This window comes from Glycocaulis albus (genome assembly GCF_014639075.1).
In the GTDB taxonomy this organism is placed as follows: domain Bacteria; phylum Pseudomonadota; class Alphaproteobacteria; order Caulobacterales; family Maricaulaceae; genus Glycocaulis; species Glycocaulis albus.
Map to the genome: position 1 here is coordinate 111250 of NZ_BMFS01000004.1, position 55644 is coordinate 166893.

Sequence of the window (55644 nt, forward strand, 5' to 3'; positions counted from 1 at the left end):
CGCTCGGACGGCGTTCAGCCTGGCTTCTCTAAACCTCTCATCACTGACGGCGCACTGAAGCGCCCAGCGACGAGATTTGGAGAAAGCAGATGAAACTTCGCAACGCACTCGCCCTCGGCCTCAGCATCGTTGTCCTGGCCGGCACGGCCAGCGCCGCAGAGGCCCAGCAGCGTAACCGGGTCAATGTCAGCCAGAGCGGCTACGGTAACGAGCTGGCCGCGCGCCAGAACGGTCATCGCAACGCCCTCGCCATCCAGCAGCGCGGTGGCTACCACTATGTCCAGACCATTCAGGCCGGTTCGCGCAATGGCGTGACCGTGGGTCAGGGCGGGTATGCCAATGGCGCGCTGGTTGACCAGCTTGGCCGCAACAACACCGCCGTTGTCGGCCAGGAAGGTTCCTATAATGGTGCCACGGCCATCCAGACGGGACGCAACAACACGGTTGGCGTCGCCCAGATCGGTTCGGGCCATAGTGCGCGGACCAACCAATCCGGCTCGAATAACGCGCTTGGCGTGATCCAGGTCGGCAGTGGCCAGAGCGCCAATGTGCGCCAGTCAGGCAGCGGTAATGTCTCGCTGGTGATCCAGGGCAGCCATTAATTGCCAGCAGGCCGGCGGCGCGCCCTGTCCGGTGCGCCGCCGCCAGTGCCTCAGATCCAGAGGTTCAGGAGGATATCATGCCCTATTTAAACACCATGATTGCTGTCCCGGCGATAGCCGCGGCCGTCTGCTTTGCCGGCCTTCCGTCAGCCAGCGCGCAGCTGTCCAGCACGCGCTCCGCAGGCGATCTGTGCTGGATTGATCTGGCCCGTGGCCGGGGTCACAGCCTGCTTAATGTCTATACGGCGCCTGGTCTTTCAGGCAGTTACGAGATGACAGTGCGCCAGGCCGGTGCTGGCAATGATGCCATCATCGACCAGTCAGGCACGTTCCAGCCTGCCCGGGGTACACCTGCCAATATCAGCCGGGTGGTGCTGGCCAATCCCACGCGGGGACGAAGCGCGCCCGGTATCGTGGCCGTCGCCGGTGGATTTCAGCAGGGCACCACCTCACGCCAGTCCAGCTACGGGCCCGTATCGCTGCCTGCTACTGCCTACAGCTATAACGCCTATTTGCGGGTGTTCGACCAACGCGGGCGGCTCGTCTGCCAGGCCAGCAGCTCGTGGCTGTAAGGCCGCGTACCGGCGGGCCAGTTTGCTGAATGTCTTTCCCACGCGACAGCGCGCTGCTCTTGGCAGTGCGCTGTTTCTGCGTTTGCAGAACCAGCCCCGGCAGCTGTTCACCTTCAGTTTTGGCACATGAGCGGAGTTTGAACGCGCCGCTCGGGGGGCGTTCAGCCAGCCCCCGCTAGAACAGATGCAATGGCTAGCGCCTTCGGGAGCTTCGCCAGCACCTGAAGATGTAAACGGAGACCGCCATGACCCTTCGCAGCACACTAGCCACCGGCCTTGCAGCCGCCGTGCTTGCAGGAACCGCTGGTGCCGCAGAGGCCCAGCAGCGCAACCGGGTAGATATCCGTCAGGCCGGGCAGTCCCACGAGCTGTCTGCCCGCCAGCAGGGCTACCAGAACCGGCTGTCGATCAGCCAGCGGGGGCGTCACCAGTTCGTCCAGACCATCCAGGACGGGCTGCGCAACGGTGCCGAGGTGCGCCAGTCAGGCAGCGCCAACGGTGCTTTCGTGGACCAGCTCGGGCGCTTCAGCGAGGTGCTGATCCGCCAGCAGGGTTACAATAATTCCGCCAGCGCGGTGCAGACAGGAACCGGCAACACGGTTGGCGTCTACCAGTTCGGCAACAACCATTCGGCCGTCACTACCCAGACTGGCAACCACAACACGCTGGGCGTCATCCAGTTTGGCAATGGCGCCCACACGGCCGTTCAGCAGACGGGCGATAATCGCAACACGCTCGTTATCCAGGGAAGCTGGGTCATCAAGTGAACTGGTGGCCCCAATTGAAAGGAGCAGGCAAATGAAACGTTTGACCGGATTGATCGGCCTTCAGGCCGTACTGGCTGCCAGCGCGTGCGCGCAGCCGCCAGATGCCACGGGCGGGTATGACTACAATGGAGCCGGCGCAACGCTCGCCACATGCTGGGTCGAGTTCAGCGACGGTCCGGCGGGGCAGGTTCTGCTTGAGGCCTACGCCGCGCCCGGCCTTGCCGGCAGCTATGAGCTGGATATCCGCCAGGTGTCAGCGAGCGGCGATGCCAGCATCAGCCAGTCCGGCCCGTTCAGCGTCGGCGGAGACATGCCCGAGCGGATCCACCAGATCACGCTCGGCGGCAATGCGCCTCGCCGCGGCGCCTCGCTCGGCGAGATGATGGCCTCCATGCGCAGCGCAGAGCCGGGCACAACGGTGATCTCGTCCGGTGATGGCGGTGCCGGCGCATACGAGGTACGCCTGCGGCTCATGGACAGCACTGGCCGCCAGATATGCGCCATTGACCGCACCGGTCCGTGAGGCTGGCCGACGTCTGGACCGGCAGGGCGCTGTTACGCCCTGCCGGTCCAGCGCGTCACGTCCGGTGTCTTGCGCGTGCGCTCAGTGGCCGGGACGGCCTGTGTGCCGACATAGATGAAACCGGCAACGCGCTCATTGGCGGCAAGGCCGATGGCGCGCTGCACGCGGGCGTCGAACGCATACCATTCGGTCAGCCATTGCGCGCCGAACCCCATCGCATCGGCGGCGAGCAGCAGGTTCTGACATACCGCGCCGGCAGACATTATCTGCTCCCATTCGGGGATTTTGTGCGGGACTGTCACGCGCGAAACGACGCCGATAATGACTGGTGCGCGCTCGAAACGGCGGCGCTCCAGCGCGAAGCGTTCCTCGCCGGCATCGGGCATGTCGGCGCGCGCGAACTTTTCCAGCATTTCTCCGAAGCGCGCGCGCGCCTCACCCTCGAACACGATGAAACGCCAAGGGAAGAGCTTGCCGTGATCGGGCACGCGCGCGCCGATCTTCAGCAGCGCATCAAGCTGTTCTGCCGACGGTCCCGGCCCGCCCATGTCGATGGCGCGGGTCGAGCGTCTTTTCGCCATCCGGTTGAGCATGTCCTGTGAGGCCTTGGGCACGGTCAGGACATCGTTTTCACCGGGAAAGGCGGGCGCGGAAAAATGGGTCATTAAGGGGCAGGTCCGGTTGCTGGAGGTGCAGGCGGCTTTGACGGATTGGTAAAGCCGGACTTATATCATGGATGTAATGTGACAGATTCAAGCGGCGTTTGAGCTGTCCGATCACATGCAGGGAAGTGCGAATGGCTGTCGATGCTGAGCTGGACGGCGATCTGAGCCCGGCCGAGCGCCGCAGGCGCAAGGTCCGCGACGCCATCGTCGAGGCGGCGGAGGCCATCTTCACCGAAGAGGGCGAAGCGGGCATTTCCATGCGCCGCATCGCCGAACGGATCGATTACTCTCCGGCGGCGCTCTACAAGTATTTCGATTCCAAGGAGGCCCTGTTCGACGAGATCCGCGAGCAGTTCTTCGAGCGTCTATACCGGCGCATGGTTGCCGTGGCGGAAACGGTCACCGATGGTCCCCAGGTGAACGAGGAATGCCTGCGGGCCTATGTGGAGACCGGGCTTGAACAGCCCGCCCACTATCGCCTTGCCTTTTCAAGCTGGTTCGAAACCGATTTTGACGACCGGCAGGACTCCTTCGGCTATGCAGCCTCGGAGCGTCTGGAACTGATGATCCAGAAGGCGATCGCTGATGGCTGGTTCCGCGAATGTGACCCCACTGTTGCCGCGATGTCTGTCTGGGCCGGTGCGCACGGCCTGACCATGCTCGCGGTCACGATCCCGGACTTTCCCGGCGCCAAGGAAAAGTGTGCCCACCTGACCCTGGACGATCTCATCGCCTTTCACGCCGAGGCGACAGGCAGAGGCTTCGCCACACCCAAGCTCAATGCGTGGCTGGACGCCAAAAAATCAAGAAAGTGAACGCTGTTCACTTTTCAAACGGCGTTGATTGGCTTATATGTGACCCTGCTCCAGCGCGAGGGATCGCATCATGCCCGGTTCTCAGATAATCCGCCGGCACGCCTTTGCTACCAGCGTGGCGACACTCGCCATCGTCATTGCGGGTGTCGCCGTTCTGGTGAGCGCTCTGAGGGGCGGCCCGGCGCAGGCGGACCTTGCCCTTGGCGACGCCGCGCCCGCGACGGTCGAGACGCTTGTCGTCAACTATGCGCAGGCGGCGCAGATCGAGGCACGCTTTCCGGGACTTGTCGCCGCGCGGCGCGAAAGCGCGCTGGCCTTCAGTACGGGCGGACGGCTGGACATCATTCATGTCAATGTCGGTGACCGCGTAGGCGAGGGCGATATCCTTGCAGCGCTGGATACGCGTACCCTTGAAGCCCAGTGGGCAGCAGCGCGCGCCGATGCGGCAGCCGCCGAGGCACAGGCCGCGCTCGCCCGCACCACGCTCAGCCGTCAGCAGCAACTGGTCGAGCAGGGCCATGTCTCTGCGCAGCGCCTTGACGAGGCCGGGGCAACGGCCCGCGCAGCCGAGGCGCAGGCCAGTGCCGCCAATGCCGCCGCCCGCGCGCTGGAAGTCCAGCTGGAGCTCGCGCGTCTGGAAGCGCCCTTTGATGGTGTCATCACCCGCCGCAATGCCGATGAAGGCGCCGTCATGGCCGCTGGCGCGCCGCTCTTCCATCTGGTCGAGGACGGCGTGCTGGAATTCCGCGTCGGCGTACCGGTTGGCGACGCGGCCCGCCTGACACCTGGCAACGAGTATTCGCTGGAAGCGGGAACGCGGCGGGTAACGGCCCGCCTGCGCGCCCTGACGGGGGTTGTCGATACCAGTACGCGCTCTGTCGAGGCGGTGTTTGAGCTGGAAGGCGGGCAGGGCGTGGTGCCGGGCGAAGTCGCCCGCCTGGTCCTGCCAGGCAGCCTGCAGGAGCGCGGTTTCTGGGCGCCGCTCACCGCGCTGGCGGAAGGCCGGCGCGGCCTGTGGACGGTCTACCAGCTTGCCAATGGCGGTGAGGGCTATTCGCTGGAGCCGCGCAGCGTGGAGCTTCTGCACACCGAAGGCGGGCAGGTTTACTTGCGCGGCGCAGTCGATGACGGCGCGATGATCCTCTCGGCGGGTGTGCAGCGCGTCACGCCCGGCCAGCGTGTCCTGCCGGCGCGGCGCAATCGGCCATGAGCACGCTCTTTTACCGCTTTCCACGCCTCGCGGGGCTGGCCCTGTTCCTGATGATTGTCGCGGGAATCGCGGCGCTGGCCACGATGGGCCGTCAGGAAGACCCGTATCTGACCGAACGTTTCGGGCGCGTTGTCACCCTCTATCCGGGCGCGGATGCAGAGCGGGTCGAGTCGCTCGTGTCCGAGCGTATCGAGCGCGCCTTGCTGGAACTTGCCGAGGTAGATGAGACCACATCTGTCTCGCGCGCCAACATCTCCTCGGTCAGCTTTGGCATCCGGGAAGATCTCAGCGCCACCGAGGTTGAGCAGGCATGGACGAAAATCCGCGAGCAGGTGGCCTCCGTGCAGGCGGGCCTGCCGGCAGAGGCGGCGTTGCCGCAAGTGGTACGCGAATATATGGGCGCGGCGAGCGTGATCGTGGCCCTGTCCTGGCCCGAAGGCTCTGATGCCAGTATCGGCGCGCTGGGGCGCCTCTCGCGGGAGCTGGAGGACCGTCTGCGCGGCCTTGATGCGACCTACCGGACCGAGCTCTTCGGCGCACCGGAAGAGGAAATCCGCGTCGTTCTCGATCCCGAAGCCGCCGCAGCACTGGGCATTACCGCAGGCGAGGTCGCTGCCCTGCTGGCACGCTCCGATGCGCGCGCACCGGCCGGCCGGCTGGCCGGTGAGGACTATGATTTCATCGTCGAAGTCGATGGCGCGTTCGACACGCTGGAACGGGTCCGCGCGGTGACGCTGAGCGGACGCGGCGGGCAGGGTTTTGTCCGTCTGGGCGATATTGCCACCGTGGAGCGCGCGCGCCGCGAGCCGGATGCCACGCAGGCCTGGTTCAATGGAACCCGCTCGGTGCTGGTAGCGGCATTCGTGCTGCCAGACCGCCGTGTCGACAATTGGGGCCGTCAGGCCGAGCGCGTCGTGGAGAGCTTCCGGCAGGCCACACAGGGCCTTGATGTCGATATCGTCTTTTCCCAGAGCGATTATGTCGAGAAGCGCCTGTACGGGCTTGCCATCAATTTGGGCTATTCGGCGCTGATCGTGTTCGGCGTGCTGTTCCTGATGATGGGCTGGCGGTCCGCGCTGATTGTCGGCTCGGCGCTGCCGCTCACAGTTCTGCTCGTTCTGGTGCTTATCAATCTCTACGGGCAGCCTTTGCACCAGATGTCGGTGACGGGTCTCGTCGTGGCGCTGGGTCTTCTGATCGATAACGCGATTGTGGTGGTTGATGACTACCGCCTGCTCCGGCGGCGTGGCCTTGAACGGCTGGCAGCCGTCGACAAGGCGGTGCGCACGCTTTTCGCCCCCCTTTTGGCGTCCACGGCCACGACCGTGTTCGCCTTTGCGCCCATCGCGCTGATGCCCGGCTCTGCTGGCGAGTTCATTTCCATGATCGGCGTGTCGGTGATCTTTGCCGTCACCGCCTCATTCCTTCTGGCCTTCACCATCATTCTCTCGCTGGCGGCCTGGTTTGATGACACAGGTGAAGCAGGCGAGGGGCCGCGCCCGTTCTGGCGCGATGGCTTGCGCTCGCGCCCGCTCGCCTGGGCTTATCGCAAGCTGCTCGATGCCGTGATCGCCCAGCCGGCCATTGGCATGCTGCTGGCGATCATTTTGCCAGTCACGGGCTTCCTTGCAGCCTCCACCCTGCCATCACAATTCTTCCCGCCGACCGAGCGCGACATGTTCGAGATTTCCGTGACGCTCCCCTCGGGTGTGTCGATGGAGGAAACGCGCCGCCGCACCGAGGCCGTGACGGCCATGCTACGCGAATACGAGGGTGTGGAGGACACCGGCTGGGTGCTCGGCGGCTCTGCGCCGCGCGTCTATTACAATATGCGCCGGGGACAGGCAGGGCGCCCGAACTATGCCGCAGGCTGGGTGCGCACGCGCTCGCCCGCCCACACCCGCGCCGTAACACAGGATTTCCAGGCCCGCGCGCGCGAAGCCTTTCCCGACACCATGGTGCTGGCCACGCCCTTCGAGCAGGGGCCGCCAACGCCCGCCCCGATCGAGCTGAAGATTGTCGGCCCGGAACTCGCCGTGCTCGATGCGCTGGGGCAGGACATACGCCGCGTACTCGCCTCGACCCCCGGCGTCACCTACACGCAGGCCCAGCTTCTGCTGGGTGAGCCGGTCGCGCGTCTTGCCGCCGATGAGGCCTCGGCCGCCCTTGCGGGCCTGCGCCTTGCCGATGTGGCGGGCCGCGTGCGCGCCGACATGGACGGCGTGCTGGGCGGCACGGTGGTGGAGGGCGTCGAGGTGTTGCCCGTGCGCGTCATCGGCCCGGCAGACCGGCGTGAAGCCGCGGGCAATATCGCCGCCACGCCTCTGCCCGGACAGGGACGCGGCGCGATGAGCACGGTCGGGGCGCTCGGCGATCTCACCCTGGTGCCGCAGACAGCCTCTATCGTCCGGCTGGACGGGGAGCGCGCGAACCCGGTCTATGGCTATCTCTCGCCCTTCGTGCTGCCCGCGCCGGTGCTGGAGAACTTCTTCAACCGGCTGGAGGCGTCCGGCATTGAAATGCCGCCCGGCTACCGGCTGGTCATCGGCGGAGAGGCGGAAAGCCAGGGCGAGGCTACGGCCGATCTCATGTCCACAGCCATTCCGCTCCTCATCCTGATGGTCGGGTCGGTGGTGCTGGCCTTCAACTCCTTCCGCTATGCAGGCGTGGTCTTCACCGTCGGCTTCCTGTCGGTCGGGCTTGCCCTGTTCGGTGTCTGGCTGTTCGGCACGCCCTTGGGCTTCAATGCCATAGTCGGATCGATGGGGCTGGTCGGCCTGTCGATCAACGGCACGATCGTGGTGCTCTCGGCCTTGCGCAATTCGCCTGAAGCGCTGCTGGGCGATGTGTTGGCCATACGCGAGACGGTGATGGACGCCACACGGCACATTATCGCCACCACGCTGACCACGATGGGCGGGTTCGCCCCGCTATTGCTCGACGGTGATCCCTTCTGGCTGCCCTTTGCCTCGGCGGTGGCGGGTGGCGTGGCAGGGTCGGCCATGCTGGCCCTGGTCTTTGCGCCTGCTGCCTTCGTCATGCTGGTACGTTTCAAGGGGGCTGGCAGGCAGGCCTTGCCCCAGACGGCTCCGGCATCGTAAGCGATGTAAGGTTTGCCGCCGCACGAAGGACAGTTCGCCATGAGCCCACGCAAGCGCCGGCCCGGCATCGAACGCGGCCCGTGGACGGTTCACGGCGAAAAACTGGTTTATCAGAATCCGTGGATGAAGGTGCGCGAGTATGACGTGACGAGGCCGGACGGAAAGCCGGGCCTTTACGGCGTGATGGAACCGGAAAACCTCGCTATCGGCATTCTGCCTGTCTTCCGTGACGGCTCGGTGATGCTGGTCGGCCAGTACCGTTTTGCGCTTGATTGCTGGAGCTGGGAGCTGCCGGAAGGCGGCGGCCCGCTGAACGAGGCGCCGCTGGAGAGCGCACGGCGTGAACTGGCCGAGGAAACCGGACTTGAGGCTGCCAACTGGCTGGAATTCATGCAGCTGGACATGTCCAACTCCATCACCAATGAGCGCGCGTTCGCCTTTATTGCCTGGGATCTGGAGATGGGCGAGGCAGAACCGGAAGGCACCGAGGATATTGAAACCCGCCGCCTGCCCTTCGCTGCGGCGCTGCGTGAGGCGATGGACGGGCGCATTCGTGACGCCTTCACACTGGCAATGCTGCTCAAGGCTGATTACATGGCTCGTCATGGCGAGCTGCCCGAGGCGGTTACCAGAGCGATTTTGAACCCGGCCGGAAAGGATGACCCCCATGGCCCACGCTGACGCTGTGACCCCGCTCCGGCAGGACACCGACATTCGCGCCTTATGGAACCGGCTGCGCCTTGAGGCGGCCTCGGTTGCCGCAGAGGAGCCCATGCTGGCCGGCTTGGCCAATGCAGGCATTTTGCGCCACGCCAGCTTCGCCGAGGCACTGGCCCACCGCATTGCATTGAAACTGGCTGATGGCCAGCTTGATGCCATGCTGATCCATGACGTGGTTAGCGAAGCCATGAGCGCTGACGAGACCATCGTGAAGAGCGCCGCCGCCGATATGCTGGCCGTCGATGAGCGCGATCCGGCGTGCCGGTCCCTCCTGCAGCCCTTTTTCTATTTCAAGGGTTATCAGGCGCTTCAGGCCTACCGTATTGCCCACTGGTTGTGGACGCAGGGCCGCGAGACGCTGGCCTTCCACCTGCAGGGGCGCGTCAGCGAGCTTTTCGGTGTCGATGTCCACCCCGGCGCACGCATCGGCAAGGGCATCATGATCGACCATGCCAGCTCTGTCGTCATCGGCGAAACGGCCGTGGTTGGCGATGATGTCTCCATCCTGCATGAGGTGACGCTGGGCGGCACGGGGGCAGAGGAAAGCGACCGCCATCCGAAGATCGGCAATGGCGTGCTAATCGGGGCAGGGGCCAAGGTTCTCGGCAATATCAAGGTCGGCGATCATGCCCGCATCGCCGCTGGCTCGGTGGTCCTGAGCGATGTGCCCGCCCGCTGCACAGTGGCCGGTGTGCCCGCCAAGCCCGTAGGCGGCTGCTGCGCAGAGCCGGCGCGCACCATGGATCACAGCCTTCCTGATTGATCCTTTCCGGCAGACCGCTAGTTTGCGGCTGAATGCGCATTCCCGCGCGAATCCCCGCATCTTCCAGACCGGTTCCGGTCCGTTCATCATCAAATGAGGCGAGACGCCCCCATGTCCCAGACCGTTTTCAATCACACCGAAGCCAGCAAGGTTGAAGCCTTCCTGCGTCAGCGGCTCAATCCGGAGTTGAAAGTCCAGATGCGCCAGCGCCCGGACGAGTGCGCGGAAATCTACCTGGGATCAGAATGCCTGGGCGTAGTCTCCAAGAATGTCGATGAGGGCGAGACGTCCTATTCCTTCGAGATCACCATTCTCGATATCGATCTCGACGATCTCTAGGACGGTGATGGCTTGGTACTGGATGTCCAGGCACTGACCAAGGTCTTCCCCGGCGGCGCCAAGGCCGTCGATGCGGCCAGCTTTACAGTCGGCGAAGGTGCATTGCTGGCACTGGTGGGCGAATCCGGCTGCGGCAAGACGACCACGCTGAAAATGATCAACCGCCTGCTGGAGCCGACCGCCGGAACGGTCAGCTTCCGGGGCGAGGATGTGGCCGGGCTGGACCCGGTACATCTGCGCCGCCGTATGGGCTGGGTGATGCAGGGCGATGGCCTGTTCCCCCACTTCACCGTGGCCGAGAACATCGCGGTCACGCCGCGCCTTGCAGGGTGGGATGCCGAGCGGACACGCGAGCGCATCCGCGCTTTGCTCGAACTGGTGCAGCTTGACCCGTCAGAGTTTGAAAACCGCTATCCGGCAGAGCTTTCAGGTGGTCAACGTCAGCGCGTGGGGCTGGCCCGTGCTCTGGCTGCCGAGCCGCCGCTTCTGCTGATGGACGAGCCGTTCGGCGCGCTCGACCCCATCACGCGCGACAGCTTGCGCGAAGACGTTCAGGCCCTGCGCGCCCGGCTGGGCTTTGCCGCAGTCATGGTCACCCATGACATGGCGGAGGCTCTGCTGCTGGCCGATCAGATTGCCGTTATGCGCGCAGGAAGGATCATCCAGCTGGGCACACCCTCCGAGCTTCTGTCTGATCCCGCCGACCCGTATGTGGAAACGCTGCTGGCCACGCCGCGCCGGGAGGCAGAGCGGGTGGCCGCCCTGTCGGCGCAAGCATGATGGAGGCGCTCGCCCAGCCTCTGGCCCTGCTGCCGGATTATCTCGGCGGGCATTTGCGCCTGTCGCTGGGCGCGATGGCGTGCGGCCTGCTGATCGCCTTGCCGCTGGGCATAGCCGCGGCCCGCAACCGCATCATCGCCGGGCCGGCGCTGGGCATTGCAGGCGTGTTTCAGACCATTCCCGCCCTGGCGCTGCTGGCCCTGATGGTGCCCTTGCTTGGGGGGCGGATCGGTTTTCTGCCAGCGTTCGCCGCGCTGACGCTCTATGCCATCCTGCCCGTGCTGCGAAACACGATAGTCGGGCTCCAGGGTGTCGATCCGGTCGTGCGTGAAGCGGCGCGCGGCGTCGGCATGACGCGCCTGCAAAGCCTGCTGCGCGTAGAGCTGCCGCTTGCCCTGCCTGCCATCATGGCGGGCATCCGCACCGCCTCGGTATGGGTCATCGGCGCAGCCACGCTGGCCACGCCTGTCGGAGCGGCGTCGCTGGGCAACTACATCTTCTCCGGCCTGCAGACGCGCAACTGGACGCTGGTGATATTCGGCTGCGTAGCGGCTGCTCTGTCGGCGCTCATCATCGATGGCCTTTTAAAACTGATGGAAAGCGCGGCTGCGCGCCGCCGGGCGGGTAGGGCGCTGGTGTCAGCAGCGGGACTGGTGGTGATTGTTGCGATGGCGCTGACACCGGCAGGGGGCTTCTCAGGTCCGGGCAATGCCGGACCGGCGCGCAGCCTGCTTGCTGCCGATAGCGGGTTTGGCAATCAGCCTGTCACCATCGGGGCCAAGGCCTTCACCGAGCAATACATTCTGGCCGGGCTTTTCGAGGGTGTGCTGCGCGACGCAGGCGCAGACGTGCGCCGCCGGGACAATCTGGGTTCGACCGTCGCCTTTGACGCGCTCACCGCCGGTGAGCTGGATGTCTATGCCGATTATTCAGGCACGCTCTGGGCGACCATAATGCAGCGTGAGGACATGCCGGGCCGCCACGTCATGCTGGCAGAGATAACCAGCTGGATGTGGACGCAGCACGGCGTGCTGGTGCTGGGTGCCCTTGGCTTTGAGAACGCCTATGGCATAGCGGTTAGTGGAGAGGCGGCCGGGCGTCACGGCTTGTCCTCCATCGGCGACCTTGCCGCCATCGGGGGACTCTCCATCGGTGCCGATTCAGAATTCTTTGCGCGTGCCGAATGGACAGGCCTGCGCGACACCTATGGCCTCGGCTCCGCGCGCACCCGCGCGATGGATTCCACCTTCATGTACACCGCCGTGCGCGATGGCGAGGTGGATGCCATCACCGCCTACACCACGGACGGACGGATATTGGCGTTCGGCCTGATGATCCTCGATGACCCGGCGGGCGTGTTGCCGCCCTATGACGCCCTCGTCCTCATCGGTCCATCGGCCACCGGCCGCCCGGCCGTCGCACAGGCACTGGCCCGGCTGATCAATGCCATCGATGCAGACGCGATGCGCGAGGCAAACGGCGTTGTCGATCTGGAACGCCGGCCAGTGGACGAGGCCGTTGCCCGTCTGCGCGCCCGCCTCGGTCACTCGCCGCGCTGACCCTGTTGCACTTTGGCGACACAGGTGTGACCGGGCACACATCGCCATGCATCGCGTTTCCCGCTCTTCGCGTTGGAAATACCGGATTGGGCATCAGTCGCGCCGCGTGTACGCGCGGCGCAAGCGACCAAGAAGGGCAAACTGATGCAAAAACTGGCTTTACTTGCGGCTGTAGCCGCACTCCCCCTTGCCGTTCCCTCCGCCCTCGCGCAACAACCGGGCGAGTATAACTGGAATGGCAGCTATATCGGTGTGAATCTGGGTCAGGGTGAGAATGCCGAGTTCGACCTCGATGCCGAGCTGGAAGTCGATGGCGGCACGGCCTTCTTCCCCGGCGCTCTGGCCGGCGGAACCTTCCCCACCACGCGTACTTTCGACGGCGACGGCCTCGTGGGCGGTGTCCAGGCCGGCCATAACTGGCAGTCCGGCATGATCGTCCTGGGCGGCGAGCTGGACGTCCAGCTGTCCGATATCAGTTCGGCCATTGCCATCGCTAACGCGCCCGGCGGCGCAGCCAATAACCCCGATGGCTTTACCGACCTGAACTTCGAGGTGGATTATTTCGCGACGGCGCGTGCGCGCGCTGGTGTCGCGTTTGACCGGATACTGGTCTACGCGACCGGCGGTGTGGCCTATGGCCGTGTCGATTTCGACCGCAATTACCGTGTCGGCGGTGCCGAAATCAGCGATAGCGCCAGCTCCAACCAGACCGGCTGGACCTATGGTGCGGGCATGGAGTGGGGCATGAACGAGTTCTGGACCTTGCGGGGTGAGTATTCGCGCGTCGATCTGGGCAGCGAGAGCTTCGACACCAGTTATTCTGACGGCACGATTGGCCGGGCGACCATCGACACGCAGTTCGATGTTATCCGTGCCGGTGTGAATTTCCGCTTCTAGGAGCGCTCGGCCGCCAGCAAAAAGGCCCCGGCTTCCTCTGGCCGGGGCCTTTCTGGCGTCTCACATCTGCAGGCCCCTACAGCACGTCGAGCATAGAGGCGACGAGCGGGTGACGCACAATGTCTTTCGCTTCCAGCCGGACGACCGCCACGTCCTTCACGGCCTCAAGGCGCTCGCAAATATCCTTCAGGCCGGACATTTCCGGCAGAAGATCAGTCTGCGCAGGATCACCTGTGACGACCATGGTCGAGTTCCAGCCCAGCCGGGTCAGCAGCATTTTGAGCTGTCCGTAGGTGCAGTTCTGGGCTTCGTCGACGACGATATAGGCGTTGTTGAGCGTGCGTCCGCGCATATAGGCAATCGGCGCAATCTCGATCAGCCCTTCCGCCATCAGCGCTTTGAGGCGCTTCGGGCTCAGCCGGTCAGCCAGCGCGTCGTAGAGCGGGCGTAGGTATGGCGCGAGCTTTTCCTCAAGTGCGCCGGGCAGGAAGCCGATATGCTCGCCCGCCTCCACAGCCGGGCGTGAGAGCACGATGCGGCCCACCTGGCCGTTTTCCAGCGCCTCGACCGCCTTGGAGACGGCCAGATAGGTCTTGCCCGTCCCGGCCGGTCCCATGGCCATGACGAGGTTATGGCCGTCTATCGCGTCCATCAGCCGCGCCTGCCCCTCAGAGCGCGGTTTGACATTCTTGATATAGCGCTGGTCCCGCATGGGCTCATTGTCATCAGGTGACCAGTTCGTGCCGGGGAAGAGGGCGCGGACCTTCTCTTCCTCATAATGCTCGGCATTGAACCCGCCCTGACGGCGTTTTGCGGTGCGCTTGCTCATGATGGCGTCCTCCGGACAAGAAAAAACCCCTCGCGCGGGTGCACAAGGGGCGGACAAAAGCGATGAAGGCTGGACAGGGCAGATGCGGAACGTGCGGACGATCCGAACGGGTCTGGCGTTGGGGGTGCATACGGCATTGCGCCGCGGGCCTCCTTGCAAGAAGCGTCTATCCCTCACGATCGATGCGAAGAAGCCACCTTGGCGGCTGTTCCCCTCTCGAATCGCATCTACAGTCTCATGCTAAGACAGTGAACGAATTATGAGTCAGCCCGTCGCTGAAACTTCACATCCAACCGATGCAGTTTCGCCACGCCGTGCTGATGCAGCGAGCAGGAAGGAACACATTATGGGCGTTTATGAACTGGACGGGGTCCGCCCGAGGATGGGCCAGGGCGTGTGGATCGCGCCGGGCGCCACCGTGCTGGGGCGCGTCACGCTGGGCCGCAATGTCTCGGTCTGGTTTGGCGCGGTGCTGCGCGGCGATGTGGAAGACATTGTCATCGGCGATGACACCAATATCCAGGACGGCACGGTGATCCATGCCGATCCCGGCAAACCCACCATCCTTGGCAAGGGCATCACGGTCGGCCACCAGGCCATGCTGCACGGCTGCCAGATTGGCGATTATTCGCTGGTGGGTATCGGCGCGACAATCCTCAATGGCGCGAAGATCGGGAAGAACTGCCTGATTGGCGCACATGCTCTTGTCACCGAGGGCAAGGAAATCCCCGACAACTCCATGGTGCTCGGCTCACCGGGCAAGGTGGTCAAGACGCTGGATGAGGGCATGGGCGACATCTTCAAGGCCAGCGCGGACCATTACGTCGCCAATGCAAAGCGCTTTGCTGAAGGTTTGAGGGAGATTTGAGGGGGCTTTTTTTTGATGCTCCGCGCATCCGTGCGTCGCTGCGGGCAAAAGTGCCCGGCGCGCGTGCGCGCTTTTCGGCGCTGCGCGCCGCAAGGCCGACCGGCCGCCCGCGCTCGTGCGCGGAATATCGCAACGCGAATGTGTTGCGGAGCTAAAAGAAGCTACTGCGGCCGGCCCCAGAGCTCGCGGATGCGCTGATCGGTTTCGCGGCCGAAATTGAACCAGGCGGTACGGTCGCGCGAGGCGTCCACCACGATCAGCCTGTCATCACGGGCCAGAAGATGGCTGAGCTCATTGCGCAGCGTGGCCGCCGTGGACGGTGCGCGCAGCAGCCATACGCCCGGCGCAATGCTCTCCGCATCGCCGAAGTCCTTCAGCGCAGCTTCAAACCCGGCTCGGCTGTCATCGCCCAGCGTGGCCACGATGACGAAATTGGCTGTGCGCGCATCAGTGGGGGCGGGGCGTTTGGTGCCGGGGCTGCGGCGGGCTTCATCCAGCCACGCCTTGAACTGCGGCACATCCTTGGCGTCTTCCCAGCCCTCCTCGCGGCTCTGGGAGACCACCGAGTGGCCCGCAATACGTCCCTCGCTGACGAAGGCGCGCATCTGCGCCCCCGTATAGGGTCCGTACACACGGCCATCGACTTTCACAAACCAGGACATCGCAATTCCATCATCCCGCGGCATTGGGGTCACACTCCATCCAAGCCCTCAAACAGAGGCTATGCAGGGGTTACGGCAAGATTCAGGCCGGTTGGCGCGATTATGGGCCACAAACATGACCTTTTTCTGCCGCGTGCGCAGATAAAGGGCAGCCGCGCGAGGCCCTCACCTCATCCCCGCGGCGGATCGAACGATACCGCGAAGCCATTGTCCAGCCAGCGAGTCACACGGCCCGTCAGGTCGCCCACGCTGACTGCCTCGCCAACGCGCGGGCGCTCCAGACAGGCAAAGGCCGCACCCGAAATCGACACGTCCACAAGGTCTGCCTGGATCAGCACGCCATCCTTCAGGCGGATTTTCACCCGCCCCGTTCCGGGCTTTCTGGGCGCGGCGCGGTCTTCTTCAAGGCCCAGGCGCTCCATATTGAAACGCCAGGTGATCGCATCACCCAGCCGGTCGCGCTTGCGCTGTGTCGCATTGAAGCGCACGGCAAAGCCGCGTGCACCGGCGCGAACCACATCGCCTTCCACCCGGCCAAGCCCGTCAAAAAGCATGACAACGCGCTCGCCGAGCGCTGGCGGGGCCTCGGCAGCGATTTTCGCGCCGCCCGGCGACACGTCGATGAGCGTGCAGGCAAATTCACCGCGTACCGGATCCAGAAAACGGCCCGGCAGGCGCAAGGGCACACGGCGGTGGCGGCGCTGCTCCTGCGCGCCGGCGGCCGCTATGCGTATCTTGCGCTTGTCCAGGCGCGAGCTCAGATCGGTGACAGGTCCCATGCCAGCCTCATTATCGGGGCAGGCAATCTAGGCCGTTGCTGGTTAAAATTTGGAGAAGCTAGAAGTCATTGGCCGCGCGCGCGGGCACACGGCTCTCGCGCAGCCCCCGGAAGACCTGTACCGAGCTTTCCGGCTCTACTGCCGGGCGCAGCTCTTTGAGTATATGGCGCACGGCGGGGCGGCCATCCAGGCTACGTCCCTGCAAGGGCTGGTAAAGCCCCAGGCACCGGTCCACCCAGCCTTCAGGCCCGCGAAGGGGAAGGAGCGCGATCTCCACCTCCACCGAACGCCCATCGAGCGAGGCCGCGTCGGCGAGCGCACAGGCAGGCGCCGGCACGCTCAAAGCGCCCTCGATAAGGGCTGTCATGTGCTGGCGGTCATGGCCGCGCCACAGGCCCAGAAAGTTCTGGTCCTTGAACTCGCGTGCGTGCATCTGGCACAGCGAGGTGCCCGCCAGGCGGAAAATATGATGATCGCGGTCCATCCGGCGCAGGATGAACAGATGGCTGAGCAGCCCCGCCAGATCGCGCGGCGCAATGTCTCCGCGCGTGGGCGCGGACCGGCCAAGCCTTCGCGCATCCCAGTACGCAAACAGCGTCTTTGTGTTGTCATGGCGCATCGGCAGCCCGTCCTCTTTAGTCCCTTTACGGGGAGCGCGTGTTCAGTCCTGCTTTCGGACAGGCGTGCTCCGTTCGGGGCGGGGGACTGCAAGCGGCTTGCCAAGTGCTTTTTTACGCCTCCTCATGAAACCGGCATCCTTCTTGCGGGGAAGCGCGCAAACAGACGGGAGTGACCCAATGGGCGTTTCAACTCGATACGCAAAAGCGCTTGGCGTAGTGATCGCGGCGACCTTTGCCAGCGCAGCCGCCACTGCCGCGCAGCATCATGCGCCGACGCCGGTATCACCGCCGCCGCCCAGCCATCATTGCTGCCAGCACGGGCATGGACCCCAGGTGCGCACGCCCTCGATCCGCATTGGCGGGCCATCGGTTCATATCGGCGGGCCGCGCATCAATATTGGCGGCGTCTATCTGAACAATCAGGTCAATGTGAACGTGAACGCCTCTGCCAGCGCCAGCGCGATGGCCGTTGCCGGCGCGCAGGCCAGCAACACCACGATCGTTTATGGCGGCGGGGGCGGCTTCATCTCGCGCGGGGTCGCTCCGGCGGCGACGGCCATTGCGGGCCTTGCGCTTGCCGATGAGTACGAGATGGAAGAGGAACATCTTTCGCGCTGGATAGAGGGCTGGCGCGTGGTGCGAGCGGTGTGCATCGATGACCGGGGCACGCCGCACCCGGCCTCGCGCCCCGAACGCGATGAGCGTGTGCGCGAAGGCTTTGAGGGCGAGATTTTCCGCTGCATGGCGGGTACCACGCTTCAGGCCACGCTGGGCAATCGCCTGGAAAGCGGCGCTGACAGTTTCGAGGATGGTCAGGTCATCCAGTGCCAGCGCGGCGATGCGCTGCGCTATGGGCGCGGCGGGGAGGTGTTCTGCGCCCCGGCAACGCCGATGCGCGACTGTAATGAGCGCTCGCTGCTACGCCTTTACGGGCCGGGCGTGCGCCTCGTCTATGTACGCTATGAGGAGCACTACACGGCCATGCGCGAGCGCCGCTCTGCGCGCCGCACCGCCACCGGCCTCAACCTGATGCTCGATGGCGGCGTCGGCGGGTATCACTGATCTGAAATCCTTCCCTCGCCCTTCGAGACGCTCACTGACGTTCGCCCTCAGGGTGAGGGAAGAAAGCAAATACCCCCTCATGCTGAGGAGCAGGCAAAGCCTGCGTCTCGAAGCACGAGGGGGTGGCGCCAAACCAAAAACACACCCCACCTGACCGGCCCCGGAGTTTTCCGGGGCCGCTTTTTTGCGTGCATTTCACACGGAACGGATGACTTGCCTCGCGCATTTCGCTAATGGACGTAAAATCCTTTTACTTATTCCATAGCGGAAATTTCCATGGATCGTATCGATGCCCTGCGCCTGTTTCAGGCCGTTGCCGAGCTGGAGAGCTTCACCCGCGCTGCCGAGCGCCACTCGCTGACCCCCGGCGCGGCGTCCAAACAGATCTCCGCGCTGGAGGAGCGCATGCAGGCGCGCCTGCTGGAGCGCACCACGCGCTCTGTCCGCCTGACCGATGCGGGCCGGGCATTGCTGGAGCGGGTGCGCCCCTGGCTGACCGAATATGAGGCGATCGAGCACGGCCTCGCCGCCGACAACGCGGCGGCGGCGGGTTTCCTGCGCGTGGCCGCGCCGGTGGATTTCGGCTCTGCCCGCCTGATCGAGCCGGTGACGGCCTTCATGGAGCAATGGCCCTCGGTGGAGGTGCGCCTCGATCTTTCTGACCGCATGGTCGATCTGGTGGATGAGGGCTATGACCTTGCCGTGCGGCTGGGCCATCTGCCGGATTCCAGCCTGATCGCCAAGCGCCTCGCCGACGCGCCAATGACGACGATTGCGAGCGCCGCCTGGCTGGAGGCTGAAGGGCGGCCCGCTCACCCGTCAGACCTCGCCCGCCATCCTTGCATCATTGACCGCAACCGGCCGGCGCCCAATCTGTGGCGGTTTGAAAAGGACGGGGTGAAAACCGATGTGAAGGTGGACGGGCGGCTATCCCTGAACGGTGCCAGCGCAGCGGTCGCTGCGGCCTGCGCCGGGGCGGGCGTGGCGTGCGTGCCGAGCTGGGCCGCACGGGCGGCCATCGCCGACGGGCGGGTAGTGTCCCTGATGGATGACTGGACGCCCGAAGCGCGCGAATTGTGGGCCGTGTTTCCGTCCAACCGCTATCTGGCCCACCGGGTGCGCTTGTTTGTGGATTTCCTGGCTGGCTGGTTCAAGGGAAGCGTCTGATATCATGAGCTTACGCATAGCCTTTATGGGAACGCCGGAATTTGCCGCGCGCTCGCTGGCCACAATCGCCGGGGCGGGCCATGAGATCGTACGCGTCTACACCCAGCCGCCCCGGCCCGCCGGGCGCGGTCAGAACCCGCGCAAAAGCCCGGTGCACGAACTGGCCGACGCCTTCGGTATCGAGGTGAAAACGCCCGAACGCTTCCGCGAGGCAGATGTGCTGGCAGACTTTGCTGCGCTCGATCTCGATGCCGCCTGCGTGGTCGCCTATGGCCAGATACTGCCGAAAGAGGCGCTGGAGGCGCCGCGCCTTGGCTGTCTCAACCTGCATGCCTCCCTCTTGCCGCGCTGGCGCGGGGCGGCCCCCATCCAGCGTGCCATTCAGGCGGGCGATGAGGTGACGGGCGTGCAGATCATGCAGATGGAGGAGGGGCTCGATACCGGCCCCATCCTGATGAGCGAGATCGTGCCGATAGCGCCCGACGACACCGCCGGCAGCCTGCATGACAAGCTGATGGAGACCGGCGCTGAGCTGTGGCCGCGTACGCTGGCGGCGCTGGAGCGCGGTTCGCTGCAGGCCGTGCCCCAGACGGACGAAGGCGTTACCTACGCGAAGAAGATCTCATCGGCAGAGGCGCGTATCGACTGGACGCGTCCCGCCGGTGAAGTCGGTGATCATATCCGGGGTCTGTCACCCTTTCCGGGGGCCTGGTTCAGCCTGGACACGCCAAAAGGCGCGGTGCGTGTGAAGGTCCATTTCGCTGAGCCTGAAAAGGGCGAGGGCGAGCCGGGCGAGGTGCTGGACGATTCCCTGCTCATCGCCTGCGGGCGTGGCGCGGTGCGCCTGACACGCTTGCAGCGCGAGGGAAAGGGCGTGATGGGCGCAGACGAATTCTTGCGTGGGACGGCGGTTCCTGCTGGCACGAAGCTTTAGGGATGCCGCGCTACCTCCTGACAATCGAATATGACGGCGGGCCGTTTGTCGGCTGGCAGCGCCAGGATAATGGCCTGTCAGTGCAGGAAGTGATGGAGCGCGCCGCCGATGCGCTGGAAGACGGCCGTCATGAGGTTTACGGGGCAGGGCGCACCGATTCCGGGGTCCATGCCCTCGCCATGACGGCCCATGTCGATTTTGCGAAAGACTGGCCGGCGGACGTGGTGCGCGATGCGCTGAACCACCATCTGCGCCCGCATCCGGTCTCGGTCCTGTCGGCGCAGGCCGTGAAGGATGATACCCATGCCCGCTTTTCTGCGGTGAAGCGCGGCTATGTCTACCGCATTATCGACCGGCGCGCGCCACTGGCGCTGGACGCGGGAAAGGCCTGGCAAGTGCGCGTGAAACTGGATGCGCAGGCCATGAACAAGGCTGCGCAATGCCTTGTGGGAACGCATGATTTCACGACGTTCCGCGATGCGCAGTGCCAAGCGGACAGTCCGGTAAAGTCGATCGGCCAGATCAGCGTGGAGCGGCGCGGCGAACTGATCGAGCTGAAGGTGGAGGCGATCAGCTTTTTACACCGCCAGATACGCTCCATCACCGGCTCGCTGGTGGAGGTGGGCCGTGGCCGCTGGAGCGTTGAGGATTTTCGCGATGCGCTGGAGGCGGCAGACCGCACGCGCTGTGGGCCGGTGGCGCCGCCGGACGGGCTCTATCTGGCCTTCGTCGATTACCCGCCAGAGGCGCTGGCAAACCCGTAGACGATCAGCGCATCAATGACGAGCGGGATGCAGGCCGCGCCCGCCGCCAGCCCCCAGTGCAGGTCCAGCGCGCCTGCAGCGACCCGCCAGTGCACCATGAGGCGCAAGATCTGGTAAAGCGCCAGCAAAAGGCCCAGAGCCTCGGCATTGGCAATGCCCGCCGCGGCCAGCAGCCAGAACAGGGCCTGCACGTGCAACAGCACGAATACCGCCCAGTTATGCACCACGACCCAGGCCGAAAACCCGCCCTTAAGGCCCAGCAGTTTCACCACCAGATAGGCGATGACCGGGAAGAGCAGCCAGATGCGCGCGTACTGGCCGATCGCATCGGTGAGGCTGATTTGCGCGTCGGCCCCGCCGGGCAGCTCTGCCAGTACGTGATTGGCCGATACCATCAGCAGGATGAAGGCGGGCAGGGCGTATATGACGGCCATGAAGGATCGGATAAATCCGTCCACTGACACGTCAAAATGCTGACGCCAGCCCTCCTTGAAGGCCAGCATCGCCCAGATGCCGCGCGTGCCCGACCGGATATCCGCAATCATTTCGCCCATCAGGCGAACACCTCGAAGTAGCGCGTCAGGATATCGTGGTAAATTTCTGTTAACACCTTGATATCGGCAACAGGCGTTTGCTCGTCAATCTGGTGCATGCTGGCGCCGACCAGCCCGAACTCGGCCACCGGCGCGTAATCCTTGATGAAGCGGGCGTCGGACGTGCCGCCGCTGGTGCTCAGCTCCGGCGAGATGCCGGTGCGGGCCAGGATCGCTTCGGCAAGCAACGCGGTGAAGGGGCCTTCCGGGGTCTGGAAGGCATCGCCAGTGACGGTGAGATCAGCTGAAATTATGCCGGTAAAGCCTTGCTGTGCCTTGGCAATTTCACCGCCGATCCAGCTTTTGAGCGCCTCGCCATCCTGCTCGGTGTTAAAGCGTATGTTGAACTTCGCCCGCGCCTCGCCGGGAATGACATTGTGGGCGGGATTGCCCACATCCACGCTGGTGACTTCGAGGTTGGAGGGCTGGAAATGAGCATTGCCCTCATCCAGCCTGCGCGCGGTCAGGGCGCGCAGCACCTCCATCAGGGCAGGGATCGGATTGATCGCGCGGTCCGGGTAGGCGACATGGCCCTGCCGTCCGGTCACGGTGATGACACCATTGAGAGAGCCGCGCCGGCCGATCTTCACCATATCGCCCAGCACTGTGCGGTTGGTCGGCTCGCCGACAAGGCAATGGCTGAAGCGTTCGCCTTGCGCTTCAAGCGCTTGCAGCATCTTCTTCGTGCCGTTGATGGCCGGGCCTTCCTCATCGCCAGTAATCAGGAAGGCGATGGAGCCTTTCGGCTTCGTGCCGTCCAGATAACGCGCCGTGGCCGCCACAAAGGCGGCAATCGCGCCCTTCATGTCCACCGCGCCGCGCCCGATCAGGGCTTCGCCATGCACCTCGCCCGCGAACGGCCCGGCGCTCCAGCTGGCCTCCTGACCAGCCGGCACCACATCGGTGTGGCCGGCAAAGCAGAAGACCGGATCGGCAGTGCCCAGGCGCGCATAGAGATTGTCCACCTCGCCAAACGGCATGCGCCGGCAGGCAAAACCCAGCGCGGTCAGCGCGGCCTGCAGCGTGTCCAGCGCGCCTTCATCGCGGGGCGTCACGGACGGTGCACGGATCAGCGCCTGTGCGAGCGGCAAGGGATTGGTCAGGGCAGTGTGGGTATCGGTCATGGCGCTGACATAATGCCAATCGCCAAGCCGCGCCAGACGCAGCTTAGCGCTCCGCTGCCCCTTCATCGTCCAGCAACGGGAAGGTGATGGCGACGCGGTGCCCGCCCTCTGGCTGGCTGGCTGCTTCGGCGGTGCCGCCCAGTTGGCGCGCAAAGGCGTTGAACAGGGCGCCGCCCACGCCCTTCCGGCCGGGTTCTGGTGCGGCCGTAGCGCCCACGCCGTTATCGCTGATCCGGGCGGTGAGGTTGCGCGCGCCGTCAAGCTGCACCGAAACCGTCAACCGGCCTGTTTCGCGTCCGTCAAAGGCGTGCTTGTAGGCGTTGGTCATCGCTTCGGTCACGAACAGGGCCAGAGGGATGCATCGTTCTGCGCCCAGATGGACCGGTTCGATTTCGGTCACCAGTTCAAGCGTGCGCTCCTCGCCACCGACAGCGGCGTGGGTGAGCGTGCACAGCTCCTCGAAGAAGGTTTTGAGATTGATCTTCGCAAAATCACCCGCCTCATACAGGCTGCGGTGAACAAGCGCGAGCGCGTTGATGCGCGACTGCGCATCGGCAAGCACCTTGGCCGCCTTCGGATCGTCAATTGCGCGCATCTGCAGATTGATAAGGCTGGTAATGATTTGCAGGTTGTTTTTCACTCGGTGATGCACCTCTTTGAGGAGCATCTCCTGATAGGCAAGGCTGCGGGTGAGGGCCTCGTCACGGTCTGCAATGGAGCTGGCCATGGAATCGAACCCGGCCGCCAGTTCCCGCAATTCTCCCGGCGCGCGCCGGGCGCGATGCGGGCGCACGGAATAGCGTCCCTTCCCGTAGGCGGCCGTCACGCGTTGCAGATAGCGCAGCCAGCGCAATATCATCACATCCGTCGCGACCCAGATGACTGTCCCGGCCAGCACCAGCATCAGCAAGGGCAGCAGAATCGTCCCGGTCACGTCTACCAGTGCGAAATCGACAAATTCCGGCGCGCTTTCGGCCAGAAGGGCGTAAAGCTCCGTGGTCACCAGCGGCACCAGTACGAACTGGCGCGGCGCGCCGTCCGGTCCTGCGCCGGTAAACCGGGCGCTGCCGGTCTCGGCTGCCTCTGCCATCAGGTCCGCATCGACACGCGCCAGTCCCATGTCGCGGCTTTCAGTCAGCACGCGGCCCTCGCGGTCCACGATTGCCGCGCGCGCTTCTCCTGCCTGTTCACGGCCCAGATCTTCAAGCGCACTCAGGCGGATACCCGTCGCCAGCGCGCCGGTGAAGCTGCCTTCCGGCTCAAACACCGGGCTGACGGCACGGATGACGGCCTGATTGGTAATCGGGTCAATCTCCAGCGCGCCGACAATGAACCGTCCGCTATCGCGCGCTTCGGCGAACCAGCGCGCCTCGTCAAAGCGGACGGCATCGCTTAACGGTTCTGCCGAGCAGGCGACCACGCCGCGCGCATTGACCCGCACCAGGTTGGAGTAGGCTGGCTGGTCGGCCAGTGCCTGAGCGAGAGACCGCGCACACAAGGCCCCGCCCAGACGTACAGGCGCCTGCTGGGCAAGCGCGCTCATCATGCTGCCGGCCCCCAGGATCAGCTGACGCTGGCTTTGCGCGGTAAGCTGCGCGCGTGCCGCCAGCAATTCGCGCTGATTGTCGCGGGCGGTCTCGAAGCGCGACTGGGTGTAAAGGGCGCTCAGCGTGAGAATGGGAATGAGCGCGAGCACGATAACAGCCAGCATGCGCGCGCGCAGGCCCGCGCGCCAGCGCCCGTCCGCTGCCGCAGAGGCCGCGTCCGGCTCAGCCTGTGAGGCGTTCGGCGCTCGCGTTGCGGATGTGGTCAACAATATCCTCCGCCGCCTTCGCCGCCCCGCCCGGAGACGCTTTCAGGCACTCGCCCGTGCTCATGCGTTTTTCCAGCGCGGCCCGCCCGCGGCTCACCCGGCTCTTGACCGTGCCCACCGCACAGCCACACACCTCGGCTGCTTCCTCATAGCTCAAACCGCCCGCGCCGACGAGCACCAGTGCTTCACGTTGCTCATCGGGGATGTCCAGCAGCGCCCGCCGCACATCGTCCAGCTGAAGCGCCCAGCTTTGCTGTTCGCCCGATACGGCCGCGTTCTCGGGAATTTCACCGCCCTGTTCCTGCTTGCGCCAGGCGCGGCGGCGTTCCGAATAGAAATGATTGCGCAATATGCGGAATGTCCAGGCACGCATCGACGACCCGTCTTCGAAGCGTTCGCGATGGGTCCACGCCTTGATCAGGGTTTCCTGGACCAGATCGTCGGCTTCTGGCCGGTTCCCGCACAGGGAGCGTGCGAACGCGCGCAAATGCGGAATGGCATCGGTCAGTTCCTGCTGGAAAACGGCCATGGCGGCTGCGTCATCATGCGCGGTCATCGTTACCGTCCCGCCCGCTCGCGCCGTCTTCGGCAGTATCCTCAGTTTCATCACCGGGTTGCTGCGCCGCTGCCGACTTGCGCGCCAGCGCTGCCATCAGTTCGGTGAGCGTATCCGGCACGGGCTCGCTGGTGACCGAGTCATAATAGGCACGCAGCTGGTCACCGAGTACGCGGCGCCGCGCGCTCTGTCCGGCCTCGGCCCGGTCGCGCGTGCCTCTGGCTGGATCTGGCATGTGGTCCTTCGCATTCTGGGACATCGGATCGGCACCCGTGCTTTAGCGTTGAAATCCGCCAGTCCGGCGATAGCTCAGATGTCCAACGCATCATGAAATCATGCGGTTCCCCCGCATCGGCACGTCAGGCCACTGCACGGCGCCGGAACCGTCATCCGCGCATGTGCGTTTTCCGGGTCACGCAAGGCCTTGCGCGAGTGCGCCAGGCCCTGTGCGCGAGAAGGACGGGACACATGAATATCGACAAACTTTCCGCCCATCTGCCGTATCTGCGCCGCTATGCGCGTGCCCTTGCGGGCGAGCAGCAACGCGGTGATGTCCTTGTTCAACGCGCCCTGGAAGGCGCGGTGACGGGCAATGTCAGGCTCAACAGCGACTGGCCGGAGCGCATTGCGCTGTTCCGGGCTTTTCATGATGCCGCGCCGGAAGTGGACATGATCGGCGCGCAAGCCCGGCGCGGTCCGGATTCCCGCCTGCAACGCCTTGAGGCGAAGGCGCGTCAGGCGCTGCTTCTGACGGCGATGGAAGGCTTCACGCCGCAGGAGGCCGGCCAGGTCCTGGCCCTGCCTGAAACCGAGGTCGAAGCTCTGGTTGCCCGTGCGCACCAGGATATCGAGCTGGCCTTGAAAACGCGCGTGCTGATCATCGAGGATGAGCCGGTCATCGCTGCGGATATTGAAGCCATTGTCGGCGACCTTGGCCACGAAGTCTGCGCAATTGCCACCACGCGGTCAGAAGCGACTGCCGAGGCCGCGCGCCATCAGCCCGGCCTGGTACTGGCCGACATCCAGCTGGCCGATAACTCCTCGGGCATTGATGCGGCGAACGATATCCTCGTTGATCTTCCCGTGCCGGTGATCTTCATCACCGCCTACCCGGAACGCCTTCTCACCGGCGAGCGCCCGGAGCCGGCCTTCCTCATCACCAAGCCCTTCCTGCCCAATGCGGTGAAGGCAGCCATCTCCCAGGCCCTGTTCTTTGAAGAGGATGCTGCTCCCGCGCCGCACCGTGCCCAGGCCTGAAGAGGGCTACTCCGGGCATGTGCGAAAAGGCTCTGCCATTTTCACGGGCAGGCGCTTGCCAAGCCCGCACCTCGCGGCTAGTTTCGCGCGCCTTGACGAGAGGGCTTTGCCCGCCGGTCAGACAGCGCGCCCGTAGCTCAGCTGGATAGAGCACCAGACTACGAATCTGGGGGTCAGGAGTTCGAATCTCTTCGGGCGCGCCATTACTTAGCTCAAATCAGACAGGGCCGGTCTACTGCCCGGTTTACATTGGGCGCGCTACTTGTTGCCTGCCTGTTCCGCTTGGGCCCGCTGAAGACGCTCCACGCCGGACAGGATTATGGCCTCCCGGCTGACATAGCGGCGGCGCATATCGGCCACCCGTTTCTCGCTCCAGCCGAGGATATCTGCCAGCTCGCGGTGATCTAGCCCCGCCAGGCAGAGCGTGGTGGCCGCCGTGCCGCGCAGATCATGGAAGCGTTTGCCGCTGATCTTCGCCTTCTCCTTCGCCTTCCCAAACTGTGTCTTGAAGCCGCTCGCCGTCCAGGGGTGGTTGCGCGTGTTGAGCAGGATCTGCACGCCCTTCTTCGGCGTGGCGCCCAGCAGCTGGCGGGCCGGTCGACTGTGATCCTGGAGCTGGGGGACGGGCAAGGCCCGGCACGCATCCGCCATGGCTGGGCCGACTCCCCGATCCTCAATCTCTATGACGAGGCCGGCCTGCCCGCCGGTCCCTTCGAGCTTGAGCTGGAGTAAAAGGCAGCCGGACCTGCCTTTCTGCCGATTAGGTTCTCCGGGCCATTGCCGGCCAGCAATGTCCTGATCAGGATAACTTGTCCTGATCGGGATCGTGTGCCTATGATCTCCGGCAAAGCCATATGACCGCGAAGTCGGGAGGGGAGAATGCCGGTGACAATGAAAACAGCGCGGATATCCGCCAGCGCACGCATGCTGCATGAGACACTGATCTGCCTTTGCGTGGCGGCCGCATTTCTGGCCGTAATCCCGCTCGGCGCGTTCGCCAATACACCAGGCACAACCCCCGGCGGCGTCAGCTACACGGCCCCTGAGGACTGGGATGTCCGTTCCGAAGGAGCGCTTACCGTTCTGGCTGCGCCTGCAGATGAACTGCTCGTGGCGCTGGCCGATGTGGGCGAGGCGGCGAGCGCGTCTGACGCTGTTCTGGCGGCCTGGGCGCTCTTCGACCCGGATGCCGACTACCCGGTGCGCCTTGAAACAGCAGCCAGCCCCCGGGAAGGGTGGGAGGCACGCGTCGGCATTTCCTATGACATTCCGCCCAATGACCGGCTCGCTGTGCAGGCGCTGGCACTGCGGCGCGGCGGGTCGTGGACCGTAATGATCGTGCGGGGCTCGCAAGCCGCGCAGGGGCGGCGCTCTGCTGCAGTCTCCCTGATCCAGCAGAGCCTGCGTCCGGCCGGTTATGAGCGTGAAAGCTTTGCGGGGCGGACCCCCAACGCGCTGACGCCCGAGCGTATCGGGCTGCTGCGCGATTTTGTAGCCGAGGCCATGGATGCGCTTGACGTTCCAGGTGTTGGTCTGGCGCTGATTGATGGCGGGGAAATTGTCTGGCAGGGCGGTCTTGGCGTACGCCAGCTTGGCGCTGATGATCCGGTGACGGCAGACACACGCTTCATGATCGCGTCCAATACCAAGGGTATGGTGACCCTTCTGCTGGCAACGCTGGCCGATGAAGGCGCGCTGGAATGGGACCAGCCTGTCACCGAGGTCTATCCCGAATTCCGGCTGGGCAGCGATGAGACCACAAACGCCACTTTGATGCGCCATCTGGTGTGCGCCTGTACCGGTTTGCCGCGCAAGGATTTCGGCTTCATCCTGGTGGAGCCGGGTGCTCCGGCCACCGAGACTTTCCGCCAGCTTGCCGAGACCCAGCCGACCAGCGGATTTGGTGAGCTGTTCCAGTATAATAACCTGCTTGTCTCCGCAGCCGGTTATATCGGCGGCGCGCTTGCCTACCCGGATATGGAACTGGGGGCGGCGTTTGATCTGGCCATGGAAACGCGAGTCTTCGCACCGGCGGGGATGTATCGTTCCGGTTTTGACTTTGCAGAGGCGATGCAGGGCGACTGGGCGCGCCCGCACGGACGCAATATCGACGGCGAGGTTGTCGAGATCAGCAATGCGTTCAACCAATCCATCATCACCCACCGGCCGGCAGGAGGCGCCTGGTCGACGCCAGCCGACATGGCCCGCTATGTCCAGCTCGAGCTGTCGGGAGGCCTGACATCCGAAGGCCAGCGCGTGGTGTCCGAAGCCAATCTGATGGAGCGCCGTGTGCGTAACGTGCCGACCGGTGAGGACAGCTGGTATGGCATGGGTCTGTTCGACGAGATCGCCTGGGGCGTTCCCGTTGTCAGCCATGGCGGTACGCTGCTGGGCTATCGCAGCAATTTCTATCTTCTTCCCGAAGCAGGTATCGGTGCGGTCGTCCTGACCAATTCCGATGAAGGCGCGGTCATGCTGCGGCCCTTCCTGCGCCGTCTGATGGAAGTGGTCTATGACGGCGAACCGCAGGCCATGAATGACATCACGGCGGCAGTTGAGCGGATGGCCCGGCAGAGCGATGCGCGCCGCGCGACGTTGACAGTACCGGGTGACCCGGCCGTGCTGGATGCCCTCGCAGCGCAATATCACAATGCCGAAACCGGATATATCACCATCCGTGATGTGGACGGGGAGACCTGGCTGCGGGCCGGTGCGATCGAGGGTCCGGTCGCCACCCGGAACAATGCTGACGGCACGGTGTCGCTCGTCACGGTCGGGGCCGGGGCTATCGGGCTGGAAGCCGTGATCGGCGAGCAGGACGGCGTGCCGACCCTGACGGTACGCGATAGCCAGCACGAGTATGTCTATCGCGCTCGGCAATAGACCTTGAAGCCCGGACCGGCATGGCGGCCCCGCCATGCCGGTCTGCCGCGTTCTGTTTCCCCGTCGGCGCGCTATATTGGATGAGCGGGATGTAAGCGTCCCGCGATTGCGCTGTGACGGACACCGCCCTGATGCCCGAGGCTTTTCTTGCCGCTGAGCCTGCCTTGCGTCTGATCGCCTTTGCCGGCGTGCTGGGTTTGATGATGGTGTGGGAGCTGGCTGCACCGCGCCGCAGACGGGAAATTCCCCGCCTTGTGCGCTGGAGCAATAATCTGGCACTCGTCGCGCTTGATACCGCGATTTTGCGCCTGGCCTTCCCGCTGCTGGCGGTCGCGTTAGCCGTTTGGGCCGAAGGGGCGGGCTGGGGCCTGTTCAACGTGCTGGATGCGCCATTGTGGCTGTCCCTGCCACTATCCCTCCTGGTGCTGGATCTGGCGGTCTATGGCCAGCACGTGATGTTCCATAAAGTGCCGGTGCTGTGGCGCTTTCACCGCATGCATCACGCCGATCTGGAGTTCGATGTAACCACGGGGCTGCGCTTTCACCCCGGCGAGATCGTGGTGTCCATGATTATCAAGCTGGCGGCAGTGGCGCTGCTCGGCGCGCCTGCGCTTGCCGTGCTGGCGTTCGAGGTGCTGCTGAACGCCACCTCCATGTTCAACCATTCCAACATCCGCCTGCCACTGAAGCTGGATCGAGTTTTACGCCTGTTCGTGGTGACGCCGGACATGCACCGCGTCCATCACTCGGTCCTGCGCCACGAGACTGACAGCAATTATGGTTTCAACCTGCCCTGGTGGGACCGCCTTTTTGGGACTTACCGTGCACAGCCCGAATCCGGACATGATGCGATGATCATCGGTATCGGAGAGTTCCGCTCCCGCCGCGATCTCTGGCTGGACCGCATGCTGATGCAGCCGTTTCGGGGAAAGCCAGGTCAGACATCGGCAGAGCGGTAGCGACAGCACGCCCGGGCTTCATGCGCCCGGTGCCCGCCGCGAGTGCGCCCGATCCCAGTTGACTCCACAAACTTTGTAACGCAAAGTTATTTGCATAAATGCCTGAGCTCCAACATTACGAAAATGTATCGTAAAGGGTGCTTTACACGCATTGGCGCAGGGTCTACCGCTTGTGCGACAAACGCGCATCAGGGCGCAGGGACGGGCAGGGGACAAGCCAGATGAATGATGATCGCCGGGACAAATTGCGGTCCTTGAGCATTGACCGGGATGATGACGAGCGCCGCGGGGGCGGCGTGTCGCCTGTGGTGCTGTTGAGTGCAATGCTGGTGTCGGCGGCCATTGCCGCTGGCGCGGTCTGGTTCGTCATGCAGGGCGATACCGGCAATGCGGCGCCACAGCAGCAGACGCAGACCAGTACCCCGCCTGCCAGTACCGGTCAGGCGTCGACCCAGACCACCGCGACTGCGTCCGGGACGGCGCCGGCGGCCACCACCACTCCGCGTGTGCCGCGCGCATCGGGGCTTGTGGCCTCCGGCTACGTGACGGCGCGGCGCCAGGCGACGGTTTCTGCCGAGATCACCGGGCGCATTGCCGAGGTGCTGGTGGAAGAGGGGGCCCAGGTGGAGGCCGGAGAGGTGCTGGCGCGGCTCGATGATACGCGGGCCAATCTCGACCTTGAACTGATCGACTCCCAGATCGCGGCCGCGGAAGCGCGCGTGCGCTCACTGGAATTTCAGGCGCGCGAGGCGCGCACCGTGACAAACCGCGCTTCCAGCCTGTTTGAACGCGAGATCGCATCCGAAGCGGCATTGACCGCGGCACAGGCCCAGCAATCCAGCCTGGAGGCGCAGTTGCGCGCCGCGCGCGCCGAGCTGGACAGTGCCCGCGTGCGCCGGACCAGCCAGGTCGATCTTATCGCCCGTCATGTCGTGCGCGCACCCTTTGCCGGCGTCGTGATCGCGAAGAATGCGCAAGTTGGCGAGATCCTCTTTCCGGGCTCGGCAGGCGGCGGGTTCACCCGTACCGGTGTCGCAACCCTGGTGGATATGGCATCGCTGGAAATCGAGGTTGATGTGAATGAGGGCCAGATCCAGCGCGTCACGCCCGGCCAGCGGGTCGAGGCGGTGCTGGATGCCTATCCGGACTGGCGCATTCCCGCCCGTGTCGAGGCGATCATTCCAACCGCAGACCGCAGCCGCGCCACCATCCAGGTGCGTGTGGCCCTGGACGAGCGCGACGCCCGTGTCCTGCCGGACATGGCTGCCCGCGTGACCTTTATCGAATGATGACGGCCCAAGGCTGGGGCTGAACTTGAAGGACAGGACAGATCATGACGGACGCATCAGCACTCTACCAACTCAAGGGCCTTTCCAAGCGTTACACGCGAGGCAAGGAGACCGTGGCCATTTTCGACGGCCTCGACATGACCATTTCCCAGGGCGATTTCATCGCCATCATGGGGCCGTCAGGATCGGGCAAGACCACGCTGCTGAACCTGCTGGGAGGCATCGACAAGCCCAGCTCCGGCGAGGTGGTGTTTGAAGGCCAGCGCATCGACAATCTAAGCCAGGGCCGCCTCGCCAAATGGCGCGCCAAGAATGCCGGCTTCATCTTCCAGTTCTACAATTTGATGCCGACGCTGAGCGCTGCCCAGAATGTCGAGCTGCCGCTGCTGCTGACAAGCCTGTCTGGCAAGGCCCGCAAGGAGCGGGTGAAGACGGCACTGGACATTGTCGGTATGGTGGACCGGGCAGGCCACCGTCCCGGCCAGCTTTCCGGCGGTCAGCAGCAGCGCGTGGCCATCGCCCGTGCCATCGTGGCCGATCCGAAAGTCCTGCTGGCCGACGAGCCGACAGGCGATCTGGACCGCACCACAGCCGATGAAATCCTGCAGACGCTCCAACTGCTCAACAAGGAGCTGGGCAAGACCATCATCATGGTCACCCACGACCCGGAAGCGGCGAGCTATGCCGCGCGCGAGCTGCACCTGAACAAGGGCCGCTTCGAGGAGAAGGGGAAAGCCTGATGAATGACGCAACCCTCATCCGCAAGAACCTGTTCCGCAAGCGTTTGCGGGCCATTCTGCTGATGGTCTCCATCCTCGTGGCCTTCCTGATCTTTGGCGTGCTGGGGGCGTTGCAGAACGCCTTCACTGCCGGCACAGGCACGGCCGCGCAGGAACGGCTGGTGACTGTCAACCGTATCAATTTCACCGTGGCGCTTCCCTATGCCTACTGGGGCCGCATCCAGCAGGTTGAGGGCGTGCGCAATGCCGCGCCAGCCAGCTGGTTCGGCGGCTATTACCAGGAGCCGCAGAACTTCGTGCAGAGCTTCGCGGTGGATCCGGAAACCTATCTGGAAGCCTATCCCAACGAGATCGTCCTGCCGCCGGAGGAGCGTGCTGCCTGGCTGGAAGGCCGCACCTGCGCGATCGTCGGCCGCGCACTGGCGACGCAGTATGGCTGGTCCACCGGTGACCGCATCCCGCTGATGTCCAATATCTGGCAGAACACCGATGGATCGCAGGCTTGGGAGCTGGATATTTGCGGCGTGTTTGATGACACCGAAGGCACCTATCCGACCAACTACCTCATGCTCCATTACGAGTACTTCAATGAGAGCCTCGCTTTTGGACGCGACAGCTTCCACTGGATCACGATCAACACGACCGACCCGGCACTGAACGATCAGGTCAGCCAGGAAATCGACGCGCTGTTTGCCAATTCGTCGGCGGAGACTTCCACCACGACCGAGGCGGCCTTCAACGAGGCCTTCATGGAGCAGTTTGGCAATATCGGCCTCATCCTGACCTGGGTGATCGGGGCAGCGTTCGCGACCATTTTGATGATTGTCGGCACCACGATGGTGATGGCGGTCAACGAACGCACGCGCGAGATTGCCGTGCTCAAAACGCTGGGTTTCACCGCGCCGCGCATCTTCCGCATGGTGCTGTGGGAGTCGCTGCTCTTGAGCTTCCTTGGCGGGCTTATCGGGCTGGGCCTTGCATCTCTGGCTGCAGCTGCCGCCAGCGGAGCTCTCGCCGGCTTCCTGCCTAGCTTCGGCCTGTCGCTCACCAATGTAGTGACCGCGCTGGTTCTGATGGCCGCGCTCGGCATCGTAACCGGGCTACTGCCCGCATATAACGCCATGCAGGTGCGCATCTCCGAAGCGCTCGGCAAGATCTAGGAGAGACTTCCATGCTCAAACAGACAACAGCCGTCACGCTTCTCAATCTGCGCTCCATCCCCCAGCGCTGGGGAATGTCGCTGGCGACCGTGCTCTCCATCGCTCTGGTGGTCGGGGTGCTGCTGGGCTTCATGGCCATGGCCAGCGGGTTCCGCGCTACCGTCGATGGCGCTGGCTCGGATGACGTGGCCATCATGCTGCGCGGCGGTGCGATGGCGGAGATGAACTCCAATGTCAGCCGCGATGATGTGCGCCTTGTGGAAATTGCGCCCGGCATTGCCATGGGAGACGATGGAGAGCCGCTGATATCATCGGAGCTCTACGTCGTCGCCGACGGTATCAAGCGTACCACCCAGACCCGGGCCAATCTTGCCTTGCGCGGCCTTGGCCGCCACGGCCCGGCCCTGCGCCCGCAATTCGACATGCTTGAAGGGCGCATGTTCGAGCCCGGCACGGCCGAACTCGTCGTGGGCGAGAGCGTCTTGCGCGAGTTTGACGGGTTCGAGCTGGGCCAGAGCATTCGTCTCGGCAGCAATGAATGGACAGTGGTCGGCGTGTTCTCCACAGGCGGTTCGGTCTTCGATTCCGAAATCTGGGCTGATCTGGGTGTGATCCAGAACCTCTATGACCGGGGCTCCAGCGTACAGACCATCCGCGCGCGCCTGACATCGCCCGAAGCGATTGAGGCACTCAGCGAGTACGTGGAGAACGAGCCGCGCCTCAATCTGGAAGTGCTCTCTGAGCGGGCCTATTTCGCCCGGTCCGCCGGTGGCACGACCAATCTCATCATGTTCCTGGGTTGGCCGCTGGCCTTTGCCATGGCCATCGGCGCGCTCGCAGGCGCCTGGAACGCTATGTACGCCTCGGTTGATGCCCGCACGCGCGAACTGGCAACCCTGCGGGCCATTGGCTTTGGCGGCTTTCCGGCCTTCTTTGCCGCGATCACCGAGGCATTGGTGCTCGCCTTTGCCGGTGGGCTGGTCGGAGCGGTCGCGACATACCTCCTGTTTGATGGCGTCAGTGCGTCCACGCTCGGTTCGGGCTTCACACAGGTCGTGTTTGCCTTCGCTGTGACGCCAGATGCCGTTGTGCAGGGCGTGATACTCGCCCTGATCGTGGGCTTTCTGGGCGGGTTCATTCCGGCCATCCGGGCTGCGCGCATCCCCTTGCTCGCCGTGCACAATGACTGACAACTGCCCTGCCAGCCGGCGCACACCGCGCGGGCTGGCAGGGCGCACCGTTGCCGGGCGTCAAATCCAGCTGTGCGCTTGACCTTCCCGGTGAGGCCATAACCAATGGCACCCGGACGAAGTCAGTAAAGGGGATTACCGATGACCGGACAGGAAGGCGCGGCGAAGCGCCCGTGGCTGCGCATACCGCACACACTGGTGCTGATGGTCATCATGATGGCGATTGCGCTGGTGCTGACCTGGATACTGCCTGCGGGCAGTTTCGAGATGCAGCCCAACGAGGCCGGCCGGATGATGGTGGTTCCGGGCACGTATGAGCAGGTGGAGGATGCGCAAACGCTGGCGCCCTGGCACCTGCTCAGCGTCGTGCCCCGCGCGATGGCATCTGCGTCGGACGTCATCTTCTTTGTCTTCCTGATTGGCGGTGTGCTGGGCGTGGTGCGGCTCACCGGCGCCATCGATGCCGCAATTGGCGGCATGCTGCAGCATTTCCGTGACCGGCTCGCCCTTCTGGTCTTTGCCGCCATGTTCGTCTTCGGGACGTTCTCTGCCACCTTCGGCATGGCCGCCGAATACATTGCCTTTGTCGGCATACTCGTGGCGCTGTGCGCGGCGTTGCGGCTCGATTCCATGACCGCTGTTGGCATGATGGTCGTGGGCTATGGTGTCGGCTATGGCATCTCGTTCATGAACCCGTTCACGGTGATGGTCGCACAGGACATTGCCGAGCTTCAGCCGCTCTCTGGCTGGTGGTACCGGCTGGCCATCGCGGTGCCGATCTTCGCCATCGGCTTCCACCACGTCTACAGTTACGCCAGAAAAGTGCAGGCTGACCCGTCAAAGAGCCTGATGGCGGGCGTGACGGGCACTGTGGCTCCCCCGCCCCAGGATTATCCGCCCATGACATGGCAGCGCCGCCTTGTCCTGCTTTCGCTCGGTGCCACGATTGTCGGCCTCGTCCTCGGCGTGATGCTTCAGGGCTGGTGGCTGACCGAGCTGGCCGCCATCTTCCTGGCCCTTGCGGTGGCCGCGATCATTTTCGGCCGTTTGCGGCTGGATGACGCGGCCGAAAGTTTCATCAACGGGGCTGCACAGCTCACGGCGACGGCCCTGCTGGTCGGCTTTGCCCGGTCCATCTCGCTCATTCTGGAAGACGGTCTGGTGCTGCACACCATCGTCAACGCGCTGGCAACGCCGCTGGAGCAGGTTCGTGCGGAGTTTTCCGCCGTCGGCATGTTCCTGCTGCAAAGCCTTCTGAACCTGTTCGTGCCCTCAGGGAGTGGCCAGGCGTTTGCCACCATGCCTATCATGGCGCCGATTGGCGATCTGGTCGGGGTCAGCCGTCAGGTCACGGTACTGGCCTTCCAGTTCGGCGACGGCTTTTCCAACATGATCGTGCCGACCAATGCGGTGCTAATGGGCATACTGGGCCTTGCCGGCATTCCCTATGACCGCTGGCTGCGCTTCGTGTTTCCGTTGATGATCAAGCTGACCATCGCCGGGGCCCTGGCCCTGATGATCGCGGTCTGGATCGGCTATACCTGATCCGTCCTTTGAGTTTCTGTGGGGGCGCCCTGTCACTGATTGAGGAATAATTCTGATGAAAATCCTGATTGCCGCCAGCGCTGCTGCGCTGATGTCTGTCTCGTCGCTGGCGTTCGCGCAGGAGATGCGCCTGCCGCAGAGCGATTACGAGATGACAGTGCGTATCCATGACCACTCAAGTGGCCACGAGCAGGAAATGGAAATGCGCCATCGCGGCGGCGATTTCCGCATGGAAGGCGAGTTTCAGGGGCAAAGCGCGATTGTCCTGATCAACGTGGCCGAGCGCATGAGCACCATTCTGGTCGACATGCAGGGCACGCGCATGGCGCTTGAAATGCCGATGGGCGACGAGGTGTCGCTACCTCTGGCCGATGAGCGCTTTGGCGATGTGATCGGAACCGACACCGTGGCGGGCGAAACCTGCACCGTCTACCGCATCGAGGACGAAGATATTCCCGGCGGCGAGGCGCATGGCTGCATGACGGATGACAATATCGTGCTGCGTGTGGACATTCCCGATCGCGGAACGGCCTTCGAGGCCACGGATTTTTCGCGCGCGTCACAGGATGCCAGCCTGTTTAGCGTGCCTGAGGGCTACCAGCGCATGCAGATGCCGGGGCGCTAGCGTCTCACTCTGCCGGTTCGATCCGAAGCTCGAGCGTCAGCACATTGTCCCCTATGGGTGACTGGTCATCAGCTCCGCTGACGCTGGCGGCGTGGATGATGACCGGCTGTGCTGCGCCGTCCGGTGCAACCCATTCCAGCTGCCAGACCGCCTCGCCGCCCTCCAGGGGCTGCGGGGCGGAATGGCTGGCGTAAATGATGTCATCAAGTTCACCGGTCTGGCCCGCCTGCGTGATCACCGAAAGCGTGCCCGCATTGCGGCCATCTTCGAAACGTGCGGACAACTGGAAACCGGCCACATCGGCATCCGGATCGATGACCCGCATGAAGAAGCGGTAGCGCTCGCCCGGCGCGTAGGCGTCCAGGCCCTCCAGACGCACGCCGGACTCTTCGCCCTGCGCGCCGCCGAAATGGCAGGCGGCGCAGCTCTCCTCGCCAAACCCGCCCGTATGGCCCAGCAGTGCGCCTTCGGGGAAGGCGCTGGCGGGCGAGGGCAGGGCGAGGCTGGCAGAGGCAATCGCCCCTGCCAGCCAGAGACGGCGCATCATTACGGTGCGTCCTGTACGCCAGCCCGGCCGATCGTGTTGGTGTCGGCACCGAACCAGATGAAGCGGGTTTCGGGATCAAAGACCATGTGGCGCACCGTGCCGCCGCCGGAGGGCACGTCTACAGGTGCGGTGAAGGTTTCGCTTTCCGGGTCAAAGCCCACGAACACATTCGGCTGCGGTCCCGTCTCCACGAACCACAGCATGCCGCTATCGTCGCTGGTCATGGCATAGGGGCGGGAGTTTTCGGCCGAAGGCGTACGCCACTCGGTGATCTCCTCGCTCTCCATGTCGTAGCGGCCGATATAGCCGTCGGCGTAGTCGACATACCAGACCGTGCCGTCACCCGGCAGCGCCATGCGGCGGGGGCGCGTAGTCTCGCGCGGCAGGTCGATCTCTCGCAATTCGCCATCAACCACCGTGGCGAGACGGTTGGTGCCAAATAGCACCGCCCAGGGCTGGTCATTGTCGTCGACCATGATGCCATAAGGGCGCGAGCCGGAGCGCTCTACATCCCACAGGGTGATCTCGCGCGTCTCGCGGTCCATGAAGCCAAGCTGGTTGGCGCCTTGCAGCGTGAACCAGAGATTGCCCTCAGAATCGAAGTCCATGGTGTGAACGTCACGCGGGCCGTCGCCGGGTATCTCGATAATCTCTATCTCGCGGGTGTCCGGATCGACAAAACCGATATGGCCAACCCGGTTGCCAGCATACCAGGCGCCCTCCTCGTCGGCGATCACGGTGTGCGGGCCGGCACCGTCCACCAGATCGGTGCGGGTGAACTCGCCGGTTTCCGGATCAAGCGTCGCGACATAATGCGAGCGCTGGCCGACAAACCAGATCGTGCCATCCGGGGCGACGTAGGGGTCACGCGGGCGGCTTTCCTCGTAGGGCACCGCCCATTCGTGGATATCGACCGTCGCACCGTGGGTTTCCTGCGCCAGAACGGCCGGGCTGGCCGACAGGGCCAGTACAGCGCTCAAGCCCAGTGCCAGAACCGGTGATCGCATGAGGCGTGTCATGTGAGCTCCTCCCTTATTCGTATTTCCTTGGGGGAGAACGTTAACCGCAGCGCCCGGTTCCTGCAGGATTTTTCGTCTCACACCTTTGTGAGGGGCAGCTGCGCCCGCGACTTCGATCGAAGAAGGGGGCTTGGTAAATATCTGATTTACCGAACTTTTTTATGGGTGCTTAAGGTGTGGCCATCATCCTGACGTGTAGATTGCGCGGACGGAAGCGATGATCGCGAATATCACAAAGCAGGTCAGGGGATATCTTGGTGACCGCCGGGGACATGTTGCGGTCATTGCTGCCATATGCGCGCCAGTGATGATCGCCGGGGCCGGTATCGGCGCAGAAAGCGGCTATTGGTACTATCAGCAACGTCTTACGCAAATGAGCGCCGACGTGTCGGCATTCGCCGGTGCGGTCGAGGCCCGCAGCGGACAGCCGCTTGAGGTCATCAGAGCAACTGCGCTCGCTGAAGCCGAGCGTCACGGCTACCGTCCCGAACTGGGTAATCTGGAGGTGAACAATCCGCCGCTCAGCGGTCCTAACCGCAATTTACGGTCTGTTGAGGTGATCATCCAGCAGACCCATCCACGCCATTTTTCGCGGCTGTTTCTTGACGAGGACATCAGCTTCAGGGTGCGCGCCGTTGCCCGTTTCGATGAGCCTGGCCCGGCCTGCATCCTTGCTCTGGATCCGGCGGGCGACCAGTCGCTTCTGTTCTCGGGTTCGACTGATGTCACACTGACTGGCTGCGACCTCATGTCCAATTCGATAAACGCGCAGGCAGTGGCCATTACGGGTTCAGGGCAGATCACCACATCGTGTGCCAACGCGGTCGGTGGCATGAACATCACCAGTCAGCTCACCCTGACCGAGTGCGTGGAGCCGCGCCTGAACATGCCGCCCGCGCTCGATCCGATGGCCGGGCTTGTCGCCCCGGTTGCAGGGGGATGCCGCAATTTGCCATCCGGCGGGGGAAGCGCGAGCCGCACCATCAGTCCGGGCCGGTATTGCAACGGCATGAGCTTCAACGGCGATGTCCATCTTGAACCCGGCGTGTACATCGTCGATGGCGGCACATTCCGGCTGAACGGCGGAGCGCGCGTCACCGGCGATGATGTAACGATCTATCTGACAAACAATGCGGGCGTGCGGATGAACGGCAACGCCGACATCTTCCTCAGCGCGCCTCAGACCGGCGAGTATGCAGGTGTCTTGTTCTGGGGAGACCGGAACAATGCTGCCGGCACTGAGGCCCTGTTTAACGGCGCTGCGTCAAGCTCGCTCAGGGGCGCTCTCTACTTCCCGTCCCAGACCGTTGATGTGCGCGGGAACTTTTCCGGCAGCGATGGCTGTATGCGCATCATCGCCTACCGGGTGGAGATGAGCGGTAATTCCAGCCTCAATATCGATTGCTCGCGCTCCGGCATGGTGTCCGTTCAGGCGCCGGGCTTTGTCCGGCTGGTGGAGTAGATGTGATGCTCCTGATGAAGCGGCTTTCAGATTTCCTGCGGGACCGGTCCGGCACTCCGGCGGTGGAGTTCGCCTTGCTGGCACCGGTGTTCCTGGTGCTGATCGTTTCGGCTATCGATGTGGCCCATATTGCGTTTCAACGTTCGGACATGACCGGCGCGATCCGGTCCGGGACCCAGTATTTCATGGCAGGCGGCACGCACCCCGAACGGGCGAAAGCGATTGTGGAGGGAGCCTGGGGCTCGAGGCCAGACGAAGCCGTGGTGCACGCCGAGCGCATTTGCGAGTGCGGTGAGACGGAAGCCTCATGCAATCTTCTGTGTCCGGATCAGAGTGTGCCGGTGGCCTATGCGATTATCACGATCGAAGCCCCTGTGAGCGGATTTTTCATGACTCACTATTCCTCGGTTTCGGACAAGGTACGGGTGCGCTGATGCGGGGGGCCGGATTCTCCAGATTTCTGGCAGACCGGGCGGGCACGAGCGCTGTGGAGTCAGCCATTCTCATGCCGGTTTTCCTTGTCCTTCTCGTGGGCGGCATCGCGTTCGGGCAGGGCTTTTACGCGATCGGGGCGGTCCAGTGGGCGGTGGAGCGCACGGCGCGGGACCTGATGATTGATGGCAGTTTGAGCGAGAGCGAATATGAGGCCCGCGTGCGCGAGATCGCCAGCGCGTTTACCGGTATGGACTTCGATGTCAGCTACGCCACGGAAAACTACGGGGATATCGAGGTCATGCAGGTGCGCACCATTTTGCGCTATCCGGTGCGCATTCCGCTCATGGAGCCGGTCTGGCTGACCTATCCGGTTGAAACCTACGCGCCGCGCCCTGTGGGGTAGCGAGACGTCAATGAAAATCCCGGCTTTTGGGGATGACGCGCACATCGCGCGGATGGCGTGCGTGTGAGCGGTCTTTGGCTGGCGGGCCGCGCCGCGCCATGACGGGGCGGCGCACCTCATCGACCGGCGCCATGGCACCGTCCAGCATTTCGCGCTGCGCATCCTCGCTCAGGTAGAGAAGATCGCCGGAGCGGTCCTCCAGCCTTTCCGCGATGATGTGGGTGACATTGTCAGCCGTCTGCACCCGGCCGGTTACGGCAAGGATGCGCGCGCCCATCACGACAGGGCGGAAAAGCTCGGCCACCTTCTTCCAGACGATCAGATTGGCGATGCCGGTCTCGTCCTCGATGGTGATGAAAAGCACGCCCTTGGCGGTGCCGGGTTTCTGGCGCACCAGCACCAGCCCGCCTGTACGCACCCGGCGGCCGGTCGGCGTGGCGCAGGCGTTATGGGTGGTGAGGAAGCGCTCTTCGTCCCAGAGGGGCCTCAGAAGCGCCATGGGGTGGCTTTTCAGCGATAGCCGCAGCGTCTGGTAATCTTGCACCACATGCTCAGACAGCGGCATTTGCGGCAGCTCTGTGCGGCTCCTGTCCACTCCGTCGCCCGCCAGCGCCAGCAGCGGCGCCGGGGCCTCGACCGCCTCGCCGCGTATCGCCCACAGCGCCTCGCGCCGGGAAAGCCCCAGCGAGGTGAAGGCATCGGCGCTGGCGAGTTTTTCCAGCGTGGCGCGCGGCAGGCGGGTGCGGGCGCGAAGATCGCCCGGGCTGGCATAGCCAGCGCCCCGCAAGGCCGTCAGACGCGCCATCTCCTCTTCTTTCAGGCCATCGATCTGGCGCAGACCCAGACGCAGCGCCAAGGGCCATGGACCGCCCGCTTTTGCGAGCTCCAGCGTATTGTCCCAGCCCGAATGGTTCACGTCGGCGGGGCGCACCTCCACCCCATGCTCCTTGGCGTCGCGCACAATCTGGGCGGGCGCGTAGAAGCCCATGGGCTGGGCATTGAGCAGGGCGGCCGCAAACACCTCCGGATGGTGGCATTTGATCCATGAGGAGACATAAACGAGCAGCGCAAACGAGGCGGCATGGCTTTCGGGAAAGCCGTACTCGCCAAAGCCCTTGATCTGGTCAAAGCAGCGCGCGGCAAATTCCAGCTCATACCCGCGCGCCACCATGCCGTGGACCATTTTCTCCTCGTAATTGCGGATCGTGCCCACGCGCCGGAAAGTTGCCATGGCGCGGCGCAAGCCATTGGCCTCGTCGGGCGTGAATTTGGCCGCATCAATGGCGATCTGCATGGCCTGCTCCTGAAAGAGCGGCACGCCGAGCGTGCGATGCAGGATGCTTTTCAGCTCGTCCGCCGGGCCATGTTCCGGCGCAGGCGAGGGAAAAGTTACGTCCTCAATGCCCTTGCGGCGGCGCAAGTATGGATGGACCATATCGCCCTGGATGGGGCCGGGGCGGACAATGGCAACCTGTATGACCAGATCGTAGAATTTTTCCGGTCTTAAGCGCGGCAGCATGTTCATCTGCGCGCGGCTTTCCACCTGGAACACACCCAGACTGTCGGCCCGGCACAGCATGTCATAGGTGGGCTTGTCGGCTGGCGGGATGCTGGCCAGCGTGTGGGTGATCTGCTTGTGCTGTTCCAGCAGGTCAAACGCCTTGCGGATGCAGGTCAGCATGCCGAGCGCCAGCACATCCACCTTCATGATACCCAAAGCGTCGATATCGTCCTTGTCCCATTCAATGAAGGTGCGCTCCTCCATCGCGGCATTGCCGATGGGGACGGTCTCGGTCAGTTGCCCCTTTGTCAGCACGAACCCGCCCACATGCTGGGAGAGATGGCGCGGAAAGCCGATCAGCTGGCGGGTGAGGATGATCGCACGGCGGATCATCGGGTTTTTCGGGTCGAGTCCGGCCTGTTCTATGTGCTTGTCCTCGATCGAGCGCCCCCACGAGCCCCAGACCGTGCCGGCAAGGGCAGCCGACACATCCTCGGTCAGGCCAAGCGCCTTGCACACCTCCCGCACGGCCGAGCGCGGGCGGTAGGAGATGACAGTGGCGGTGAGGCCCGCCCTGTGGCGGCCATAGCGGGCATAGACATATTGCATCACCTCCTCGCGCCGTTCGTGCTCGAAATCGACATCGATATCGGGCGGTTCCCGGCGTTCCTTCGACAGGAAGCGCTCAAAGAGAAGACTGCTGGTATTGGGGTCAACGCTCGTGACGCCAAGGCAGTAGCAGACAGCCGAGTTCGCCGCAGACCCACGCCCCTGACACAAAATGCCTTGTGCCCGCGCCCACGCCACAATGTCATGCACGGTGAGGAAATAGGCCGCGTATTTCAGCTCCGCGATGAGGGCGAGCTCCTTCTCCAGCAGTGCCTTCACCTTGTCCGGCACGCCTTGCGGATAGCGCCACTCCGCCCCTTTCCAGGTGAGATGTTCGAGATGGCCTTGCGGGGTGGAGCCAGGCGGCACCGGCTCGTCCGGGTATTCATAGCGCAACTCATCAAGGCTGAAAGTGCAGCGCGCGGCGATGTGCTGCGTGCGGGCGAGGGCGGCCTCGAAACCTGCAAAAAGCCGCGCCATCTCGGCGGGGGATTTCAGATGCCGCTCGGCATGGGGCTGAAGGCGAAAGCCTGCCTCCTCAATGGTGCAGTGCTCGCGTATGCAGCTCATCACGTCCTGCAAGGGGCGGCGTTCCGGTGCGTGATAGAGCACGTCATTGACGGCGACGCTTGGCACGCCTGTGCGCCTGCCAAGCGCGTCCAGACGCGCAATCCGCTCCCGGTCCCGCCCCCGGTATCGCCAGGCTGCGGCCAGCCATACCCGCCCCGGCCAGCTGGCTCCCAGCCGAGAGAGCACAGCTTCGAAGGCGGCATCGGGTTCTTCTGGTGGAATGGCGATGAAGCACTGGCCGTCAGCCGCCCCCATCACATCCGCAAGGGTCAGATGGCATTCACCCTTGGGGGCTTTCATCTTGCCCAGCGAGATGAGGGCGGAGAGGCGGCCATAGGCGGCGCGGGTTTCAGGATAGCAGAGAAGGCTGAGGCCGCACACCAGATCCAGCCGCGCGCCGACCAGCAGTTTCAGCCCATGTTCCTTGGCCGCGATATGGGCGCGCACCACACCGGCCAGCGTATTGCGGTCCGCTACGCCAATGGCAGAAAGCCCCAGCGCTTCTGCCTGCTCCACCAGTTCTGCGGCATGGCTTGCCCCGCGCAGGAAGGAGAAGTTCGTGGTGATCTGAAGTTCGGCGTAGGCAGGTGCGTTCATGGGAACAGCCCGCACACATACCAGCGCGGAGTGCCGCCGCGCTGGTCATCATAAAGCCCCTCGCGCATCAGCCAGTAGCGATGCCCGTCCTCATCCTCCACCCGGTAATAATCGCGCGCGCGCACGCCGTTCGCGCTGCCCCGCCACCATTCCGGGCCGATCCGCTCCGGCCCGTCCGCGCGCGCCACGCTGCGCGTCACCCGCCGCCAGGTGAAGCGGGCAGGCGGGCCATCGGGCAGGATCGCGATGGTCTCCACCAGCTCCGGCCGGTCGAGCACCACCAGCGGGCGCGGGCCAGTGCGGTGGGCCGTAACGGGCCAGGGTTTGAGCGCGCCGGGAAAGGGCGTCAACGCCTCGCTGCGGCCGGGCACATGGCTTTCATGGGCAGTGAAGATGGCGACCAGATCATCGCCCAGCCTTGCATTCAGCCGGTCGACCAGCGCGGCTGTCTCGGCCGGGTCTGCGCCCGGCAGGGCCGCGCCATCGGGCAGGGCAGACGCAATGGCTTCGAGCGGGCCGGTGCCATGGGCGGATAGCGTCATCAGGTCGATGCCAAAGCCCGGATCCATCGCTTCAAGGCGCGGCGCGAACAGTCTGGCGATAGCGCGCCCGTCCCGCCCCGGACGGGAAAGGGCAAGGCTGGCGCTGGTGCGCGTGCCGTCAGAGCGATAGCCGGTCAGGATGAAGCGCCGCGCGCCCTTGCCCGCCTCTTCCAGCTGGCGCGTCAGCTCGGTAAGCAGCTTGATGAGCGCATCTTCGATCCCGCCAAGGCTCAATAGCGGTTCCGGGCCGGAAATCCGCGCGGTGAAGCGCGCAGGCGCTTTCAAGGGGATCAGCGGCTCCGGGCGGACCCCAAGCGCCTGATCGAGGCGTAGCAGCACGTCCTGCGCGGCCTCGCGATTGCGGAAGCGGCGGGCAAGGGCGGTGCGTTCAATTCCGTAGAGCTGGCCGATGCGCGTCAGGCCGAAACGGCGCAAGACCTGTACCGTGCCCGCCTCCAGCCGCAGGGCAGCGATGGGCAAGGGCGTCAGCGCTTCGCGCGCCTTTCCCGTCCCACTGATCTGCACCGCGCTGCTCCCGAAGCGGGAAAGCGCCCACGCCGCGCCTGCACTGTCGGCGAGGCCGAGGCGAGGGGTGAGGCCCAGGGCTTCAAGCGCGCGCTTCATGGTGGCCAGAAAGGCGTCCTCGCCGCCGAACAGGTGCGCGCAGCCCGTCACGTCGAGGCGTATCCCGTCCGGCCCGTCCATGGCGGTGAGGGGGCTGAAACGCGTCATCCAGAGCGTGAGGCGTTTCAGGGCCAGCGCGTCCGCTTCCCGGTCTATCTCTTCGGCTACCAGCTCCGGTACGCGGGCGCGTGCATCGGTAAAGCGAAGCCCCGGCTCCAGCCCCAGCGCGCGCGCAGCATCGTTCACCGCGGCCAGCGTGCGGCCATGCACGCAAGTCTCGGTCAGCACGAAGGGCGCGCCGTCCTCAGCCGGCCAGGGCGTGGTGCGGGCGCGTTTCAGGCGCTCCATCGGCCAGTGTGGGAACCAGACGCACACGAAGCGGCGCATCATCCATCTCCATCAGGAATGTCTCCCCAGCCCTTTGCGGAAACTCGCGTGAGCGCTCCAGCGTGACCTGCCAGCGCGGGCATCCCGGTGCGTGTGGGTCAAACGCATTGGGCGCAGAAGGCGCAGCCGCCACCCGCCAGCGATTATGCGCGGCCGTCGACCCTTCAGTGCGCCATGAGCGCACGAGGATGACGGGCGTGGCGCTCGCCTCATGGGCCAGCGTCAGGCGGCGGGTGAAGGTGAAATCAGCGCTTTCCACCTCTGCGATGACAGCCCCGATGGCGCGAGAGCGCGCGGCCTCGTCAATCGCGCGAAGAGCCGCTGTGTGGTCGCGGGTCTCCACCAGCATCACGCGGGCCGGGTCTGCGCCAAGTGCTGCGAGCCCCCGCGCGCTGATCCGGCCCAGATCAAGGCGCTGGCGGCGCGTGCGCACCCACAGCCAGCCGCCATGGAGCCGTGTCTGTGCAAACCCCACCGCCAGCCCCAGCGCCGCGGCCATGTCTGCAAAAGCGGCAGGAGCAATCTCGTGCACGCCCTGCAAGGGTGCGCCCAGCCTCTCTTCCAGACGCGCAGCTTCACCCTCCACGCGCGCGGAGAAATGCTTCAGGGGCAGGTCATGGAGGATCGCACGGGCCATATGTTCTTATTTTGTTCTTACGGCCAAGAGTCAAGAGGGGTGATTCGGGGGATTGGATCCCGGGCAGGCGGGGATCCAGAGCTCATAGGGCTCTGTCGGTGCAAATGGCTCTGGGTTCCCGCCTGCGCGGGAACGACGACAGGGAAAGTGGGACCTATAACGTGCACCTCACGCGTTTCACCGACGAAAGCCGGTGCCCAGCATCTTTCTGGGTCCCGACTTGCGTCGGGAAAACGAGGGGTGGGGAGCTGAAAATCTTACCCCCGCGCGGCCTTCACCACGCGCGCCACGTCTTCTGCCTTCGTCTGCCAGCTGGTGACAAAGCGGTAGCCGCCATGCGGCCAGGGATAGAAGCCGGCATTGATCGCGTTCAGCGCATCGACGGTCTCTTGGGGCAGGTCGATGAAGACCTCATTGCCTTCTACCGGGTGGAGCAGTTTCGCGCCGGGAATACTGGCAAAACCTGCGGCCAGCTCTGCCGCCATTGCATTGGCGTGGGCGGCAAGCTCCAGCCAGCGCCTGTTTTCCAGCCACGCCTCGAACTGGGCGGCGACATAGCGCATTTTCGGCACCATGTGCCCGGAGCGCTTCTGGCGCGCCTGCAGGGCCGCAAAGCGGTCCATGGCGGACGGGAAGAGGATCACGGCCTCGGCCGCCAGCGCCCCGCCCTTGGTCGCGCCAAGGCTCAAGACATCGACCCCTGCGCGCCATGTAATGTCTGCCGGATCGCATTTGAGGAAGCTGAGTGCATTGGCAAAGCGTGCCCCGTCCATGTGGACGTGCATGCCGCGCGCCTTGGCAAGGCCCGCCAGCGCTTTCACCGTAGCGACATCATAGGCCGTGCCGGACTCGGTGAGGTTGGAGAGGCTGAGGACGGAGGGCGGGGTGGTGTGCACGAAGTCTGACGGCCATTCGGCCAAAGCCGCTTCCACGGTTTCAGGCGTCAGGCGCGCGTGATCACCATGGAGCGGCACCAGCTTGGCCCCGCCGGTGAAGAACTCCGGCGCGCCGCGCTCATCGCGGTGAATATGCGCCTCGTCATGGCAGAGGATTGCCGTATCACCGGGTGCCAGCACCGCTAGCGCGAGCGCGTTTGACGCCGTGCCGGAGACGGTAAGCACCAGCTCCAGATCGGTTGAGAATATCTCTTTGAGCTGCGCCTTCACCCGCGCGGAAATGGCGTCATTTCCATAGCTGGCCTGCGCGCCCTCATTGATGCGGATCATCGCTTCGAGAAGGGCCGGATGGGCGGGGGCGGTGGTGTCAGACAGGAAGCTCATGGGCGCGAAGCTGGCATCAGTTCACTGCCCGATCAACGTCTTGAAGCGGTGTCAGGCGACATCTTCGTCAGGAACCAATGTCCAGAGACGTTTCAGCGGCAGGTCCGCGCGAATTTCTTCAGGAAGCTGTTCGTATACCGAAAATATTGCGTCCAGAACATCGTCGCGGTTCCACAGTCGAACCCGGAAGTAAAGTTCGTTCTCGCGGCGCCCAACCGGGGTCGTGAAACCCGACCATGCGACCAACAATCCATTGTCAGCGCGCGTGTCTTGGATGCATCCAAGCAGACCTTGAAGCATAGGTTGATCGGCAACAACTGACCCCGACTTTACTTGAACAACCAAACGAGGCCCTTCAAAGCCTAACGCACCTTTGCCAGCGACGATATCAACGCCGCGATCAGGGCCAGGGGGAGTTACTTCGGCTTGGTATCCCTGCGCCCGTAGCACTGCTGCGACGAGTTCCGTGAAGCGGTGTCCCGCAAAGTTTGCTTCGATATGTTGTTCGATTTGCTGACGGGCAAAATCTGCGAGGTCGACAGCAAGAGTCGCGTCTGAAGCGGCACCTTCAGAGGTGAGTTCGATACTTAATTGCCCGGCGGTTGGGCCGGGATCAACCCGGGATTTTGCTAGGGTCGCGAAACGCTCTGACGCATTGTTTCTGCTGATCTCGCAAACTGTTTGCGATGCGCCCAAACTGAATCGAAGATCCTGCTTCACGGCAGAACGTGGCAAGTCAGTGATGAGCCATTGCACTTTTCGCGCCGGAAACATGCCTTCAGCTTGGAAATAGTCTCCCGTCAGCCGGCCAATCGCAATTTCCTTTGTCGTCTTAAGTGGGACGATGACCAAATCGCCATCTTTGGCTTCATTTTTTAATTGGTTTAGCTGGGCTGCCCAGTTTTGAAGCGTTCCAGTCTTTTGGTCCGCGTACTGTGCATTTAGAAAGTCGAATATCTGTTTCCTGTCAGCCGCAGCAGACATGTCGGAACTAAACTGCCATGCCGTTGCAAGCACATTCTCAGCAAGGGCCCGGGCCTCACCCTCGCCATATTTTCCAAGCCTGACAAGCCAAGCGCGTGTCATACTTATTCCTCTCGGGAGCGTCAGCCCACAGCCTGCTTGCGCGCATACATGGCGGCATCGGCTTCGGCCATGGCCGTTTCCGGCGTAACGCCGCGTTCCAGAGCCTGTACACCCCAGGCGGCCTTGAGGTTGAGGGTGTGTCCTTCAAAATGGATCGGCGCTGCTGCGATGGCCTCGGCCAGCTCCTCGGCCTTGCGCTCTGCCGCTTCGACCGCCGTCAGCACGAGAACCACACCAAACTCGTCACCGCCCAGACGGCCTACCGCATCGGTATCGCGCAACTGAGAGGCCAGCGTATCGGCAACGACTTTCAGTGCCTCGTCACCGGCGGCGTGGCCGTGCGTGTCATTGATCGCCTTGAAGCCATTAAGGTCGAAATAGACCAGCGCTGAAGGGGCATCGTGGCGCTCTGCCAGTGACAGGGCTTTCGATACCTCGCGCAGGAAGGCGCGCCGGTTCAGTACAGGCAGCAGCACGTCGCGGTCGGCCAGGCTTTCCAGATCGCGCACCTTGGCGCGCAGCGCGTCGGTTTCCTTGCGCAGCTGGTCTACCTCGCCCATCAGGGTGAGAAGCGCGCGCTGGACATTCGGGGTCAGTTCGGCTTCCGGCACGCCCATGATGGACGCTGTATCGCTGGCACGCCGCACCGGAGAGGGCGCGGAAACCGCACTGGAAGCCTCGCTGCGCACAGGCCCGCTGACAGGCCCCGCAGACGCCATGCCGCCTGCTGCTCCGCTGGATCGCACCCGCATGTCCCCGATCCTTCCCAATCGACTCAAGCACGCAGTCTTGGTGATCGTGGTTAATAAAGGTTCAAGCGGACGTGCGGGCAGTTCACCTGCCGCTTGACGCCATGCGGCTTATGGCTAGGCTCGCGCGCTTTCCGCTGGCCGGAGGCTGCGTATGGCAACCCGATTTCCAGACCCTTCACCGCCCGTAGCGGTCATTATGGGCTCGCGCTCGGACTGGCCGACCATGCAGCACGCTACCGAGGCGCTGGATGCGCTTGGTGTGGCGTATGATGCGCGCGTCATCTCGGCTCACCGCACGCCGGACCGGATGGTGGATTTCGCCCGGACAGCCAAGGGGCGCGGCGTGAAGATAATCATCGCCGGGGCAGGGGGCGCGGCCCATCTGCCGGGCATGGTCGCCTCGCTGACCGAATTGCCGGTGCTCGGCGTGCCGGTAAAGTCCAAGGCTCTCAAGGGCCTCGACAGCCTTCTCTCCATCGTTCAGATGCCCGGCGGTGTACCCGTTGGCACGCTGGCTATCGGTGAAGCAGGGGCGAAGAATGCCGGGCTGCTCGCTGCCTCGATAATGGCGCTGTCTGATGAAGCCCTTGCCGGCCGGCTGGCCGCCTACCGTGCGAGCCAGAGCGATAGCGTTCCCGACACGGTAGAGGACTAGACGGACGGTCATGCTGAAGCCCGGCGCGCGTATCGGCATTCTCGGCGGTGGCCAGCTGGGGCGCATGCTGGCGATGGACGCGGCCCGGCTGGGCTTTGACGTTCATATCTTCACGCCGGAGGACAACAGCCCTGCCGCGCGCGTCTCTGCGGCCTGCACCGTTGCGGCCTATGATGATCTCGATGCCGTAGTCCGCTTTGCCGCCAGTGTGGATGCCGTCACCTACGAGTTTGAAAACGTGCCCGTGGAAACCGCCCGCAAGGCCGGTGAGCACGCTCCCTTGCGCCCTGGACTGAAGGCGCTTGAGGTCTGCCAGGACAGGGTGACGGAAAAGCGCTTCGTCAATGATGCCGGTATCGAGACGACGCCCTGGCGGGCGGTTTCCAGCGTTGCAGATGCCGTGGCGGCGATAGAAGTGCTTGGCACGCCTGCCATCCTGAAAACACGCCGCATGGGCTATGACGGCAAAGGCCAGCAGATCATCCGCAAGGCCGAAGACGCCGCTGCCGCGTTTCAGACGCTGGGCGGTGTGCCGTGCATTCTGGAAGCCTTTGCGCCCTTTACCCGTGAAGTGTCGGTTGTCGCTGCGCGCAGCGTAGATGGCCAGATCGTAGCCTTTCCGCTGGCCGAAAACCGGCATGAGGGTGGCATTCTGCGTACCTCGATCGCACCCGCTCCGGGCGCGGATGTGCTGGCAGGAGAGGCCTTGCGGATAGCCACCGCGATCCTTGAAGGACTGAATTATACTGGCGTGCTGGCCGTTGAACTGTTCGTGCTGGAAGACGGCCGGCTCTGGGTGAACGAGATCGCCCCGCGCGTCCACAATACCGGCCACTGGACGATGGATGCGTGCGCGGTCAGCCAGTTCGAACAGCACATTCGCGCGGTTGCGGGCTGGACGCTGGGTGATCCTGCGCCCCATTCAGCCGCCCGCATGGATAATCTGATCGGCGATGATGTGGCGCGCTGGCAGGCACTGTCGGCAGAGCCGGGCGTGTGCCTGCACCTTTATGGCAAGGGCGAGGCGCGCGAGGGCCGCAAGATGGGCCATGTAAACCGGCTCTCACCGCTCCCCTGACGGATCGCGTGCGCGCTGCGGCGTGATGGACGGGCCGATACCCAGATGATCGGTGCGGGTGGAGCGGTCACGGTCCATGGCGCGCAGCAGCGGCGAGCGGCGCGTCTGCTCGCGCTGGGCGTTGAGGAAGTGCACGCGCAAGAGCTCCATCGTGGACGGGCTCACGCCGAGCTGCGCCAGCTCGAACTCCAGCCGTTCCATGTTCTCCGCAAACTCCAGCGGTCCGGCGCTGATGGCGCGAATGTGATAGATGGCGAGCTCTGCCTGCGCGGCGTTGGGGCCATCGCCGCAATCGCCGATCTCCCTGTTGGCATCACCCGATGACAGGCAGAATACCTCGGCTATCACAGCGCCAACATTGCCCTCAACGCGGCTGATCTGGAAATCCTCTGGCCGCAGGCCTGTCTCGGCGCGCGCGGCAATTCCCGCAAAACTGGGCACGCGCCGCTCGATGATGACGGCGGCTTCCTCGGCAGGCTGGATGGTATCTACCGGCGTATCGGCGGCGGTTACGCTGAATGACGGCGCAGGTGTGCGGCCTTGCGCAGCGTCTTCCGGCGCTGGCATTGCCGGCCTGTCCGGTTCAGCGGGGCGGGCGCCCGTTTCGGACACTGGCAGCGCTGGCTCGGCCATCTCTTCGGGCTCGGCCTCCCCGGCATCGTCCGGAGCAATTTCAGCCGAGGCTTCGAGCTCAGGCTCAGCTTCGGCTTCATCCTCGCCCGTTCCGGCATCACCCGAACCTTCATCTGCGCCCGCCGTGTCGCTGCCGGTGTCACCCCGATCAGCCAGCAATGGCGCATTCAGCGGCAGGTCGCTTTCCGCATCGCTGGCGCTGATGGTGAAGAAGCGGACCTCAATGCCCGTGCCCGTATCGATAAACCGGTCGAGGGTTTCGGGCGGCAGTACGGCAATCGCGCCGAACGCGCCGAGATGCAGCAGGCCTGCACAGACATAGGCGCCCAGCCGCAAGCGGCTGAACGCGGGTGCCGATGCACGGGTCAGGGCCGGTCCACGAACGCTCACAGTGATGAGAGATGGCCGCTGGTGGCGGCTGGTTCAAATTAAATCGGCAGCAATGTCAGCCGGTTTGAGCCGCTAGCTCTCGCTGCCCTGGGCGATGAACAGGCCTGAGGAGGTGTCGCCGAGCACACCTGATGCATGGGCGACCACCAGGCAGGTGCCGAACATGGCAATAGCGATGAGAAGGGCGCCCAGATTGATGTTCCGGCCCGGACGGCCATTGCCGTCAGAAAAGTCAGCCATGATCCCCTCCCTGTCTCAAGCCGTTCACGTTCGGCTGATCCGATGAACGCCATATGAACAGCTTCGTTACGCTTCGAGGCGGCGAAAGGTTCAAATTCCGGCGAACTCAAGATCAATTACGGCACAAAGAAGGCATCAGATCAGGGCTGTGCTGCAACATGTATTGCGGTGCAGGGTAAACGGAAGGTAGTTTCTGCGCGCCTTCCATCCTCCCGCATCAGGAGAGCCCATGTCCGCCCCGTTCGAGGTTTCCAGAGCCCTTTCGCGTGTTCAGCCCTCTGCCACCATTGCGGCAACCCAGAAGGCACGCGAACTCAAGGCCAAGGGCATTGACGTGATCTCGCTGGGTGCGGGCGAACCCGATTTCGACACGCCGGACCACATCAAGGATGCGGCCGTCGAGGCGATCCGGCGCGGCGAAACCAAATACACCGCGGTCGACGGGATACCGGAGCTGAAAGAGGCGATCTGCGCCAAGTTCCGGCGCGACAACCAGCTTGAATACAAGCCCTCGCAGGTGAATGTGTCGCCGGGCGGCAAGCCGGTGATCTACAACGCGTTTGCGGCCACGCTGAACCCCGGCGACGAGGTGGTGATACCCGCGCCCTACTGGGTGAGCTATCCTGACATGGCGCTTCTGTGCGGCGGCAAGCCTGTGTTCGCTGGGGCCACGGCAAAGGACGGCTACAAGCTGCGCCCGGAAGCGCTGGAAGCCGCTATCACACCGCGCACGAAATGGCTGGTGCTCAACTCGCCCTCCAATCCCACGGGCGCTGCCTATTCGGCAGATGACCTGAAGGCGCTGGCAGAGGTGCTGGAGCGCCACCCGCATGTCTGGATCCTCACCGACGACATGTATGAGCACCTCGTCTATGACGGGTTTGAATTTGCCACCATCGCGTCTGTCGCGCCCTCGCTCTATGAGCGCACGCTGACCATGAATGGCGTGTCCAAATCCTACGCCATGACGGGCTGGCGGATTGGCTATGCGGCTGGACCTGAGGCCCTCATCAAGGCCATGGCCAAGGTGATGACGCAGACCACGTCCAACCCGTGTTCGATCAGCCAGTGGGCGTCGGTGGCCGCGCTAAATGGCCAGCATGACTTCCTGAAACCCCGCAATGACGCTTTCGTGCGCCGCCGCGATCTCGTTCTGCGCCACATCGCGGCTAGTGAAGGCCTTGATGCGCCAAAGCCCGAAGGCGCCTTCTATGTGTTTCCGTCCTGCGCCGGACTCATCGGAAAAACCTCTGGCAAGGGCAAGGCGCTGAAAACCGATGGCGATGTGTGTGATGCGTTGCTCGAAGAGGCGCATGTGGCCGTCGTTCCGGGCACGGCGTTTGGCTCTGGCCCGGCTTTCCGCATCTCCTACGCGACCTCCGATGAGGCGCTGGAGAAGGCCGGCACGCGCATTGCCGAGTTCTGCGCCGCGGCTCGCTGATATAGGCGCTCTCTATCGCTGGCAGTTTGCGTTCCAGTTGGATTGGAACAGGGCGTCCCCATATACGTAAGGCAGTTGGACATGAATGGACGGCGCCCTCACCGTCCGCTGAACACAGGAGATTGCCATGCAGATCAATATGGGACTGAGCCAGGCGCAGCGCGAGGAGATGGCCGAGGCCGTCACCCGCCTGCTGTCTGACACCTACGCGCTCTATTTCAAGACGCACGCCTATCACTGGAACGTCACGGGACCGCGCTTTCACGACCTGCACGCGATGTTTGAGACGCAATATACCGAGATGTGGACGGCGACGGACGATATTGCCGAACGCATCCGCGCGCTCGGCGTGATGGCTCCGATCTCCTATGACGAGATCACGAAGTCGGCCTCGATCCGCCCCGACGATAAGACCCCGAAGGCTGACGATATGGTCGCCAACCTGCTGGCGGGTCATGAGACGGTTGTGCGCACTGCGCGCGCGGCGCTGGAACTGGCCAATACCCATGGCGATGAAGCCACGGCAGACGTGGTTGCCCCGCGCGTGACGGCCCACGAGAAAATGGCGTGGATGCTGAGGGCGACGCTGGGGTAGGGGATTCTTTAGTTCCGCAGCCCATCCGGGCTGCGATATTCCGCGAAAAGTCGCGGGCGGCCGTTCGGCCTTGCGGCCCCTAAGCGGGGCCGGACTGGCACGCCGGCGCGCAGCGCCGCAAGCGCGACCGCGCGCCCGAGTTAATACGAGGAGCGACGCACGGATGTGCGGAGCATCACTAAAAGATGCCCTCAAGCCTTCTCCGCAATCGTCCAGGCGTATTCGGCCATTGGCTCGACGAGGGCGCCCAGCTCTTTCGCGCGCTCGTTGGAGGCATTGCCCTGCAGGGCGCGGGCATAGACGCCCTGCGCGATGCCGGCGAGGCGGAAGATGTTGTAGGCGATATAGAAATCGAGCTTGGGGATGCCGCTGCGCCCGGTGCGTTCACAATAGGCCGCGACATATTCTTCTTCGGTCGGGATACCGAGCGATTTCAGGTCCACACCGAGGAAGCCGGAGCGGATTTCCTTCGGCGTACGCCATTGCATCAGCTGGTAGGTGAAGTCGGCCAGTGGATCTCCCAGCGTTGACAGCTCCCAGTCCAGTACCGCGATGACGCGCGGCTCTGTCGGGTGGAAGATCATGTTGTCCAGCCGGTAATCGCCGTGCACGACGCTGGTGCGCTCCTGCTCGGGCGCATTGGCAGGCAGCCAGTCTATCAGCCGGTCCATCGCCGCTATGGGACGCGTTTCGGCCGCCTTGTACTGCTTGGTCCAGCGGCCGATCTGGCGTTCGAAATAATTGCCTGGCTTGCCATAGCCGGACAGGCCCGCCTTCTCGACATCGACGGAGTGGAGATGCGCGAGCGCGGCGTTTGACGCATCATAGAGCGCGCGGCGTTCTGACGGCTCCATGCCCGGCAGATAGGCGTCCCAGAAGATGCGGCCCTCGACAAACTCCATGACGTAGAAGGCTGTGCCGATGACCTCCGGGTCTTCGCACAGACCGAACATGACGGGTGCGGGAAACCCCGCCTCGCCCAGCGCCTTCATCACTGTGTATTCGCGTTCCACAGCGTGCGCTGAAGGCAGAAGCACACCCGGTGGCTTGCGCCGCAGCACGTACTGGCGTGACGGCGTTGCCAGCTTGTAGGTCGGGTTGGACTGGCCGCCCCGGAACTGGCTCACCTCCAATGGCCCGGCATAGCCGTCCACATTCGCCTTCATCCAGCTTTCCAGAGCCTTTTCGTCAAAGCGCAGGGCGTCAGCGACGGATTTGGTGCCGGAAAACTGGGCGTCGAGTTCGGATTGTGAATTGGTCATGGGGCTTTGTGTACCATTCCTGCGGCCATCACAAAGTCCACATCACGCAGTTCAGAGACATTTTCCAGCGGATTGCCGCTGACCGCGATGATGTCGGCGTGGAAGCCCGGCGCGATACGGCCGATCTCGTTTTCCAACTGCAGATGGCGTGCGCCATTTATGGTGGC

The 55644-nt window shown here is 64.1% G+C and carries 58 protein-coding genes and 1 tRNA gene (1 of these 59 only partly in view); 36 read left to right on the plus strand and 23 right to left on the minus strand.

Translation table 11 applies throughout. The annotated features are described in order from the left end of the window. Positions 1-89 precede the first annotated feature (89 nt). The 4 genes from IEV75_RS05940 to csgH (IEV75_RS05955) all read left to right on the plus strand — a co-directional run bounded on the left by IEV75_RS05940 (position 90) and on the right by csgH (IEV75_RS05955) (position 2464). Positions 90-602: a curlin-associated protein gene (locus IEV75_RS05940; protein WP_188451629.1), complete on the plus strand. Its 513-nt coding sequence runs from the start codon at positions 90-92 to the stop codon at positions 600-602. 77 nt (positions 603-679) lie between these two features. Beyond that, complete coding sequence (gene csgH / locus IEV75_RS05945; protein WP_188451630.1) at positions 680-1174, plus strand: curli-like amyloid fiber formation chaperone CsgH; 495 nt, start codon at positions 680-682, stop codon at positions 1172-1174. Between the two features lie 245 nt (positions 1175-1419). Then, on the plus strand, positions 1420-1941 hold the full coding sequence (locus IEV75_RS05950) for a curlin-associated protein (protein WP_188451631.1): 522 nt from the start codon (positions 1420-1422) through the stop codon (positions 1939-1941). A 31-nt stretch (positions 1942-1972) separates the two neighbouring features. Then, positions 1973-2464 (plus strand): curli-like amyloid fiber formation chaperone CsgH, encoded by a 492-nt coding sequence (csgH, locus tag IEV75_RS05955; RefSeq protein WP_188451632.1) that lies wholly within the window; start codon positions 1973-1975, stop codon positions 2462-2464. Positions 2465-2496: 32 nt separating this feature from the next. On the opposite strand, the gene IEV75_RS05960 is transcribed toward csgH (IEV75_RS05955), so the two are convergent. Continuing rightward, on the minus strand, positions 2497-3129 hold the full coding sequence (locus IEV75_RS05960; protein WP_188451633.1) for a nitroreductase family protein: 633 nt from the start codon (positions 3127-3129) through the stop codon (positions 2497-2499). Positions 3130-3260: 131 nt separating this feature from the next. Between IEV75_RS05960 and IEV75_RS05965 the strand changes: the two genes are divergently transcribed. The 9 genes from IEV75_RS05965 (at position 3261) to IEV75_RS06005 (ending at position 13313) form a co-directional block, all read left to right on the plus strand. Beyond that, positions 3261-3944, plus strand: a complete 684-nt coding sequence (locus tag IEV75_RS05965; RefSeq protein WP_188451634.1) for a TetR/AcrR family transcriptional regulator — start codon at positions 3261-3263, stop codon at positions 3942-3944. 70 nt (positions 3945-4014) lie between these two features. Continuing rightward, on the plus strand, positions 4015-5154 hold the full coding sequence (locus IEV75_RS05970; RefSeq protein ID WP_188451635.1) for an efflux RND transporter periplasmic adaptor subunit: 1140 nt from the start codon (positions 4015-4017) through the stop codon (positions 5152-5154). Beyond that, positions 5151-8255 carry an efflux RND transporter permease subunit gene (locus IEV75_RS05975; RefSeq protein ID WP_188451636.1) on the plus strand — a complete coding sequence of 1035 codons (3105 nt, stop codon included), beginning with the start codon at positions 5151-5153 and terminating at the stop codon, positions 8253-8255. The genes IEV75_RS05970 and IEV75_RS05975 overlap by 4 nt, the downstream gene beginning before the upstream one ends. Positions 8256-8294: 39 nt before the next feature. Further along, positions 8295-8936, plus strand: a complete 642-nt coding sequence (locus IEV75_RS05980) for an NUDIX domain-containing protein (protein WP_188451637.1) — start codon at positions 8295-8297, stop codon at positions 8934-8936. After that, positions 8923-9738 carry a serine O-acetyltransferase gene (cysE, locus tag IEV75_RS05985; protein ID WP_188451638.1) on the plus strand — a complete coding sequence of 272 codons (816 nt, stop codon included), beginning with the start codon at positions 8923-8925 and terminating at the stop codon, positions 9736-9738. Before IEV75_RS05980 ends, cysE begins: the two co-directional genes overlap by 14 nt. Positions 9739-9849: 111 nt before the next feature. Next, on the plus strand, positions 9850-10077 hold the full coding sequence (locus tag IEV75_RS05990; RefSeq protein WP_188451639.1) for a DUF3126 family protein: 228 nt from the start codon (positions 9850-9852) through the stop codon (positions 10075-10077). 12 nt (positions 10078-10089) lie between these two features. Further along, the gene (locus IEV75_RS05995) at positions 10090-10857 is read left to right on the plus strand and encodes an ABC transporter ATP-binding protein (protein ID WP_188451640.1); all 768 of its coding nucleotides are present in this window, start codon (positions 10090-10092) and stop codon (positions 10855-10857) included. Further along, complete coding sequence (locus tag IEV75_RS06000) at positions 10854-12416, plus strand: ABC transporter permease/substrate-binding protein (RefSeq protein ID WP_188451641.1); 1563 nt, start codon at positions 10854-10856, stop codon at positions 12414-12416. Before IEV75_RS05995 ends, IEV75_RS06000 begins: the two co-directional genes overlap by 4 nt. Before the next feature lie 144 nt (positions 12417-12560). After that, on the plus strand, positions 12561-13313 hold the full coding sequence (locus tag IEV75_RS06005) for an outer membrane protein (RefSeq protein WP_188451642.1): 753 nt from the start codon (positions 12561-12563) through the stop codon (positions 13311-13313). 76 nt (positions 13314-13389) lie between these two features. On the opposite strand, the gene IEV75_RS06010 is transcribed toward IEV75_RS06005, so the two are convergent. Next, positions 13390-14142, minus strand: coding sequence for a PhoH family protein (locus IEV75_RS06010; protein ID WP_188451643.1), 753 nt, complete (start codon positions 14140-14142; stop codon positions 13390-13392). A gap of 346 nt (positions 14143-14488) precedes the next feature. On the opposite strand from IEV75_RS06010, the gene IEV75_RS06015 reads away from it, so the two are divergent. Further along, the gene (locus tag IEV75_RS06015) at positions 14489-15010 is read left to right on the plus strand and encodes a gamma carbonic anhydrase family protein (RefSeq protein WP_188451644.1); all 522 of its coding nucleotides are present in this window, start codon (positions 14489-14491) and stop codon (positions 15008-15010) included. 161 nt (positions 15011-15171) lie between these two features. Here the strand turns inward: IEV75_RS06015 and IEV75_RS06020 are convergent, their stop codons facing one another. The 3 genes from IEV75_RS06020 to IEV75_RS06030 all read right to left on the minus strand — a co-directional run bounded on the left by IEV75_RS06020 (position 15172) and on the right by IEV75_RS06030 (position 17070). Beyond that, positions 15172-15672: a DUF4339 domain-containing protein gene (locus IEV75_RS06020; protein ID WP_217980111.1), complete on the minus strand. Its 501-nt coding sequence runs from the start codon at positions 15670-15672 to the stop codon at positions 15172-15174. Between the two features lie 170 nt (positions 15673-15842). Then, positions 15843-16451, minus strand: coding sequence for a PilZ domain-containing protein (locus tag IEV75_RS06025; protein WP_188451646.1), 609 nt, complete (start codon positions 16449-16451; stop codon positions 15843-15845). A gap of 58 nt (positions 16452-16509) precedes the next feature. Beyond that, on the minus strand, positions 16510-17070 hold the full coding sequence (locus tag IEV75_RS06030; RefSeq protein ID WP_188451647.1) for a PAS domain-containing protein: 561 nt from the start codon (positions 17068-17070) through the stop codon (positions 16510-16512). 178 nt (positions 17071-17248) lie between these two features. Between IEV75_RS06030 and IEV75_RS06035 the strand changes: the two genes are divergently transcribed. From IEV75_RS06035 to truA, 4 genes are all read left to right on the plus strand, one after another. Beyond that, on the plus strand, positions 17249-18133 hold the full coding sequence (locus tag IEV75_RS06035; RefSeq protein WP_188451648.1) for a hypothetical protein: 885 nt from the start codon (positions 17249-17251) through the stop codon (positions 18131-18133). 276 nt (positions 18134-18409) lie between these two features. After that, positions 18410-19300 carry a LysR family transcriptional regulator gene (locus IEV75_RS06040; protein ID WP_188451649.1) on the plus strand — a complete coding sequence of 297 codons (891 nt, stop codon included), beginning with the start codon at positions 18410-18412 and terminating at the stop codon, positions 19298-19300. A gap of 4 nt (positions 19301-19304) precedes the next feature. Next, positions 19305-20234, plus strand: coding sequence for a methionyl-tRNA formyltransferase (gene fmt, locus IEV75_RS06045; protein WP_188451650.1), 930 nt, complete (start codon positions 19305-19307; stop codon positions 20232-20234). 2 nt (positions 20235-20236) lie between these two features. Beyond that, positions 20237-20998, plus strand: coding sequence for a tRNA pseudouridine(38-40) synthase TruA (gene truA, locus IEV75_RS06050; protein WP_188451651.1), 762 nt, complete (start codon positions 20237-20239; stop codon positions 20996-20998). Here truA and IEV75_RS06055 read toward each other — a convergent pair. Genes IEV75_RS06055 through IEV75_RS06075 form a run of 5 tightly spaced genes read right to left on the minus strand, consistent with a single transcriptional unit; the run spans position 20968 to position 25343 of the window. Further along, positions 20968-21552: a hypothetical protein gene (locus IEV75_RS06055; RefSeq protein WP_188451652.1), complete on the minus strand. Its 585-nt coding sequence runs from the start codon at positions 21550-21552 to the stop codon at positions 20968-20970. The two genes, truA and IEV75_RS06055, sit on opposite strands and share 31 nt — an antisense overlap. Then, positions 21552-22715, minus strand: coding sequence for a succinyl-diaminopimelate desuccinylase (gene dapE, locus IEV75_RS06060; RefSeq protein WP_188451653.1), 1164 nt, complete (start codon positions 22713-22715; stop codon positions 21552-21554). Before dapE ends, IEV75_RS06055 begins: the two co-directional genes overlap by 1 nt. 43 nt (positions 22716-22758) lie before the next feature. Continuing rightward, on the minus strand, positions 22759-24528 hold the full coding sequence (locus tag IEV75_RS06065; RefSeq protein ID WP_188451654.1) for a sensor histidine kinase: 1770 nt from the start codon (positions 24526-24528) through the stop codon (positions 22759-22761). Further along, positions 24485-25084, minus strand: a complete 600-nt coding sequence (locus tag IEV75_RS06070) for a sigma-70 family RNA polymerase sigma factor (protein WP_188451655.1) — start codon at positions 25082-25084, stop codon at positions 24485-24487. Before IEV75_RS06070 ends, IEV75_RS06065 begins: the two co-directional genes overlap by 44 nt. Continuing rightward, positions 25071-25343 (minus strand): NepR family anti-sigma factor, encoded by a 273-nt coding sequence (locus tag IEV75_RS06075; protein ID WP_188451656.1) that lies wholly within the window; start codon positions 25341-25343, stop codon positions 25071-25073. The genes IEV75_RS06070 and IEV75_RS06075 overlap by 14 nt, the downstream gene beginning before the upstream one ends. 209 nt (positions 25344-25552) lie before the next feature. Between IEV75_RS06075 and IEV75_RS06080 the strand changes: the two genes are divergently transcribed. Together IEV75_RS06080 and IEV75_RS06085 are read left to right on the plus strand one after the other, a co-directional pair. After that, positions 25553-26341, plus strand: coding sequence for a response regulator (locus tag IEV75_RS06080; RefSeq protein WP_188451657.1), 789 nt, complete (start codon positions 25553-25555; stop codon positions 26339-26341). A gap of 126 nt (positions 26342-26467) precedes the next feature. Next, a tRNA-Arg gene (locus IEV75_RS06085) sits at positions 26468-26544 on the plus strand. A gap of 55 nt (positions 26545-26599) precedes the next feature. Here the strand turns inward: IEV75_RS06085 and IEV75_RS06090 are convergent. Beyond that, positions 26600-26899 (minus strand): tyrosine-type recombinase/integrase, encoded by a 300-nt coding sequence (locus IEV75_RS06090; RefSeq protein ID WP_188451658.1) that lies wholly within the window; start codon positions 26897-26899, stop codon positions 26600-26602. 45 nt (positions 26900-26944) lie between these two features. On the opposite strand from IEV75_RS06090, the gene IEV75_RS13955 reads away from it, so the two are divergent. From IEV75_RS13955 to IEV75_RS06130, 9 genes are all read left to right on the plus strand, one after another. Beyond that, positions 26945-27073, plus strand: coding sequence for a hypothetical protein (locus IEV75_RS13955; RefSeq protein ID WP_267905768.1), 129 nt, complete (start codon positions 26945-26947; stop codon positions 27071-27073). A 159-nt stretch (positions 27074-27232) separates the two neighbouring features. Then, positions 27233-29224: a serine hydrolase domain-containing protein gene (locus IEV75_RS06095; RefSeq protein WP_233351782.1), complete on the plus strand. Its 1992-nt coding sequence runs from the start codon at positions 27233-27235 to the stop codon at positions 29222-29224. Positions 29225-29355: 131 nt separating this feature from the next. After that, positions 29356-30183: a sterol desaturase family protein gene (locus IEV75_RS06100; RefSeq protein WP_188451660.1), complete on the plus strand. Its 828-nt coding sequence runs from the start codon at positions 29356-29358 to the stop codon at positions 30181-30183. Positions 30184-30404: 221 nt separating this feature from the next. Then, entirely contained in the window at positions 30405-31472 is a 1068-nt protein-coding gene (locus IEV75_RS06105) for an efflux RND transporter periplasmic adaptor subunit (protein WP_188451661.1), read from the plus strand. Between the two features lie 44 nt (positions 31473-31516). After that, a complete protein-coding gene (locus IEV75_RS06110; RefSeq protein WP_188451662.1) occupies positions 31517-32212 on the plus strand; it encodes an ABC transporter ATP-binding protein in 696 nt (231 codons plus the stop codon). Continuing rightward, positions 32212-33372, plus strand: coding sequence for an ABC transporter permease (locus IEV75_RS06115; RefSeq protein ID WP_188451663.1), 1161 nt, complete (start codon positions 32212-32214; stop codon positions 33370-33372). Before IEV75_RS06110 ends, IEV75_RS06115 begins: the two co-directional genes overlap by 1 nt. Before the next feature lie 11 nt (positions 33373-33383). Beyond that, positions 33384-34562 carry an ABC transporter permease gene (locus IEV75_RS06120; protein ID WP_188451664.1) on the plus strand — a complete coding sequence of 393 codons (1179 nt, stop codon included), beginning with the start codon at positions 33384-33386 and terminating at the stop codon, positions 34560-34562. Positions 34563-34703: 141 nt separating this feature from the next. Next, positions 34704-36107, plus strand: a complete 1404-nt coding sequence (locus IEV75_RS06125) for a YfcC family protein (RefSeq protein WP_188451665.1) — start codon at positions 34704-34706, stop codon at positions 36105-36107. A 55-nt stretch (positions 36108-36162) separates the two neighbouring features. After that, positions 36163-36732, plus strand: coding sequence for a hypothetical protein (locus tag IEV75_RS06130; RefSeq protein ID WP_188451666.1), 570 nt, complete (start codon positions 36163-36165; stop codon positions 36730-36732). 4 nt (positions 36733-36736) lie between these two features. On the opposite strand, the gene IEV75_RS06135 is transcribed toward IEV75_RS06130, so the two are convergent. Further along, entirely contained in the window at positions 36737-37279 is a 543-nt protein-coding gene (locus IEV75_RS06135; protein ID WP_188451667.1) for a choice-of-anchor V domain-containing protein, read from the minus strand. Then, the gene (locus IEV75_RS06140; protein WP_188451668.1) at positions 37279-38298 is read right to left on the minus strand and encodes a Vgb family protein; all 1020 of its coding nucleotides are present in this window, start codon (positions 38296-38298) and stop codon (positions 37279-37281) included. Before IEV75_RS06140 ends, IEV75_RS06135 begins: the two co-directional genes overlap by 1 nt. 217 nt (positions 38299-38515) lie before the next feature. Here IEV75_RS06140 and IEV75_RS06145 point away from each other — a divergent pair, with 217 nt between their 5' ends. The 3 genes from IEV75_RS06145 to IEV75_RS06155 are packed head-to-tail and all read left to right on the plus strand — an operon-like array spanning position 38516 to position 40598. Continuing rightward, complete coding sequence (locus IEV75_RS06145; RefSeq protein WP_188451669.1) at positions 38516-39760, plus strand: Tad domain-containing protein; 1245 nt, start codon at positions 38516-38518, stop codon at positions 39758-39760. A 5-nt stretch (positions 39761-39765) separates the two neighbouring features. After that, the gene (locus IEV75_RS06150; RefSeq protein ID WP_188451670.1) at positions 39766-40194 is read left to right on the plus strand and encodes a TadE/TadG family type IV pilus assembly protein; all 429 of its coding nucleotides are present in this window, start codon (positions 39766-39768) and stop codon (positions 40192-40194) included. Then, positions 40194-40598, plus strand: coding sequence for a TadE/TadG family type IV pilus assembly protein (locus tag IEV75_RS06155; RefSeq protein ID WP_188451671.1), 405 nt, complete (start codon positions 40194-40196; stop codon positions 40596-40598). Before IEV75_RS06150 ends, IEV75_RS06155 begins: the two co-directional genes overlap by 1 nt. Positions 40599-40605: 7 nt before the next feature. Here the strand turns inward: IEV75_RS06155 and IEV75_RS06160 are convergent, their stop codons facing one another. The 6 genes from IEV75_RS06160 to IEV75_RS06185 all read right to left on the minus strand — a co-directional run bounded on the left by IEV75_RS06160 (position 40606) and on the right by IEV75_RS06185 (position 49183). Then, entirely contained in the window at positions 40606-43875 is a 3270-nt protein-coding gene (locus tag IEV75_RS06160) for an error-prone DNA polymerase (protein ID WP_188451672.1), read from the minus strand. Then, positions 43872-45431: a Y-family DNA polymerase gene (locus tag IEV75_RS06165; protein ID WP_233351775.1), complete on the minus strand. Its 1560-nt coding sequence runs from the start codon at positions 45429-45431 to the stop codon at positions 43872-43874. The genes IEV75_RS06160 and IEV75_RS06165 overlap by 4 nt, the downstream gene beginning before the upstream one ends. Continuing rightward, entirely contained in the window at positions 45346-46065 is a 720-nt protein-coding gene (locus IEV75_RS06170; RefSeq protein ID WP_188451673.1) for an ImuA family protein, read from the minus strand. The genes IEV75_RS06165 and IEV75_RS06170 overlap by 86 nt, the downstream gene beginning before the upstream one ends. 257 nt (positions 46066-46322) lie before the next feature. Beyond that, positions 46323-47345 carry a threonine aldolase family protein gene (locus IEV75_RS06175; protein WP_188451674.1) on the minus strand — a complete coding sequence of 341 codons (1023 nt, stop codon included), beginning with the start codon at positions 47343-47345 and terminating at the stop codon, positions 46323-46325. Positions 47346-47396: 51 nt separating this feature from the next. Further along, positions 47397-48431 carry a restriction endonuclease gene (locus tag IEV75_RS06180; protein ID WP_188451675.1) on the minus strand — a complete coding sequence of 345 codons (1035 nt, stop codon included), beginning with the start codon at positions 48429-48431 and terminating at the stop codon, positions 47397-47399. Positions 48432-48451: 20 nt separating this feature from the next. Continuing rightward, positions 48452-49183 (minus strand): GGDEF domain-containing protein, encoded by a 732-nt coding sequence (locus tag IEV75_RS06185; protein ID WP_233351776.1) that lies wholly within the window; start codon positions 49181-49183, stop codon positions 48452-48454. Positions 49184-49334: 151 nt separating this feature from the next. Here IEV75_RS06185 and purE point away from each other — a divergent pair, with 151 nt between their 5' ends. After that, positions 49335-49838, plus strand: coding sequence for a 5-(carboxyamino)imidazole ribonucleotide mutase (purE, locus tag IEV75_RS06190; protein ID WP_188451676.1), 504 nt, complete (start codon positions 49335-49337; stop codon positions 49836-49838). A gap of 10 nt (positions 49839-49848) precedes the next feature. Next, complete coding sequence (locus tag IEV75_RS06195; RefSeq protein ID WP_188451677.1) at positions 49849-50916, plus strand: 5-(carboxyamino)imidazole ribonucleotide synthase; 1068 nt, start codon at positions 49849-49851, stop codon at positions 50914-50916. Here IEV75_RS06195 and IEV75_RS06200 read toward each other — a convergent pair. Both IEV75_RS06200 and IEV75_RS06205 read right to left on the minus strand, forming a co-directional pair. Further along, a complete protein-coding gene (locus IEV75_RS06200; RefSeq protein ID WP_188451678.1) occupies positions 50902-51939 on the minus strand; it encodes a hypothetical protein in 1038 nt (345 codons plus the stop codon). The genes IEV75_RS06195 and IEV75_RS06200 overlap by 15 nt on opposite strands. A gap of 72 nt (positions 51940-52011) precedes the next feature. Further along, positions 52012-52179 carry a hypothetical protein gene (locus IEV75_RS06205; protein ID WP_188451679.1) on the minus strand — a complete coding sequence of 56 codons (168 nt, stop codon included), beginning with the start codon at positions 52177-52179 and terminating at the stop codon, positions 52012-52014. Positions 52180-52408: 229 nt separating this feature from the next. On the opposite strand from IEV75_RS06205, the gene IEV75_RS06210 reads away from it, so the two are divergent. Beyond that, entirely contained in the window at positions 52409-53620 is a 1212-nt protein-coding gene (locus IEV75_RS06210; RefSeq protein ID WP_188451680.1) for a pyridoxal phosphate-dependent aminotransferase, read from the plus strand. Positions 53621-53747: 127 nt separating this feature from the next. After that, positions 53748-54215 (plus strand): Dps family protein, encoded by a 468-nt coding sequence (locus IEV75_RS06215; protein WP_188451681.1) that lies wholly within the window; start codon positions 53748-53750, stop codon positions 54213-54215. Between the two features lie 191 nt (positions 54216-54406). Here the strand turns inward: IEV75_RS06215 and IEV75_RS06220 are convergent, their stop codons facing one another. Next, entirely contained in the window at positions 54407-55477 is a 1071-nt protein-coding gene (locus IEV75_RS06220) for a phosphotransferase (protein WP_188451682.1), read from the minus strand. Then, positions 55474-55644, minus strand: partial view of a metal-dependent hydrolase family protein gene (locus IEV75_RS06225; protein ID WP_188451683.1) — the final stretch only. 1134 nt of this gene lie beyond the right edge of the window; 171 of the gene's 1305 nt are visible here — the last part of the coding sequence; its start codon lies beyond the right edge, outside the window; its stop codon occupies positions 55474-55476. The genes IEV75_RS06220 and IEV75_RS06225 overlap by 4 nt, the downstream gene beginning before the upstream one ends.

Coding starts and splice junctions, on each gene's coding strand:
- IEV75_RS05940 (WP_188451629.1), top strand. CDS start 90: ATGAAACTTCGCAACGCACTCGCCCTCGGCCTCAGCATCGTTGTCCTG.
- csgH (WP_188451630.1), top strand. CDS start 680: ATGCCCTATTTAAACACCATGATTGCTGTCCCGGCGATAGCCGCGGCC.
- IEV75_RS05950 (WP_188451631.1), top strand. CDS start 1,420: ATGACCCTTCGCAGCACACTAGCCACCGGCCTTGCAGCCGCCGTGCTT.
- csgH (WP_188451632.1), top strand. CDS start 1,973: ATGAAACGTTTGACCGGATTGATCGGCCTTCAGGCCGTACTGGCTGCC.
- IEV75_RS05960 (WP_188451633.1), bottom strand. CDS start 3,129: ATGACCCATTTTTCCGCGCCCGCCTTTCCCGGTGAAAACGATGTCCTG.
- IEV75_RS05965 (WP_188451634.1), top strand. CDS start 3,261: ATGGCTGTCGATGCTGAGCTGGACGGCGATCTGAGCCCGGCCGAGCGC.
- IEV75_RS05970 (WP_188451635.1), top strand. CDS start 4,015: ATGCCCGGTTCTCAGATAATCCGCCGGCACGCCTTTGCTACCAGCGTG.
- IEV75_RS05975 (WP_188451636.1), top strand. CDS start 5,151: ATGAGCACGCTCTTTTACCGCTTTCCACGCCTCGCGGGGCTGGCCCTG.
- IEV75_RS05980 (WP_188451637.1), top strand. CDS start 8,295: ATGAGCCCACGCAAGCGCCGGCCCGGCATCGAACGCGGCCCGTGGACG.
- cysE (WP_188451638.1), top strand. CDS start 8,923: ATGGCCCACGCTGACGCTGTGACCCCGCTCCGGCAGGACACCGACATT.
- IEV75_RS05990 (WP_188451639.1), top strand. CDS start 9,850: ATGTCCCAGACCGTTTTCAATCACACCGAAGCCAGCAAGGTTGAAGCC.
- IEV75_RS06000 (WP_188451641.1), top strand. CDS start 10,854: ATGATGGAGGCGCTCGCCCAGCCTCTGGCCCTGCTGCCGGATTATCTC.
- IEV75_RS06005 (WP_188451642.1), top strand. CDS start 12,561: ATGCAAAAACTGGCTTTACTTGCGGCTGTAGCCGCACTCCCCCTTGCC.
- IEV75_RS06010 (WP_188451643.1), bottom strand. CDS start 14,142: ATGAGCAAGCGCACCGCAAAACGCCGTCAGGGCGGGTTCAATGCCGAG.
- IEV75_RS06015 (WP_188451644.1), top strand. CDS start 14,489: ATGGGCGTTTATGAACTGGACGGGGTCCGCCCGAGGATGGGCCAGGGC.
- IEV75_RS06020 (WP_217980111.1), bottom strand. CDS start 15,672: ATGTCCTGGTTTGTGAAAGTCGATGGCCGTGTGTACGGACCCTATACG.
- IEV75_RS06025 (WP_188451646.1), bottom strand. CDS start 16,451: ATGGGACCTGTCACCGATCTGAGCTCGCGCCTGGACAAGCGCAAGATA.
- IEV75_RS06030 (WP_188451647.1), bottom strand. CDS start 17,070: ATGCGCCATGACAACACAAAGACGCTGTTTGCGTACTGGGATGCGCGA.
- IEV75_RS06035 (WP_188451648.1), top strand. CDS start 17,249: ATGGGCGTTTCAACTCGATACGCAAAAGCGCTTGGCGTAGTGATCGCG.
- IEV75_RS06040 (WP_188451649.1), top strand. CDS start 18,410: ATGGATCGTATCGATGCCCTGCGCCTGTTTCAGGCCGTTGCCGAGCTG.
- fmt (WP_188451650.1), top strand. CDS start 19,305: ATGAGCTTACGCATAGCCTTTATGGGAACGCCGGAATTTGCCGCGCGC.
- truA (WP_188451651.1), top strand. CDS start 20,237: ATGCCGCGCTACCTCCTGACAATCGAATATGACGGCGGGCCGTTTGTC.
- IEV75_RS06055 (WP_188451652.1), bottom strand. CDS start 21,552: ATGGGCGAAATGATTGCGGATATCCGGTCGGGCACGCGCGGCATCTGG.
- dapE (WP_188451653.1), bottom strand. CDS start 22,715: ATGACCGATACCCACACTGCCCTGACCAATCCCTTGCCGCTCGCACAG.
- IEV75_RS06070 (WP_188451655.1), bottom strand. CDS start 25,084: ATGACCGCGCATGATGACGCAGCCGCCATGGCCGTTTTCCAGCAGGAA.
- IEV75_RS06075 (WP_188451656.1), bottom strand. CDS start 25,343: ATGTCCCAGAATGCGAAGGACCACATGCCAGATCCAGCCAGAGGCACG.
- IEV75_RS06080 (WP_188451657.1), top strand. CDS start 25,553: ATGAATATCGACAAACTTTCCGCCCATCTGCCGTATCTGCGCCGCTAT.
- IEV75_RS06095 (WP_233351782.1), top strand. CDS start 27,233: ATGAAAACAGCGCGGATATCCGCCAGCGCACGCATGCTGCATGAGACA.
- IEV75_RS06100 (WP_188451660.1), top strand. CDS start 29,356: ATGCCCGAGGCTTTTCTTGCCGCTGAGCCTGCCTTGCGTCTGATCGCC.
- IEV75_RS06105 (WP_188451661.1), top strand. CDS start 30,405: ATGAATGATGATCGCCGGGACAAATTGCGGTCCTTGAGCATTGACCGG.
- IEV75_RS06110 (WP_188451662.1), top strand. CDS start 31,517: ATGACGGACGCATCAGCACTCTACCAACTCAAGGGCCTTTCCAAGCGT.
- IEV75_RS06115 (WP_188451663.1), top strand. CDS start 32,212: ATGAATGACGCAACCCTCATCCGCAAGAACCTGTTCCGCAAGCGTTTG.
- IEV75_RS06120 (WP_188451664.1), top strand. CDS start 33,384: ATGCTCAAACAGACAACAGCCGTCACGCTTCTCAATCTGCGCTCCATC.
- IEV75_RS06125 (WP_188451665.1), top strand. CDS start 34,704: ATGACCGGACAGGAAGGCGCGGCGAAGCGCCCGTGGCTGCGCATACCG.
- IEV75_RS06130 (WP_188451666.1), top strand. CDS start 36,163: ATGAAAATCCTGATTGCCGCCAGCGCTGCTGCGCTGATGTCTGTCTCG.
- IEV75_RS06135 (WP_188451667.1), bottom strand. CDS start 37,279: ATGATGCGCCGTCTCTGGCTGGCAGGGGCGATTGCCTCTGCCAGCCTC.
- IEV75_RS06140 (WP_188451668.1), bottom strand. CDS start 38,298: ATGACACGCCTCATGCGATCACCGGTTCTGGCACTGGGCTTGAGCGCT.
- IEV75_RS06145 (WP_188451669.1), top strand. CDS start 38,516: ATGATCGCGAATATCACAAAGCAGGTCAGGGGATATCTTGGTGACCGC.
- IEV75_RS06150 (WP_188451670.1), top strand. CDS start 39,766: ATGCTCCTGATGAAGCGGCTTTCAGATTTCCTGCGGGACCGGTCCGGC.
- IEV75_RS06155 (WP_188451671.1), top strand. CDS start 40,194: ATGCGGGGGGCCGGATTCTCCAGATTTCTGGCAGACCGGGCGGGCACG.
- IEV75_RS06160 (WP_188451672.1), bottom strand. CDS start 43,875: ATGAACGCACCTGCCTACGCCGAACTTCAGATCACCACGAACTTCTCC.
- IEV75_RS06165 (WP_233351775.1), bottom strand. CDS start 45,431: ATGATGCGCCGCTTCGTGTGCGTCTGGTTCCCACACTGGCCGATGGAG.
- IEV75_RS06170 (WP_188451673.1), bottom strand. CDS start 46,065: ATGGCCCGTGCGATCCTCCATGACCTGCCCCTGAAGCATTTCTCCGCG.
- IEV75_RS06175 (WP_188451674.1), bottom strand. CDS start 47,345: ATGAGCTTCCTGTCTGACACCACCGCCCCCGCCCATCCGGCCCTTCTC.
- IEV75_RS06180 (WP_188451675.1), bottom strand. CDS start 48,431: ATGACACGCGCTTGGCTTGTCAGGCTTGGAAAATATGGCGAGGGTGAG.
- IEV75_RS06185 (WP_233351776.1), bottom strand. CDS start 49,183: ATGCGGGTGCGATCCAGCGGAGCAGCAGGCGGCATGGCGTCTGCGGGG.
- purE (WP_188451676.1), top strand. CDS start 49,335: ATGGCAACCCGATTTCCAGACCCTTCACCGCCCGTAGCGGTCATTATG.
- IEV75_RS06195 (WP_188451677.1), top strand. CDS start 49,849: ATGCTGAAGCCCGGCGCGCGTATCGGCATTCTCGGCGGTGGCCAGCTG.
- IEV75_RS06205 (WP_188451679.1), bottom strand. CDS start 52,179: ATGGCTGACTTTTCTGACGGCAATGGCCGTCCGGGCCGGAACATCAAT.
- IEV75_RS06210 (WP_188451680.1), top strand. CDS start 52,409: ATGTCCGCCCCGTTCGAGGTTTCCAGAGCCCTTTCGCGTGTTCAGCCC.
- IEV75_RS06215 (WP_188451681.1), top strand. CDS start 53,748: ATGCAGATCAATATGGGACTGAGCCAGGCGCAGCGCGAGGAGATGGCC.
- IEV75_RS06220 (WP_188451682.1), bottom strand. CDS start 55,477: ATGACCAATTCACAATCCGAACTCGACGCCCAGTTTTCCGGCACCAAA.